The sequence below is a fragment of the Nocardia sp. NPDC004604 genome (assembly GCF_040609795.1).
Classification (GTDB): domain Bacteria; phylum Actinomycetota; class Actinomycetes; order Mycobacteriales; family Mycobacteriaceae; genus Nocardia.
The window spans coordinates 1-41,297 of the sequence record NZ_JBEXLC010000076.1 but is presented as its reverse complement, the minus strand read 5'-3'; the positions used below and the strand labels follow the sequence as shown (position 1 = coordinate 41,297).

41 protein-coding genes are annotated in these 41,297 nt (G+C 66.5%); 16 read left to right on the top strand and 25 right to left on the bottom strand.

All coding sequences use genetic code 11. From position 1 onward, the window contains the following. Window positions 1-257 precede the first annotated feature (257 nt). The 4 genes from gap to ABZW16_RS25830 all read left to right on the top strand — a co-directional run bounded on the left by gap (window position 258) and on the right by ABZW16_RS25830 (window position 3,663). Window positions 258-1,277, top strand: coding sequence for a type I glyceraldehyde-3-phosphate dehydrogenase (gap, locus tag ABZW16_RS25845; protein WP_354958617.1), 1,020 nt, complete (start codon window positions 258-260; stop codon window positions 1,275-1,277). Window positions 1,278-1,282: 5 nt separating this feature from the next. Then, a complete protein-coding gene (locus tag ABZW16_RS25840) occupies window positions 1,283-2,497 on the top strand; it encodes a phosphoglycerate kinase (RefSeq protein ID WP_354958616.1) in 1,215 nt (404 codons plus the stop codon). A gap of 3 nt (window positions 2,498-2,500) precedes the next feature. After that, on the top strand, window positions 2,501-3,286 hold the full coding sequence (tpiA, locus tag ABZW16_RS25835; protein WP_354958614.1) for a triose-phosphate isomerase: 786 nt from the start codon (window positions 2,501-2,503) through the stop codon (window positions 3,284-3,286). Between the two features lie 143 nt (window positions 3,287-3,429). After that, complete coding sequence (locus ABZW16_RS25830) at window positions 3,430-3,663, top strand: hypothetical protein (protein WP_354958612.1); 234 nt, start codon at window positions 3,430-3,432, stop codon at window positions 3,661-3,663. Window positions 3,664-3,699: 36 nt separating this feature from the next. Here the strand turns inward: ABZW16_RS25830 and ABZW16_RS25825 are convergent, their stop codons facing one another. Next, window positions 3,700-4,227 carry a hypothetical protein gene (locus ABZW16_RS25825; protein ID WP_354958611.1) on the bottom strand — a complete coding sequence of 176 codons (528 nt, stop codon included), beginning with the start codon at window positions 4,225-4,227 and terminating at the stop codon, window positions 3,700-3,702. Window positions 4,228-4,229: 2 nt separating this feature from the next. Further along, complete coding sequence (locus tag ABZW16_RS25820) at window positions 4,230-5,024, bottom strand: META domain-containing protein (protein WP_354958609.1); 795 nt, start codon at window positions 5,022-5,024, stop codon at window positions 4,230-4,232. Between the two features lie 213 nt (window positions 5,025-5,237). On the opposite strand from ABZW16_RS25820, the gene ABZW16_RS25815 reads away from it, so the two are divergent. Further along, on the top strand, window positions 5,238-5,450 hold the full coding sequence (locus ABZW16_RS25815; RefSeq protein WP_354958608.1) for a TetR family transcriptional regulator: 213 nt from the start codon (window positions 5,238-5,240) through the stop codon (window positions 5,448-5,450). A gap of 55 nt (window positions 5,451-5,505) precedes the next feature. Here the strand turns inward: ABZW16_RS25815 and ABZW16_RS25810 are convergent, their stop codons facing one another. Next, window positions 5,506-5,703: a hypothetical protein gene (locus ABZW16_RS25810; protein WP_354958607.1), complete on the bottom strand. Its 198-nt coding sequence runs from the start codon at window positions 5,701-5,703 to the stop codon at window positions 5,506-5,508. Between the two features lie 31 nt (window positions 5,704-5,734). Between ABZW16_RS25810 and ABZW16_RS25805 the strand changes: the two genes are divergently transcribed. The 3 genes from ABZW16_RS25805 (at window position 5,735) to secG (ending at window position 8,319) form a co-directional block, all read left to right on the top strand. After that, on the top strand, window positions 5,735-6,022 hold the full coding sequence (locus tag ABZW16_RS25805) for a hypothetical protein (protein ID WP_354958606.1): 288 nt from the start codon (window positions 5,735-5,737) through the stop codon (window positions 6,020-6,022). Window positions 6,023-6,416: 394 nt separating this feature from the next. Further along, window positions 6,417-8,027 carry an MFS transporter gene (locus ABZW16_RS25800; RefSeq protein ID WP_354958605.1) on the top strand — a complete coding sequence of 537 codons (1,611 nt, stop codon included), beginning with the start codon at window positions 6,417-6,419 and terminating at the stop codon, window positions 8,025-8,027. 58 nt (window positions 8,028-8,085) lie between these two features. Then, window positions 8,086-8,319 carry a preprotein translocase subunit SecG gene (gene secG / locus ABZW16_RS25795; RefSeq protein WP_062991810.1) on the top strand — a complete coding sequence of 78 codons (234 nt, stop codon included), beginning with the start codon at window positions 8,086-8,088 and terminating at the stop codon, window positions 8,317-8,319. Here secG and ABZW16_RS25790 read toward each other — a convergent pair. Continuing rightward, complete coding sequence (locus ABZW16_RS25790; RefSeq protein WP_354958604.1) at window positions 8,306-9,460, bottom strand: YbfB/YjiJ family MFS transporter; 1,155 nt, start codon at window positions 9,458-9,460, stop codon at window positions 8,306-8,308. The two genes, secG and ABZW16_RS25790, sit on opposite strands and share 14 nt — an antisense overlap. 70 nt (window positions 9,461-9,530) lie before the next feature. Between ABZW16_RS25790 and ABZW16_RS25785 the strand changes: the two genes are divergently transcribed. After that, window positions 9,531-10,364, top strand: coding sequence for a LysR family transcriptional regulator (locus tag ABZW16_RS25785; protein WP_354958603.1), 834 nt, complete (start codon window positions 9,531-9,533; stop codon window positions 10,362-10,364). A gap of 6 nt (window positions 10,365-10,370) precedes the next feature. On the opposite strand, the gene ABZW16_RS25780 is transcribed toward ABZW16_RS25785, so the two are convergent. Then, entirely contained in the window at window positions 10,371-11,219 is an 849-nt protein-coding gene (locus tag ABZW16_RS25780; protein WP_354958601.1) for an SDR family NAD(P)-dependent oxidoreductase, read from the bottom strand. Between the two features lie 54 nt (window positions 11,220-11,273). Between ABZW16_RS25780 and ABZW16_RS25775 the strand changes: the two genes are divergently transcribed. Further along, window positions 11,274-12,263, top strand: coding sequence for an alpha/beta hydrolase (locus ABZW16_RS25775; RefSeq protein ID WP_354958600.1), 990 nt, complete (start codon window positions 11,274-11,276; stop codon window positions 12,261-12,263). 60 nt (window positions 12,264-12,323) lie between these two features. Here the strand turns inward: ABZW16_RS25775 and ABZW16_RS25770 are convergent, their stop codons facing one another. The 3 genes from ABZW16_RS25770 to ABZW16_RS25760 all read right to left on the bottom strand — a co-directional run bounded on the left by ABZW16_RS25770 (window position 12,324) and on the right by ABZW16_RS25760 (window position 15,898). Then, on the bottom strand, window positions 12,324-12,803 hold the full coding sequence (locus ABZW16_RS25770) for a hypothetical protein (protein WP_354958599.1): 480 nt from the start codon (window positions 12,801-12,803) through the stop codon (window positions 12,324-12,326). 176 nt (window positions 12,804-12,979) lie between these two features. Beyond that, entirely contained in the window at window positions 12,980-15,355 is a 2,376-nt protein-coding gene (locus ABZW16_RS25765) for a thiamine pyrophosphate-dependent enzyme (RefSeq protein WP_354958598.1), read from the bottom strand. A gap of 189 nt (window positions 15,356-15,544) precedes the next feature. After that, complete coding sequence (locus tag ABZW16_RS25760) at window positions 15,545-15,898, bottom strand: MerR family transcriptional regulator (RefSeq protein ID WP_354958597.1); 354 nt, start codon at window positions 15,896-15,898, stop codon at window positions 15,545-15,547. A 66-nt stretch (window positions 15,899-15,964) separates the two neighbouring features. Here ABZW16_RS25760 and ABZW16_RS25755 point away from each other — a divergent pair, with 66 nt between their 5' ends. Then, the gene (locus tag ABZW16_RS25755; RefSeq protein ID WP_354958596.1) at window positions 15,965-16,735 is read left to right on the top strand and encodes an amidohydrolase family protein; all 771 of its coding nucleotides are present in this window, start codon (window positions 15,965-15,967) and stop codon (window positions 16,733-16,735) included. Window positions 16,736-16,742: 7 nt separating this feature from the next. Here the strand turns inward: ABZW16_RS25755 and pgl are convergent, their stop codons facing one another. Genes pgl through tkt form a run of 5 tightly spaced genes read right to left on the bottom strand, consistent with a single transcriptional unit; the run spans window position 16,743 to window position 23,298 of the window. Continuing rightward, window positions 16,743-17,486, bottom strand: a complete 744-nt coding sequence (pgl, locus tag ABZW16_RS25750; RefSeq protein ID WP_354958594.1) for a 6-phosphogluconolactonase — start codon at window positions 17,484-17,486, stop codon at window positions 16,743-16,745. After that, window positions 17,479-18,387 (bottom strand): glucose-6-phosphate dehydrogenase assembly protein OpcA, encoded by a 909-nt coding sequence (gene opcA, locus ABZW16_RS25745; RefSeq protein WP_354958593.1) that lies wholly within the window; start codon window positions 18,385-18,387, stop codon window positions 17,479-17,481. Before opcA ends, pgl begins: the two co-directional genes overlap by 8 nt. Continuing rightward, window positions 18,384-19,943: a glucose-6-phosphate dehydrogenase gene (gene zwf / locus ABZW16_RS25740; RefSeq protein WP_354958592.1), complete on the bottom strand. Its 1,560-nt coding sequence runs from the start codon at window positions 19,941-19,943 to the stop codon at window positions 18,384-18,386. The genes opcA and zwf overlap by 4 nt, the downstream gene beginning before the upstream one ends. A 4-nt stretch (window positions 19,944-19,947) precedes the next feature. Then, window positions 19,948-21,150 (bottom strand): transaldolase, encoded by a 1,203-nt coding sequence (tal, locus tag ABZW16_RS25735; RefSeq protein WP_354958591.1) that lies wholly within the window; start codon window positions 21,148-21,150, stop codon window positions 19,948-19,950. Window positions 21,151-21,156: 6 nt separating this feature from the next. After that, window positions 21,157-23,298 (bottom strand): transketolase, encoded by a 2,142-nt coding sequence (tkt, locus tag ABZW16_RS25730; RefSeq protein ID WP_354958590.1) that lies wholly within the window; start codon window positions 23,296-23,298, stop codon window positions 21,157-21,159. Window positions 23,299-23,684: 386 nt separating this feature from the next. Between tkt and ABZW16_RS25725 the strand changes: the two genes are divergently transcribed. Continuing rightward, window positions 23,685-24,674, top strand: a complete 990-nt coding sequence (locus ABZW16_RS25725; protein WP_354958588.1) for a heme o synthase — start codon at window positions 23,685-23,687, stop codon at window positions 24,672-24,674. Here the strand turns inward: ABZW16_RS25725 and ABZW16_RS25720 are convergent. Beyond that, the gene (locus ABZW16_RS25720; RefSeq protein WP_354958587.1) at window positions 24,671-26,128 is read right to left on the bottom strand and encodes an FAD-dependent monooxygenase; all 1,458 of its coding nucleotides are present in this window, start codon (window positions 26,126-26,128) and stop codon (window positions 24,671-24,673) included. The two genes, ABZW16_RS25725 and ABZW16_RS25720, sit on opposite strands and share 4 nt — an antisense overlap. 74 nt (window positions 26,129-26,202) lie before the next feature. Further along, window positions 26,203-27,189 (bottom strand): zinc-binding alcohol dehydrogenase family protein, encoded by a 987-nt coding sequence (locus ABZW16_RS25715; protein WP_354958586.1) that lies wholly within the window; start codon window positions 27,187-27,189, stop codon window positions 26,203-26,205. An 86-nt stretch (window positions 27,190-27,275) separates the two neighbouring features. Here ABZW16_RS25715 and ABZW16_RS25710 point away from each other — a divergent pair, with 86 nt between their 5' ends. After that, window positions 27,276-27,878, top strand: a complete 603-nt coding sequence (locus tag ABZW16_RS25710) for a TetR/AcrR family transcriptional regulator (RefSeq protein ID WP_354958585.1) — start codon at window positions 27,276-27,278, stop codon at window positions 27,876-27,878. An 81-nt stretch (window positions 27,879-27,959) separates the two neighbouring features. Here the strand turns inward: ABZW16_RS25710 and ABZW16_RS25705 are convergent, their stop codons facing one another. Then, the gene (locus ABZW16_RS25705; protein ID WP_354958584.1) at window positions 27,960-28,925 is read right to left on the bottom strand and encodes a quinone oxidoreductase; all 966 of its coding nucleotides are present in this window, start codon (window positions 28,923-28,925) and stop codon (window positions 27,960-27,962) included. Between the two features lie 61 nt (window positions 28,926-28,986). On the opposite strand from ABZW16_RS25705, the gene ABZW16_RS25700 reads away from it, so the two are divergent. Further along, complete coding sequence (locus tag ABZW16_RS25700; RefSeq protein WP_354958582.1) at window positions 28,987-29,337, top strand: hypothetical protein; 351 nt, start codon at window positions 28,987-28,989, stop codon at window positions 29,335-29,337. A 5-nt stretch (window positions 29,338-29,342) separates the two neighbouring features. Here ABZW16_RS25700 and ABZW16_RS25695 read toward each other — a convergent pair whose 3' ends face one another. The 3 genes from ABZW16_RS25695 to ABZW16_RS25685 form a co-directional block, all read right to left on the bottom strand. Continuing rightward, complete coding sequence (locus ABZW16_RS25695; RefSeq protein WP_354958581.1) at window positions 29,343-30,017, bottom strand: respiratory nitrate reductase subunit gamma; 675 nt, start codon at window positions 30,015-30,017, stop codon at window positions 29,343-29,345. A gap of 143 nt (window positions 30,018-30,160) precedes the next feature. After that, window positions 30,161-31,612, bottom strand: a complete 1,452-nt coding sequence (locus tag ABZW16_RS25690) for an SPFH domain-containing protein (RefSeq protein WP_354958580.1) — start codon at window positions 31,610-31,612, stop codon at window positions 30,161-30,163. A gap of 9 nt (window positions 31,613-31,621) precedes the next feature. Beyond that, a complete protein-coding gene (locus ABZW16_RS25685) occupies window positions 31,622-31,831 on the bottom strand; it encodes a hypothetical protein (RefSeq protein WP_354958579.1) in 210 nt (69 codons plus the stop codon). 350 nt (window positions 31,832-32,181) lie between these two features. Between ABZW16_RS25685 and ABZW16_RS25680 the strand changes: the two genes are divergently transcribed. Further along, entirely contained in the window at window positions 32,182-33,015 is an 834-nt protein-coding gene (locus ABZW16_RS25680) for a hypothetical protein (protein ID WP_354958578.1), read from the top strand. A 41-nt stretch (window positions 33,016-33,056) separates the two neighbouring features. Here ABZW16_RS25680 and ABZW16_RS25675 read toward each other — a convergent pair whose 3' ends face one another. The 6 genes from ABZW16_RS25675 to mptB all read right to left on the bottom strand — a co-directional run bounded on the left by ABZW16_RS25675 (window position 33,057) and on the right by mptB (window position 40,013). Next, the gene (locus ABZW16_RS25675; RefSeq protein ID WP_354958577.1) at window positions 33,057-33,968 is read right to left on the bottom strand and encodes a 2-hydroxyacid dehydrogenase; all 912 of its coding nucleotides are present in this window, start codon (window positions 33,966-33,968) and stop codon (window positions 33,057-33,059) included. 70 nt (window positions 33,969-34,038) lie between these two features. After that, on the bottom strand, window positions 34,039-35,031 hold the full coding sequence (gene pip, locus ABZW16_RS25670) for a prolyl aminopeptidase (RefSeq protein WP_354958619.1): 993 nt from the start codon (window positions 35,029-35,031) through the stop codon (window positions 34,039-34,041). Between the two features lie 270 nt (window positions 35,032-35,301). Next, on the bottom strand, window positions 35,302-36,276 hold the full coding sequence (locus ABZW16_RS25665; protein WP_354958576.1) for a heme A synthase: 975 nt from the start codon (window positions 36,274-36,276) through the stop codon (window positions 35,302-35,304). 142 nt (window positions 36,277-36,418) lie between these two features. Further along, window positions 36,419-37,210, bottom strand: coding sequence for an ABC transporter permease (locus ABZW16_RS25660; RefSeq protein WP_354958574.1), 792 nt, complete (start codon window positions 37,208-37,210; stop codon window positions 36,419-36,421). Next, on the bottom strand, window positions 37,207-38,142 hold the full coding sequence (locus ABZW16_RS25655) for an ABC transporter ATP-binding protein (protein WP_354958573.1): 936 nt from the start codon (window positions 38,140-38,142) through the stop codon (window positions 37,207-37,209). Before ABZW16_RS25655 ends, ABZW16_RS25660 begins: the two co-directional genes overlap by 4 nt. Window positions 38,143-38,267: 125 nt before the next feature. Further along, entirely contained in the window at window positions 38,268-40,013 is a 1,746-nt protein-coding gene (gene mptB / locus ABZW16_RS25650) for a polyprenol phosphomannose-dependent alpha 1,6 mannosyltransferase MptB (RefSeq protein ID WP_354958618.1), read from the bottom strand. Between the two features lie 326 nt (window positions 40,014-40,339). Here mptB and ABZW16_RS25645 point away from each other — a divergent pair, with 326 nt between their 5' ends. Beyond that, window positions 40,340-41,167, top strand: coding sequence for a metalloregulator ArsR/SmtB family transcription factor (locus tag ABZW16_RS25645; protein WP_354958572.1), 828 nt, complete (start codon window positions 40,340-40,342; stop codon window positions 41,165-41,167). Window positions 41,168-41,297: the final 130 nt, after the last annotated feature.

Sequence of the window (41,297 nt, the reverse complement as noted above, 5' to 3'; positions counted from 1 at the left end):
GCAAGGTCTGATCGGGCACGGTGGCGTTGTCGTCGGCCGGGGTGCGGCCGGTCACGCCGAAGGCGCGAGTCTCGACGGCTCGGACGCGAGGCCCACCCGTCGCCCGACCACCACCCCTCATCGAATCGCTCCGCGATGCTGATATTCGGGGGGCCGCGAACACGCAGCGCCGGAGGTGCTGCAAATCAGACACAGCTCGGGCACTACTGTGGTTGTGGCATCGGAATGAATCCGCTTGAAAGCTGAGGAGCGATAACGTGACTGTCCGGGTAGGCATCAACGGCTTCGGTCGTATCGGACGTAACTTCTTCCGGGCGGTGGAGGCGCAGAAGGCGCTCGGCACCACCGACATCGAGATCGTCGCGGTCAACGACCTCACCGACAACGCGACGCTGGCCACTCTGCTCAAGTACGACTCGATCCTGGGCCGCTTGCCGCAGGAGGTATCCCTGGACGGCGACGACACCATCGTGGTCGGCGACCAGCGGATCAAGGCGCTGGCCATCAAGGAAGGCCCGTCCGCCCTGCCGTGGGGTGACCTCGGCGTCGACGTGGTCGTCGAATCCACCGGCATCTTCACTGACGCGACCAAGGCGAAGGGCCACATCGCCGCGGGCGCCAAGAAGGTCATCATCTCCGCGCCCGCCAAGGGTGAGGACCTGACCGTCGTCATGGGTGTCAACGACGACAAGTACGACGGCAGCCAGAACATCATCTCCAACGCGTCCTGCACCACCAACTGCCTCGGCCCGCTGGCGAAGGTGCTCAACGACAGCTTCGGCATCGAGCGTGGTCTGATGACCACCATCCACGCATACACCCAGGACCAGAACCTGCAGGACGGTCCGCACAGCGACCTGCGCCGCGCCCGCGCCGCCGCGCTGAACATCGTGCCCACCGGCACCGGCGCCGCGAAGGCCATCGGCCTGGTGCTCCCGGAGCTCAACGGCAAGCTCGATGGCTACGCGCTGCGCGTGCCGGTCCCGACGGGCTCGGTCACCGACCTCACCGTGACCCTGAGCAAGTCGGCCTCGATCGACGACATCAACGCTGCCTACAAGGCCGCCGCCGAAGGTGGGTTGAAGGGCATCCTGAAGTACAACGTGGATCCGATCGTCTCCAGCGACATCGTCACCGACCCGCACTCGTGCATCTACGACGCGCCGCTGATCAAGACCATCGATGACCAGGTGAAGGTCGTCGGCTGGTACGACAACGAGTGGGGCTACTCCAACCGCCTCGCCGACCTCATCGGCCTCGTCGGCAAGTCGCTCTGACGCGCATGGCAGTCAAGACACTCCAGGATCTGCTGAACGAGGGTGTCGAGGGTCGGGGCGTGCTGGTGCGCTCCGACCTGAACGTTCCCCTCGACGACAACGGCCAGATCACCGACCCGGGTCGCATCATCGCCTCGGTGCCCACGCTGCGGGCGCTGGTCGAGGCCGGTGCCAAGGTGGTCGTCACGGCGCATCTGGGCCGCCCGAAGGGTGAGCCGGATCCGAAGTTCTCCCTCGCCCCGGTCGCGGCGAAGCTGGCCGAGCTGCTGGACCGCAATGTCCAGCTGGCCGGTGACGTCGTCGGCTACGACGCGCTCTCGCGCTCGGAGGGCCTCACCGACGGCGACGTGCTGCTGCTCGAGAATGTGCGTTTCGACGCGCGCGAGACCAGCACCGACGATGCGGAGCGGGCAAAGCTGGCCGCGGCGCTGGTCGAGCTGGTCGGTGATGACGGTGCGTTCGTCTCCGACGGCTTCGGTGTTGTGCACCGCAAGCAGGCCTCGGTGTACGACGTGGCCAAGCTGCTGCCGCATTATGGGGGCACGCTGGTCGCGGCCGAGGTCGACGTGCTGGCGAAGCTGACCGAGAACCCGCAGCGCCCGTACGCGGTCGTACTCGGTGGTTCCAAGGTCTCCGACAAGCTGGCCGTCATCGAGGCACTGGCCCCCAAGGTCGACACCCTGGTGATCGGCGGCGGCATGTGCTTCACCTTCCTTGCCGCACAGGGCCTCTCGGTGGGCAGCTCGCTGCTCCAGGAGGAGATGATCGACACCTGCAAGGGGCTGCTGGAGCGCTACGCGGACGTCATCCACCTGCCGCGCGATATCGTCGTCGCCAATAAGTTTGCGGCCGATGCGGACTCGAAGGTGGTGCCCGTCAACGAGATTCCGGACGGCTGGCTGGGGCTGGACATCGGTCCCGAGTCGGTGGCCCGGTTCGCAGCACTGCTCACCGAGGCCAAGACGGTGTTCTGGAACGGCCCGATGGGTGTATTCGAGTTCGAGAACTTCGCCGCGGGCACCCGTGGCGTCGCCGAGGCGATCGTGACCGCGACCGGTAAGGGTGCGTTCACCGTTGTCGGCGGCGGCGATTCGGCCGCGGCCGTGCGCGCGCTCGGGCTGCCCGAGGACGGCTTCTCGCACATCTCGACCGGTGGCGGTGCCTCCCTGGAATACCTCGAGGGCAAGGAACTGCCCGGTATCGCGGTATTGGAGGACTGAACCATGGCACGCAAACCGCTCATCGCGGGCAACTGGAAGATGAACCTCAATCACCTCGAGGCCATCGCCCTGGTGCAGAAGATCGCATTCGCGCTGCCGGAGAAGTACTTCGCGAAGGTCGATGTCGCGGTCATCCCGCCGTTCACCGATATCCGCAGCGTGCAGACCCTCGTCGAGGGTGACAAGCTGCTGGTCACCTACGGTGCGCAGGATGTGTCGACCCATGACGAGGGCGCCTACACCGGTGAGATCAGCGGTGCCATGCTGGCCAAACTGGGTTGCACCTTCGCGGTCGTCGGCCATTCGGAGCGGCGCCAGTACCACTCCGAGGACGACGCCACCGTGCTGGCCAAGGCCAAGCAGGCGCTGAAGTACGGGATCACCCCGATCGTGTGCATCGGCGAGGGGCTCAATGTCCGCGAGGCGAAGACGCACGTGGAATACAACCTCGAGCAGTTGCGCGGTTCGCTCAAAGGTCTTACGGCCGAAGAGATTTCGAAGATCGTCATCGCTTACGAGCCGGTCTGGGCCATCGGCACCGGTAAGGTCGCCACCCCGGCCGATGCGCAGGAGGTCTGCGGCGCGATTCGCGCGGAGCTCGCCCAATTGGCCTCGCCGGAGGTCGCGGCGGGTGTGCGGGTGCTCTACGGCGGTTCGGTGAATGCCAAGAACGTCGGCGAGTTGGTCGCGCAGACCGACATCGATGGTGCGCTGGTCGGCGGTGCGTCGCTCAAGGGCGAGGAATTCGCGACGCTGTCCGCTATTGCCGCGGGTGGTCCGCTGCCCTGACGGGCGAATACTCGAATCAGCCCGGCATCACGCCCGATCGCGTGGTGCCGGGCTGATTTGCATTCGGTCGTCGGTCGGGACTTCCTGCTCGGGGCGAGCCGTGCCAGCGCCGGATACCGACGACCGCTACCAAGGTGGACGGCGTGACGCCGATGATGATGACCTATAAGCGCGCCAAGGCCAGCGGCGGTGCTGCCGTTATCGTGATGGTGGGGGAGTTCACCGATCCGGGTGTGCTGGGTCCGCAGTTCGTCGGGAACGACGATTCCGATGCGGTCTGTGATCGAGCTGTAGTCGGCCGATCGGGCGACCATGGCGATCTACTTCGCGCCGCCACGGGAGACCGAGCGGATCGGGTGATCCTGATGCGGAAGTAGACGACGTCATTGCTTGCCGGGCACCGGCATTCGGGATCAGGCGGTGTGGTTGCGCACCGTGAAACCGGTGGCGGTGAGTGCCAGTTCGAACGGTTCGTCGCGCGGGTCCATCGTTACTTCGGCGGTCCGCACGTCGGGGTAGTACACATGTAGTCGGTACAGGGTGCCGCGGAGCAGGTGGGCCAGGTCGGCGGGTTGCTCGGTGGCGTGCACGACGTACAGCCTGGCCGTGGTATCGGAGATGCCGACCGAGCATTCGGCCAAGAGCGCGCCATCGGGGTCGATATAGCCCAAAGAGAATGTGGTGTGCAGGAATTCGTCTCGTTCGGCGAGTACCGCCAGGATAGCGTCCGCATCCCAGCGGCCGGTTTCGTCACGGCGGATGAGTCCGGCGGCGCTATAGAGTTCGGCGTAGCGGATGAGCGTTACCGATGACGGTGGCGCGGGCAGCTTCTCGATATGGGCCGACGGGAGGTCCGGCCACGGGCCGAGTTCGACCTGCCAGGTGCGGCCGACCGGACGGCGGAAACCCGGTGTGCGGGAATTGTTTCGGTGCTCGGCCACGGTTATGCCGCGCGCAGTGTCAGGCCGAAGCCGTTGGTATTGCGCAGGATCAGGATGTCCGCATCGATCGTGGCCGTTGTCTTGCCGTCGAGGGCCTTCAGTACGGCCTGCTCGACCTCCATGATCTCCGGGGCGCACATTGTCTTGGTGGTGCCGATCTGGAAGGTGACATCCGGCCCATTGGCGGCGGGCGACGGCGTGGCGTGTCCGGTGATGCGGTTGCATCCGGCGCTGCCGGACACCGCGCCGTCGGGTGCGATGGTGAGTGTCGGTTTCACCTCGTCCAGGGTCTGTGACCGGATCTGGGCGTCGGGCGTCATCAGGGCGCTGACGATCCAGGTGGTGCCGATGAGCGGCTGATCGGGCTGCGCGATCTTCTTGTCCAGCAAGGTGACGGTGGTGTCCTTCCCGGTCAGCGTCAGTGTCGACTCGTCGAGTCGCCATTTCGGTAGCGAGGTCAGTACGTTGTCCTGCCAGCTATCGGCTTGGCCGTTCTCATCCGGACAGGCCATGAGGGTGCTGGCGAGGGCGCCGACGTGCAGAATGCCCTCGGCCAGGTCGACGGTGCCGGTGGCGGTATTGCAGCCCGAATTGGCCGTGATCTTGCCATCGGCGAAGGTGAGCGTCATCGGTCCGCCGCCCGGTATCTGCTGACCTTCGACTCCGATCGAGACGAAGGTGTGGCCCATCGGAGTGGCCGCTGGTTTGTGTTCACCCCTGTTGTCGTTCGAGCAACCGGCCAGCAGACCCGCCGCGATGGCCAGGAAGATTCCGACGCGCACCGTTGTAGCCGACATGTAGCCGATGGTACGGCGGCTGCCTGTGGAAACCGGTTAACCCGAGACCCACCGGGGCTGTTCGAACCGGTTAACCCCGTGCGGCGCTGGCGAGCGCGGGCCGACAGATCCGCGGGCCGACCCGGACGATGTCGGGCTCGGCCGGACCGGCTGGATGGTCGGCCATCACCCGCAACACCGCGCAGCAAACAGCAAGAGCGCCGCGCCGCCACCGTGGCGAAACTTATCGAAGCGACCATTGCGGTCATTGGCGACAAGGGCTTTCAACGGGCCACCGTGCAGGAAATCTCCGGTCGCGCAGGGCTTTCCGTCGGCGTGATCCGGCAGTTCGACAGCAGACCGGATCTGATCGTCCGGACCGCCGAGGAGGTCTTCTCCCGCCAACTAGCGGGCTACCGCATACTCATGGAACATATTGGCGCCTAGGAAGATTCACTCGATATCGCACTACGCTTCCTGCACGATGCCCAATCCTCCACCCTCACCAGGCCCTGCGCGAGATCGGCCGCCGATTGCACGCCCGCATCGAATCAACTGTCGGGTTGTCGGCGGTTTCCAACCGTTGGGTGACCGGAACCGAAGCCACCTTGGTGGGGTCGAACCACTTCAGGGTGCTTTGCCGTGCACCCTGGGTGTCCTTTCGGCGCGGTCCGGCCTCGATGAGGCTGGACCGCGTCACCACGACAGCGGGACCGCCCCGCTACACGAACATGAAGGAGGACACTCACATGACCACCAACCAGCGCTCGACCCGCCGCACCCACCGGTTCGCTCGCGCCCTGGCGATCGCCGCGGCACCCGCCCTGCTGGGCGTGAGCTTGGTGACGGCCGGCGTGGCCCAGGCCGGTCAGGACCCCACCCTGCCGACCTGCTCCTGGCCCAACCTGGTGTGCGGCCCGCAGACCAATCTGACCCCCGGCGGCCAGACCAACCTCACCCCGGGCGGCCAGAACAACCTCACCCCCGGCGGCCAGACAAACCTCACTCCCGGCCGCTGATCACGGTGCCGGTGATGCGGCCCCGCCGCACTGGCAGGGCCGCATCAAAATCGACACCGCCCCGACCTCGCCCACCCTGCCGACCCTGATCGAAGACATGCTCCGCGTCTACGCTGAATCCCTGCGCGCCAAGGCTTAGCGATACCGACGCCACCGTGGTCCCGCAGGCCCCGAAGCTAGTGCCAACGCGTCGATGATGCGAATCACACCGTGTGGCATGCGGCACATTGTCAGCGGCCGTCCGTCTCCGGCTACGGCTGGCAGTCATGCTCAATTCGCCCTGCCCGACGTGCTTTTCGATCTTGATGATCGAATCGGTCGCGGGCCTGCTCAGCAGTGTGTGGGCGGGACGGATGCGTTCAGCGATGGTGAGGTGCGATGAGTCGCCGCTATTATGCTCGGCCGCGTGACCACCGCTGATGCCACCGCTCCGCTATCTACCTGGGCGCCGTTGCGGTCGCGGATCTATCGGGCGCTGTGGACGGCGCAGTTGGTGTCGAATCTCGGGACCTGGATGCAGACGGTTGGGGCGCAGTGGATTCTGGTCGATGCGCCGAATGCCGCGACGTTGGTGGCCTTTGTGCAGACGGCGACGACTTTGCCGGTGATGCTGCTGTCGATTCCCTCGGGGGTACTCGCGGATCTGCTGGATCGGCGCAGGTTGTTGCTCGGGGCGCAGTCGGCGATGGCGGTGCTGGCCGCGGTGCTCGCGGTGTCCACGGCGACCGGGCATACCACTCCCGGTGTGCTGTTGACCTTGCTGTTCCTGCTCGGCTGTGGGCAGGCGCTCACCGGTCCGGCGTGGCAGGCGATTCAACCGGAACTCGTTGCGCGCGAGCAGATTCCGTCCGCGGCGGCGCTGGGCAGTATGAATATCAATATCGGACGTGCGGTTGGACCCGCGATCGCGGGTGTGCTGGTATCGCTGTCGGGGCCGACCCTGGTATTCGCGCTGAATGCGGTGTCGTTCGTCGGCATCGTCACGGTACTGCTCAGCTGGCGCAGGCCGACGAAGGAACGGAAGCTGCCCAGTGAGCGGCCGCTGGCGGCATTGCAGGCGGGCACCCGGTTCATTCGGGCCGCGCCCGCGATCCGCCGGGTGCTGCTGCGTTCGATTCTGTTCATCGCTCCGGCGAGCGCGGTGTGGGCGCTGCTTCCGGTGATCGCCCGCGATGAACTCGGACTGTCCTCATCGGGCTACGGTCTACTACTCGGTGCGCTCGGACTCGGCGCGGTGACGGGTGCGCTCGGTTTGGCGCGGGTCCGTGCACTGCTGACACCCACCCAACGGTTGACCGCGGCCGCGATCCTGTTCGGCACGGCCTCGGTGGGTGCCGCGGTGCTGCGCAGCGTGCCGGTGGTGCTGGTGCTACTCGTCGGAGCCGGATTCGCGTGGCTGCTCGCGATGTCGACGATGAATTCGACCATGCAGCTGCTGCTGCCCGCGTGGGTGCGGGCGCGGGGGCTGTCGGTCTACATGTTGGTGTTCATGGGCGGCCAAGCGCTCGGCTCGCTGATGTGGGGTCTGGTCGCGGGCGCGGTGGGACCGGTGGCCGCGCTGCTCGCCGCCGCGGTGCTGTTGGCCGGATCCGCGGTGAGCTCGGTCTGGCTGCCGATTCGGCACAACGCGGAGGAACTGGACCTGAGCCCGAGCGCCTTCTGGCCCGAACCGCAGCTCGTCGTCGAACCGGATCCCGAGGACGGTCCGGTACTGGTGCTGCGCACCTACGACGTTCCGCCGCAAAAGGTCGAGGAATACCTGGCCGCCATGGTGTTCGTCGGACGGTCCATGCAGCGCACCGGTGCGATGGAATGGCGGTTGTATCGCGATGTCGGCGTGGTCGACCGCTATGTGGAGGCCTTCGTGGTGCGCTCCTGGTCCGAGCATATGCACCAGCATCAGGTGCGGCTCACCGCCCAAGATCAACTGCGGGAACGCGCCGTCGCGGAATTCATGATCGGCCAGGACACCACCACGCACCTCGTCGCGGTGGACACCCCGTAGGTCGTCTCCACCCGGGGTGATTATGCAGGTACGGATGCACACCCATAGACTGTCCGGCATGCGGATGTTCCTGGATATCCTCCTGATCATCACCAGCGTGCTGCTGGTGCTGTTGGTGCTGCTGCACCGCGCCAAGGGTGGAGGTCTGTCCAGCTTGTTTGGTGGCGGCGTGCAGTCCAGCCTGTCGGGTTCGACCGTCGTCGAGAAGAACCTCGACCGCATCACCATCTTCACCGGCCTGATCTGGCTCATCGCCATCCTCGGCATCGGCCTGGAGATCAAGTTCGCTTGAGTTGCCGCGCGATATCGTTTCGCGCCAACCGCGAGCACACGATGACGGCCGCAACCGTCGCCGCGACCAGCACGGCGGTCGCGATCCCGAACGCCAGCGCATAACCGTCGCCGATTACCGGCGCGACCACCAGGGGACCCAGCATCTGCCCCGCGCCGTAGCCCGCGGTGAGCGTGGCCGCGGCCCGGTGGCCGGTCAGTTCGGTGCCGAGCCGGATCGCCACCATGGTGATACCCATGAACGTGCCACCGAACAGTGCCGCCGCGATAATCGCGGGCCAGGTGGTCGTCGATCCGGCGAGCAGTGCCGCCGCCGCGCACTGCGCGAGTAGTGCGAGGACCAATGCGGTCGCCGGGGACCAGCGGCGCGCGACCAAACCCCAGAGCACTGCCGGTGCGGCGGCCACCCCGACGATCACCCATATTGCCGAGCCCAGGGCCGCATTGTGTGCGCCGACTGCGGCCACCAGGAATGTGCCGATCACGATATAGCCGACGCCCTCGAGGGAATAGGCGATGAGCAGCGCCCGCCAGGCCGTGCTCGGGCGATCGGTGCCGACCACCTCGGCGGTGCGAATGCCGTGGATATCGAGTCGGAATGCGGGGAGCAGCAGTACGGCGGTCAGTCCGGCGGCGCCGAGCCACAGCCCCTGCCATGACAGCACCGGCCGCGTCGCCAGCACCAGCAATCCGGTGAGAGCGATTCCGAAACCGACCCCACCGAAGGCGATACCCGCCCCGTGCCCGCCGAGCCGCGCGATCGCACCCGCACAGCCGACGAATATCACCGCGCTGGCCACGCCCGCGATCAGCCGCAGCAGCGCGGGAATCAGGGTGGGACCTGGCAGCACGACCAGCGCCTCACTGACCACCAGTGCTCCGGCCGCGACGCGAAAAGAGCTGCGGCTGTTGAGTTTCGGTCGCCGCGCGAGCAGTACCGCGCCCGCGAGATAGCCTGCGTAGTTGGCGGCGGCAATGAGCGCGCCGTCGTGGGCATTGATGCGGTGCGCATCCACCATCGCGGCCAGCAGCGGCGTGTAGGCGAAGCGGCCGACACCGACGGCGGCGGCGAGACCCGCACCGGCGGCGAGCGCTGGTCCGAGGGTGCGGCGCGGGGTGTCGAGCAGAGCTGATCCGGTCACAACCTCCGACGGTATGGTTCGGCGGCAAGGCTGTGAAATGCTTTCTGTGCACGATGTATACGCTCGACGCATGGATATCGAGCTGCGGCACCTGCGGGCGTACCTCGCGCTCTGTGAGGAAACGAACTACACCCGCGCCGCCGCCCGGATGCACCTCAGCCAGCCTGCGCTGACCCGAACCATCCAGCAATTGGAGCGCCTCGTCGAATGCCGGTTGATCGAACGGACCTCCCGGCGCTTCGAGCTGACGGAAGAGGGACAGGAGCTGCTCGAGCACAGCAGGCGGATCATCGGCGATATCGACTCCGTCCAGGCGGATCTGCGCAGGCGCGCCACGATCGAGGTCGGGTTCTCCTGGCTGCTGCCCGATGCCTGGTTCGCTGCGACCCGCACCCGATACGAGGCCCTCGGGGGCCGTATTTCGCTGCGGCGGGTGGAGGATCCGATGGCGGCACTGGACGACCGGTCGATCGATATCGCCATCCACCGCAACGATATCTGGCTGCCACATCACCTCGAATCCCGCGAAATCGGTTCCGAGCAGCGGGTATTGGCGGTTTCGGTGCACTCACCGCTGGCACATGCCGGCGAGGTGCGCTGGGCCGAACTTGCGCACTATCCGTTGGTGGCCAATACCGTCTCCGGCACCACCAACGCCGAATCCTGGGATCCGCCCGATCCGAACCGGACCGTCAGCACCTGCACGAATTTCGACGAGTGGATCGAACTCGTCGCGGCCGAACGCGGTATCGGGATCGTGCCCGTGCTGGCGCGCACCCGTGCACCGCATCCGGGCGTGGTCTATGTCGACATTGTGGATGCCCCGCGCTCGCATATCTATCTGACCTGGCGGGTGAAGCCGACGCCATTGCGCTCGGTGCAGCGCTTCCTCAGCGTCGCGTGAGCGGTGTCAGTCGCTGCGCGGGATCCGCCCGTCGAGGTCGGTGAAACCGTAGTCGTCGGCGAGATCAGCTATGCGCCAAGCCGATCCGGAGCGATCACGGCGATCCGGGTCGGCGGCCAGTGCGACCACGGCGCGGCCGGGAAAGCGCGGGGATTCGGCGGCGTCGAGGTCGTAGGTGCCCTCGCCGGGGAGGGTGACGACGCGACGGCCGTCCGCATTGCGCGGAACCAGTTGCAGCAGTTCGGTGTCGACGATGCCGGGCCACAGCGATACCACCGTGACGTTGGTGTCGGCGAGATCGTCGGCCATATCCGAGGTGAGGCGGTCCAATGCGGCTTTGGCGACGCCGTACACCGCGTTGTGCATATAGCGCTCCGCGCCCGGGGACGAGATGTTGGCGATAAGTCCTGCCGATTCGATCAGCAGAGGAGCCGCGAAAAAGCTTGCCGCGTAATGTGATCGGACGCCGACATCGAAGGTTTCGTCCCAGGCCTCCGGCGGCACCTCCCAGAACGGTTTGCCGAGCCAGCGTGCGGCGGCGGCGGAGTTGTAGACATTGTTCACCAGCACGTCCAGTCGGCCGTGCTCGGTGCGGATGCGCTCGAACAGGCGCTCGACCGCATCGTCGTCGCGGTGATCGCAGACGACCGGAATGCCCGTGCCGCCGAGCGCGTCGATCTCCGCGGCGGTCGCGTGCACGGTCCCCGGCAGGCGTCCGGGGGTGGCCGAGCGCCCGGTGACGTACACTGTCGCGCCCGCTGCGCCCAATTCCAGCGCGATGCCCTTGCCGATGCCGCGGCTCGCGCCGGTCACCACCGCGACCTTGTCGCGCAGAACCTGAGGTATTCCGTCCACGATCCTGGGACACTACCGTGAAACAGGAACACGTTCTAGGTTTTGGAGGTCGTTGTGGACTTGATTCATCGGTTCGTGACGGGTGGCGGCATCTGCATGCACGTCGCCGAACAGGGCGAGGGGCATCCGGTGATCTTCTGTCACGGCTTCCCGCATACCTGGTTCATGTGGCATCGCCAGCTCGAGGCCGTCGCCGCTGCGGGTTACCGGGCCATCGCACCCGATTTGCGCGGGTATGGGCGCACGGCGGTGCCCGTCGATATCGAGGACTACACCAACCGGGCCGTGATCGGCGATCTGCTCGGCCTGCTCGATGACATCGGAGCCGAACAAGCGGTTTTCGTCGGCCTCGACTTCGGGGCGGCCCTGGTGTGGGAGCTGGCACTGCGCGCACCGGAACGGGTCAGCGGCGTCATCGTGCTCAATAATCCGTACGCCCCGCGCCCGCCCCGCGCACCATCGCAGCTGTGGGCCAAGGCCGCCGAACGTCACTTCCTGCACCTCGACTATTTCCAGCGGCCCGGTGTCGCTGATGCCGAACTCGGTGGCCGCACCCGGGAATTCCTGGCGCGCGTCTACTTTTCCCTCAGCGCCGACTATCACTACCTCGACACCTGGCGCTTTCCCGCCGAAGGGACCGGCTACCTCGACGTCCTCCCCGAAGCGCCGCTGCTGCCGTGGCGCTGGCTCTCGATCGACGAATTCGACACTCTGGCACGGGATTTCGAACACACGGGCTTTACCGGCGGCCTCAACTGGTACCGCGCCCTCGATCGGAACTGGGATCTGACCGCCGAATTCGCCGACGTCCGGGTCGCCGTCCCCACCTATTTCCTCTACGGCGACCGGGATCCGGATATGGAGGGCTTCAGCGGCCGAGACCCGCTCGCCACCCTGCGCGCCAATGTCGCCGATCTGCGCGCCGTCACCAAGATCGCGGACGCGGGACATCTCGTTCAACTGGAACGCACCGACGAGGTAAATACGCTGATCCTCGACCACCTGCGCGATCTGGTTCCGAACTCCGCGGACGTCGTCGCGTAGCCGTTGCCAGTACCGACGGGCGTAACCCCGCCCGTCCGAAACTCGAGCGCAGCCGCTGGGTCAGCGGTATTCGTTGGTGAGTTCGGGGTAGTCGGCCCAGGACGGCAGGGGGCGACGCTCGAGGTAGGCGGTGAGGCGGTCCAGGAGGTATTGCCAGCGGGGGCCGACGGAACACGCGTCGGTCGGGCTGACGTGGCGGCGGATCAGTTCGACGTTGGTAATGACGCCGACCTGGGTCATATGCAGTTCGAGAATGCCGCCGTCGATGTGGATGACCAGATCGTGCGGTGCGCGGCAGTCGTCGACGCGGATCGCGATGGGACCGGGGACCGGACCGTCGGTCGGTTCGATGGTCAAATTGCCGTTGCCGCCGGATACCGCGCCGAACCAGCGGTCGAGTTGACGGCGTTCAGCGCAGGCGGACCATACGTCGAGCACGGGCATTCGGAAGGATCGGAGAAAGTGCAGGAGCACGAGCTCTGGGTCGATCGCCCGATCATGTTCGGGTCGTACCTCGCCGAGCATGGACATCATGGTCATAGCCGTGCCCTTCCGCTGCTGGTCACCGTGCGTTCTACTGTATTTCCCCATTGGCGCCGCCGAATCCGATTCACCGGAAGTGGGGCTTGCGCGTGTCGGATCCCTCGGTGTCCGATTTGTCGGGTCGACGGAAATAGTTGGCCCTGGCCGTCCCCGCAAAGACGGGCAAGGACGGTTCAGCGGGCGGTCAGCAGTTCGGTGGCGGCCGATTCGATTCGGGGTTCGTCCAACAGGACGGTGGCGGCGGCGGGGCCAAGGGGGATGAAACTGTCTTGGCTGGTTACGCGGGTGATGGGACCACTGAAGCCTGCGTCTACCAGGGCGGCGCAGATGGATTCGGAGATGCCGCCGGTGTGCCGGGTTTCATCGGCGATGAGCACGCGGCCGGTGGCGCGGGCGTGATGGAGGAGGTCATCGAGGGGGAGGGGGTTGAGCCAGCGGAGGTCGAGAACTCGGGCGTCGACGCCTCGAGCCGAGAGGCGTCGCGCCACGCGCAGACTCATGGGGACGCCGTTGGCGAAGGTGACGATGGTGAGGTCGCGGCCGTCGCCGTAGACCCGGGCGCTGCCGATGGCGATGTGATCGGTCTCGGAAGTTGGTGCGAGCCAGGCGTTGTCGTCGGGGTGGTACAGATCGCGGGTGTGATACAGGGCGATGGGCTCGAGGTAGATGCAGACCCGGCCGTCGACCCGGGCTGCGGAGACACAGGCGCGAAGCATGGCGGCGGCGTCATCGGCGCGGGCGGGGGAGGCGATGATCAGACCCGGGATATCGCGCAGTGCCGCAATGGAATTGTCATTGTGGAAGTGACCGCCGAACCCCTTCTGGTAGGCGTATCCCGCGATCCGGACGACCATCGGATTCCGGTATCGCCCCTGCGAAAAGTACGACAGGGTCGCGGCTTCCCCGCGCAGCTGGTCGGCGGCATTGTGCACGTAGGCGAGATATTGAATCTCCGGAATCGGCACGAATCCGGCGAGTGCGGCCCCCAAAGCCGTTCCGAGCACACTCTGTTCATCGAGCAGCGTATCGAATACCCGCCGCGCCCCGAACTGCTTCCGCAGCCCTTTGGTGACGCCGTACACGCCGCCCTTACGCCCGACATCCTCGCCGAACACCAGCACATCGGAGTCCCGCGCCAGCAGATCCGCGAGCGTCTGATTGACCGCCTGAGCAAAGGTCACCGGGGCGCGATTGACCGTTGTAGGTTCCATCGTGTCCTGGGCGTTGTCACTCTCGGTGTCGTACGCGGCTGTGGTGTCGTGAGTGGTCGTGCGGTTCAGCGTCGTTTCGCTGGCGGCGTGGTCGGTGACCGGCGTGGCGGTGACCGGTTGCCCATTGCCGAGCGGCTTTTCGTCGCGCTGACTGGGCCGCGCACCGTTGGGAACAGCGGACCGGAGCGAACCTTGACCGAAGACGTCGGCGCGCACCAGGTCAGGGTGTAGCGGCGCCAACGGTGCCATGACCTCCGCCGCGGATGTCAGTTTCGGTTCGCGCCAGACCGATTCGGCCGTGGCGGTGACCCGCGCGCCGATATCGTCGTAGCGTTCGAGGACTTCGGCTGGGGTAGCGATGCCGGCGGTGACGAGTAGGCGCGCGGTCGCGGTGACCGGGTCGCGCAGCAGGTCGGCGGTGATATCGGCGGGGCTGCGGTAGGCCGATTCGACATCGGATCCGGCATGGCCCAACAGGCGAACGGTTCGCAGGTGGAGGAAGGCGGGCTTACGGTATTCGCGAACCCAGTCGGCCGCCTCGACAGCGGTCAGCGCGGCGTCGAGGAGGTCGCTGCCGTCGGCATCGAAGTACTGCAGGCCGACGCGGATGCCATAGGCCTGTTCGATCCAATCCGGTGGCGTCGGGACGCTGATGCCGATGCCATTGTCCTCGCAGACGAACAACAGCGGCAGCGGAACCCCTTGGTGCGCAGTATGAATCGCGGCATTGATGGCACCGGTGGCCGTGGAGTGATTGGCCGAGGCGTCACCGAAGCTGCAGAGCACCACCGAATCCGACGGCCATTCGCAGGCGACGCCGAGCCGCGCCGCGCGTTCGATCGCAAAGGCGAGTCCGACGGCGCGCGGCAGATGCGAGGCGATGGTGGATGTCTGCGGTATCACCGACGCCGGTTTGCTGCCGAAAACCTTATGTCTGCCACCGGATATCGGATCGGCCGCCGCGGCGACCACACCGAGCAGCACATCTCGGATCGGGTCGAGGCCGGGCACCTGCCTGGCCCGGTGCACGAAGAACGCCCCGGAGCGATAGTGCAGCAATGCCGGATCTGTGGGGCGCAGTGCCGCCGCCACCGCCGCATTGCCCTCGTGGCCTGAGGACCCGATGCTGTAGTAGCCGCGTTTCGCACTGCCCAACCGGCGCGCTGCCAGGTCGAGATGCCTACTCGTCGCCTGTGATTCGAACAGCCCCAGGCACTGGGCTCCGGTCAGCCCGCTACCCGGCTCGAGCGGCTGCTCGACGGGACGGCTCGGCTGCGGTGTCAGCGCCGATACCTCGGCACGAAACCGCTCATCAAGGTCGACTCGCTGTTCGCTCACCGTGCGATCATCTCCGACGAACACCACCTCAGGTACCGCATTTGGACCGGATTTCTGAAAATATTTTGATCACTGCGGTAGCAGCAAGGAACTTTTCCGCGAGCATGCTACCTTGAATCCCGGATTTATCGGCGATAGCCGGTACGGCTGGTCAACCGGGGCGAGTGCGCGGCGGCCGATCCGCGGCCCTCAGCGCGACTGTTCCGTTTCCAAGATCGTGCGTCGCAGCACATCGCGGGCTACATCCAACTCGGACGCGCGCCGATCCAACTCCGCCAGTCGTTCCTGTAGCGCGGGCAGCACCCCGGGACAGGCGCGCAACGCACCGCCGCCACCGGTGCACGGCAGCACCTGCCCGATCACCCGGGTCGAGAGCCCCGCGGCGAGCAGCGCGCGAATCCGCGCCACACGCTCCTCGGCACCCTCGTCGTACTCGCGATATCCGTTATGGCGGCGCTCGGCCGAGAGCAGTCCGACGCGCTCGTAATACCGCAGCAGCCGTTCGCTGGTACGCGTGCGGCTGGCGAGCTCACCGATCAACATGACTTGACCTTCTCATGGTGTCAGGGATCAACACTGGCGCCGCAGCTCGATTCCTGAGGAGAACCGTTGATCATCGACGCACACAGCCACGTACACGACCCGCTCATCGACCACATCGCGCAACTCGATGAGGCGGGTGTGGACAAAACCGTGCTCTTCATGACCAGACCGCATCCCGAACGCGCTCGAGATCTCACCGAACTGCGCCAGGAGATGGACCGCCTGCATCAAGCGTTGGCTGGCGGCGGCAGCCTCGGCCGTGAAACGGCTCGTCGCGAACTCGATGCGGCACTCATCGCGTACCCGGACCGCTTCATCGGCTTCGCCTCGGTACCGCTCGACGCACCCGATATCGAGGTTATTGTCGACCGCGATGTGGTCGGCCGCGGCCTGCGCGGTATCGGTGAGTTGACCCCGCCGCCCGACCAGGCCGCCGTGATCGAGCCGGTACTCCGTGCCGCCAACGATCACCATGGGCTCCCTGTCGTCGTCCACGGCGCTGCGCCCACCACCGCCGCCGACCTGCGCACCCTGACCGAGCTGGCACGACGCTACCCACGCGTACCTCTCGTGGTATCCCAACTCGGCGGAGCGCACTGGATGGACGCGATCGAACTGGTCCGCGACACCCCGAACATGTACCTCGAACTGTCCACTGCCAGTATTGTTTTCGCGGTCCGCCTGGCCATCGCCGAAATTCCCGAGCGCACCCTCTTCGGCTCGGACGCTCCCTACGGTGACCCGGTCATCGCGCGCACTACCGTCGAACGAGCCACCCGCTCCCCACAGGTGCGCGAACTCGTCCTCGGCGCAACGATGCAGCAGTTGCTGAACTAGCCGGGCGCTACGGCAACGCGGCGGCGGCGTCCCGATCCAGCAGCCACGTCGTGGATTCCGACCCGATAGCGCCCGCCGCGGGGATTTCGACCGGGTCGGCACCCGCGAGGGCAGCGGCCACGGCGTCGGCCTTGGCCGCACCGCCGACAACCAATACGACATGCCGCGCATGCCGCACCGCGGGCAGCGTCAGCGTGACCCGCACCGGTGGCGGCTTCGGTGAATTCGGTACCGCGACAACGAGTTCGTGCTGTTCCCGAACCGCATCGGTGTGCGGGAACAGCGAATTCACATGCCCCTCACCACCCATACCGAGCAGATGCAGATCGAATGCTCCGTGCTCGGCGAGATGCGCGTGCACCGCCGTCGAGTACTCCGCGGCGGCCTCCACCGGATCGGGATACTCACCGTCGGATGTGGCAACAGGATGCACCCGGGACCGATCGACCGGCACCTGATCCAGTAGTGCCTGCTGTGCCTGCAGATCATTGCGCTCCGGATCGCCCGCGGGCACGAATCGCTCGTCACCCCAGAACACATCGAGCCGCGACCAGTCGATATCCCCTGGCGACTTGCGAACCAGCTCCAACAGCCCGATCCCGGTCCCGCCGCCGGTCAAGACGACCGACGCGGAGCCACGTGCGGACTGCGCGGCCACCACGACCTCGACGAATCGCGCCGCCGCGGCGGCGACCAGCGCATCGGTGTCGTCGTGCACCAGGACCGCGGGTATTGCCGAGTCCTCACTCATAGGTCACCCTCTCGATTCCGGCGAGTGCCTCGGCGTAGATGTCGTCGGCGTCGAGCCGTCGCAGCTCTTCGGCGAGGCAGTCGCGAGTTTCCCGGCGCGCCAAGGCGATTCGCTGATCCGGATCGCCCGTGCGGGTGAGCGTCGCGGTCCGGCCGGTCTGCGGCCGCTCGATCGCGATCGACACCGTCGGGCGATGCACCTCCACCCGCAACGCACCGGAACGCCGGCGCACCGGGCATTCGAGCCGGGCGGCCAGCCATCCGGCGAGCATATCCAGCGCCGGTTCGTCGCGCAGTCCGGAGACGATCACCGAATCCACCGGCTCGAACGGCGGTTCGTCCATGGCGGCCGCGAGCAGCGCCCGCCAATAGGTGATGCGACTCCACGCCAGATCGGTATCCCCGGAGGCATGGCTACTGAGCCGCTTCTTGATCGTCGCCTGCGGATCGGCGGCGAAGGTGGCATCGGTAATGCGTCGAGTCGCCAAGCGCCCCACCGAATCCTTGGACGGGAATTCCGGGGCGCCGCGTGGCCACCAGGCGACCACCGGGGTGTCCGGCAGCAGGAACGGGATGACGACGCTGCTCTCGTGGTTGATCAGATCGCCCTGTAGCCGCAGCACTATCACCTCGGCCGCGCCCGCATCGCCGCCGACGCGGATCTGGGCGTCCAGCCTGGTCTCGGCCTCGCGATCGCCGCGGGCCAGCACGACCACCCGACAGGGATGTTCGCGACTGGCGTCATTGGCCGCATCGATGGCGTCCTCGGCCTCGGAACTGTCCAAGGTGCATACGACCAGGGTCAGCACCCGGCCCATGGTGATCACGCCATTGCTCTCGCGCAGCCGCACCAGCCGCTTGGTGACCTCGCCGGTCGTGGTCTGCGGCATATCCACGATCATGGCCGCCGCCATTCGCGCCCGGTGCGGGCGAGCATTTCGTCGGCCGAGGCCGGACCCCAGGTCCCCGCCTCGTACTGTTCGGGTTTGCCGTCGGTGGCCCAGTGCTCGAGCACCGGATCCAAGATGCGCCAGGACAATTCGACCTCCGCGTTCACGGGGAACAGCGACGGCACCCCGAGCAACACGTCGAGGATCAGGCGTTCATAGGCCTCGGGAGAGGATTCGGTGAACGACTCGCCGTAGCTGAAATCCATATTGACGTCGCGCACTTCCATGCCCGACCCGGGCACCTTCGAACCGAACCGCGTGGTAATGCCCTCATCGGGCTGTACCCGGATCACCAGGGCGTTCTGCCCGAGATCCTCGGTCATCGTATTGTCGAACGGCAGATGCGGCGCCCGCTTGAACACCACCGCGATCTCGGTCACCCTGCGGCCCAAGCGTTTTCCGGTGCGCAGGTAGAACGGAACGCCCGCCCAGCGCCGGGTGTCGACCTCGAGGGTGATCGCCGCATAGGTCTCCGTGCGCGACTGCGGGTCGAAGCCCTCCTCGTCGAGCAGCCCGACCACATGCTCGCCACCCTGCCAGCCCTCCGCGTACTGGCCGCGTGCGGTGGTTTCATCAAGGGGTTCAACGAGTTTGGTCGCCGAGAGCACCTTGATCTTCTCGGTCTGCAGCTGTTTGGGCTCGAAGCTGATCGGCTCCTCCATCGCGGTCAGCGCGAGCAGCTGCAGCAGATGGTTCTGGATGACGTCGCGGGCGGCGCCGATGCCGTCGTAATAGCCTGCGCGCCCGCCCAATCCGATGTCCTCGGCCATGGTGATCTGGACATGGTCGACGTAGTTGGCGTTCCAGATCGGATCGTAGAGCTGGTTGGCGAAGCGCAGCGCCAGGATGTTCTGCACCGTCTCCTTGCCGAGATAGTGATCGATGCGGAATACCGTCTCCTCCGGGAAAACCCGGTTGACCAGCGCATTGAGTTCGACCGCGCTGTCCAGATCGTGTCCGAACGGCTTCTCGATCACCACTCGGCGCCACGGCTTGCGGCCCTCGGCGTCGGTCGTTGTCGGTTGCGCGAGTTTGTGTTGGGAGAGCTGATCGAGCACCAGCGGGAACATATTCGGCGGAATCGACAGGTAGAAGGCGTGATTGCCGCCGGTGCCGCGGTCCTTGTCCAGCTTCGCCAGGGTGTCGGCGAGTTTGGCGAAGGCGGCATCGTCATCGAAGGAGCCCTGCACGAACCGGATGCCCTCGGCCAGGTGGTCCCAGACCTCCTGACGGAAGGGCGTGCGGGCATGGGCCCGCACCGCCTCCAGCACGACCTCCGCGAAATCCTCATCCGCATAGTCCCGGCGGGCGAAGCCGACCAGTGCGAAGCCCGGGGGCAGCAGCCCCCGGTTCGCCAGATCGTAGATGGCTGGCATCAGCTTCTTCCGGGACAGATCGCCGGTGACACCGAAGATCACCATGCTACACGGCCCCGCAATGCGGGGCACCCGCTTATCCCGCTCGTCGCGGAGCGGGTTCTTCCAGGTATTCGTCTGTGTGCCAGCCATTGGGTCAGTTTTCCCCGGACCCGGCAGGATCGGCAGGCCCGGAGGCGGTAGCTTGCGTGGCCACGGAGGGACCCGATCCTGCCGAATCGACCGCAGCGAGTTCGCTTGCCGTGGCGGTGAGCAGCTCCTCCCACGACTTCTCGAACTTCTCCACGCCCTCGCGCTCGAGTACCTCGAATACCTCGTCCAGGTCGATACCGACCGCGCTGAGCTGGTCGAAGACCGCCTGCGCCGCCGCGGCGGTACCGCTGACTGTGTCGCCGCGGATCTCGCCATGGTCGGCGACGGCCTCGAGGGTCTTCTCCGGCAGGGTGTTCACGGTATTCGCCGCCACCAGCTCGGTGACATACAGCGTGTCGGAGTACTCCGCATTCTTCACACCCGTCGAAGCCCACAGCGGCCGTTGCCGATTCCCGCCCGACGAGGCCAGATGCTGGTAGGTCGAGGTGTGCGCGCCACCATCGAAGACGTCCTGATATTCGGCGTAGGCCAGACGCGCGTTGGCCACGCCCGCCTGCCCGCGCAGTGCCAGCGCCTCCGGCGTGCCGATGGCCTCGAGCCGCTTGTCGATTTCGGTGTCCACTCGCGAGACGAAGAACGAAGCGACCGAATGGATCTTGGCCAGATCGTGGCTGGCGCCCTTGGCATTGCGCAGACCGTCGATGTAGGCGCCCATGACCGCGCGGTAGCGCTTGACCGAGAAGATCAGGGTCACGTTGACGCTGATGCCCTCCGCGATCACCCGGGTGATCGCGGGCAGGCCCGCCTCGGTGGCCGGAATCTTGATGAACAGGTTGGGCCGGTCCACCGTCTTCCACAGATCGATGGCCTGGGCGACAGTCCCGTCGGCATCGAAGGCCAGTCGGGGGTCGACCTCGATGGAGACCCGGCCGTCGACGCCGTTGGAGGCCTCGTAGACCCCGGCCAGCACATCGCAGGCCGCACGCACATCGTCGGTAGTGATGGTGCGGATGGCGGAATCGACGTCCGCGCCTTGGGCGGCAAGCTCTTTCACCTGTCCGTCGTAGGCGTGGCCCTTGCTCAGGGCGCCCTGGAAGATAGTCGGATTGGTGGTGACGCCGACGACGCTACGGGTCTCGATGAGCTCGGCGAGGTTGCCGGACTGGATCCGGTCCCGCGACAGATCATCGAGCCACACCGATACCCCCGCGGCCGAGAGAGCGGCGAGATTTTCGTTCTGTGCCATGAGCTCTTATCCCTTCACGTTTTCCAGGGTGCGCTGCGCGGCAGCGACTACGGCTTCCGCGGTGATCCCGAACTCGCGGAACAGGGTCTTGAAATCGGCCGAGGCGCCGAAATGCTCGATCGACACGATCTCGCCCGCATCGCCGGTGAACCGGTACCACGGCATCGCGATACCGGCCTCGACGGCCACCCGAGCGGCGACCGCGGGCGGCAGCACCTCGTCCCGGTAAGCCTTGTCCTGCGCGTCGAACCACTCCACACACGGCATCGAGACCACCCGGGTTCCGATGCCCTGCGCCTCCAGCGTAGTGCGGGCGGCCACCGCGAGCTGGAGCTCGGATCCGGTCGCGATCAGGATCACCTGCGGGATGCCGGTGGATGCTTCGGCCAGCACGTAGCCGCCCTTCTTGACACCTTCGTAGCTGGTGCCCTCGAAGATCGGCAGATCCTGGCGGGTGAGTGCGAGTGCGGACGGTCCGTCCTGGTGCGCGGGCTCGGAGACCGAGAAGTGCGAGGTGTGCTCGCTGCTATCGCGCTCGAGGATGGTGCGCCAGGCGTAGGTGGTCTCGTTGGCGTCGCCGGGGCGGACCACATTGAGGCCGGGGATGGCACGCAGCGCGGCCAGATGCTCGATCGGCTGATGGGTCGGGCCGTCCTCGCCGAGGCCGATGGAGTCATGGGTCCAGACGTAGATCGCGGGCACCCGCATCAGCGCGGCCAGGCGCACGGCCGGACGCATGTAGTCGGAGAACACCAGGAAGGTGCCGCCATACGGACGGGTCGGTCCGTGCAGGGCGATGCCATTGAGGATCGCGCCCATGGCGTGCTCACGCACACCGAAGTGCAGGGTGCGGCCGTACGGGTTGGCCTTCCACATACCGGTGGAGATCGACTCCGGGCCGAAGCTCGGTGCGTCGGGCATGGTGGTGTTGTTGGATTCGGCGAGGTCGGCCGAACCACCCCACAGTTCGGGCAGAATCGGCGCGAGTGCGGCGAGCACCTTGCCGGACGCCTTGCGGGTGGCCATCCCCTTCGGATCCGCCGCGTACGTTGGCAGATTCGCTGCCCAGCCCGCGGGCAGCTCACGCTTGGCGAGCCGATCGAACAGGGCCTTGCGCTCCGGGTTGGCGGTGGCCCACGCGTCGAAAACCTGCTGCCAGGCCGCATGCGCCTGCCGTCCGCGCTCGACCACCTTGCGGGTGTGCGCGATGACCTCATCGTCGACCTGGAAGTTCTGCTCTGGATCGAAGCCGAGGATCTTCTTGGTGGCGGCCACCTCGTCGGCGCCGAGTGCGGCGCCGTGCGCGGCGCCGGTGTTCATCTTGTTCGGGGCCGGGTAGCCGATGATGGTGCGCAGCACGATCATCGACGGCTTGCCGGTCTCGGCCTTGGCCGCGGCCAGCGCCGCCTCGATGGCGACGACATCCTCGCCGCCCTCGACCACCTGCACGTGCCAGCCGTAGGCCTCGTAGCGCTTGGCGACGTTCTCGGTGAAGGCGATGGTGGTGTCGTCTTCGATGGAGATCTTGTTGTCGTCGTAGATCACGACCAGGTTGCCCAGTTGCTGGGTGCCCGCGAGCGAGGACGCCTCTGAGGTGACGCCCTCCTCCATATCACCGTCGGAGGCGATCACATAGATGAAGTGGTCGAACGGGCTGGCACCGGGCGCGGCGTCCGGATCGAAGAGTCCGCGCTCGCGTCGCGCCGCCATCGCCATACCGACCGCGGAGGCCAGACCCTGACCCAGCGGGCCGGTGGTGATCTCGACGCCGTCGGTGTGGCGGAATTCCGGGTGGCCCGGGGTGAGCGAGCCCCATTTGCGCAGGTGCTCGAGATCGTTGAGCTCCAGACCGTACCCGGCCAGGTAGAGCTGGATGTACTGGGTCACGCTGGAGTGACCGCAGGACAGGACGAAACGGTCCCGGCCGACCCAGCTCGGATCGCTCGGGTCCAGATGCATGGTGCGCTGGTAGAGCGTGTAGGCCAGCGGTGCGAGGCTCATCGCGGTGCCGGGGTGCCCGTTCCCGGCGTTCTGCACCGCGTCGGCGGCTAGAACCCGAACGGTGTCGACGGCCTTGGTGTCCAGATCCGTCCAGTCGTCCGGGTAGTTCGGCTGAGTGAGGGCGCGGATGTCGTCTGTGACTGACACGACCGAGGTTCTCCTGACATTGGTTTCGTCGACGGTGGCGGGAGGGTGCACGCGCGGCGGCGTGGAATGCGAACCGGGTTTACCCCAACTACCCTAGATGTGCCCGGTGACCGGCATGTGAGGAACCCGGCTTACTCCGGTTACGTGTCGTATTTCGTTTCCCGTCGCAGACCACGGGGTTACCCATTCGTGGCCGGGTACCGACCGGTTGCGGCGGTGGTGCGGAATCGCTGCCGCACCGGGCATGAGCGAGGGGCTATGGAAAGAACGCTGTGCGGCTGGGTCTACCATCGTGTGTAGTAGTAGCCGCGCCGCACCAGCACGAGCAGGGAACAGCGCGCTGCTGTTCCATGCCGGATGCGATGCACAGCGTGCGAGGAGAGACAGTGCGGATTGGGCAACAGCCGGGTGGCAATGGCGCACACGGCTCCTCCGCGACGGCGCTGGCCGACCGGTTGACCGGCGATGGCCTGCTGTCCCGACTACTGCGGCGACCGCTCGCCTATATCGCGCTGACCAAACCGCGCGTCATCGAACTGCTGCTCGTCGCGACCATTCCGACGATGCTGCTGGCCGACCGCGGCCATGTCGATATCCGCCTGATCCTGGCGACCCTGTTCGGCGGCTGGATGGGTGCCGCCAGCGCGAATACGCTCAACTGCGTCGCCGACGCCGATATCGACAAGGTGATGAAGCGGACCGCGAAGCGGCCGTTGGCCCGTGCGGCCGTGCCCACCTCGCATGCCTTCGTCTTCGGTGTGGTGCTCGGCATCGGCTCGTTCGCCTGGCTGTGGTGGCAGGCGAATCTGCTCAGCGGCGCGCTGGTCATTGCGACCATCCTCTTCTACGTCTTCGTCTACACGCTCGGGCTCAAGCGTCGCACCTCGCAGAATGTGGTGTGGGGCGGCGCGGCCGGATGTATGCCCGCCCTCGTGGGGTGGTCGGCGGTGACCGGCACCATCGGCTGGCCCGCGCTCGCGCTGTTCGGCGTCATCTTCTTCTGGACACCGCCGCACACCTGGGCGCTGGCCATGCGCTACAAGGAGGACTACCGCGCGGCCGGGGTGCCGATGCTGCCGGTTGTCGCCACCGAGCAGGCCGTCACCAAGCAGATCGTCATCTATACCTGGCTCACCGTGCTCACCACGCTCGCGCTGGCTCCCGCCACCGGCGTTGTCTACGCCGCCGTGGCGCTGGTGGCCGGAGCCTGGTTCCTGCTCATGGCGCACCAGCTGTACTCCGGTGTGCGGCGCGGTGAATCGGTGAAGCCGCTGCGACTGTTCCTGCAGTCCAACAACTATCTCGCGGTGGTGTTCTGCGGACTCGCCGTGGACTCGGTGCTCGGCTGGGATACGGTCGGCAGCTTCTTCGGCTAGTCCGATTGGTGGGCGGCGGTGGCGATATAGCCGTCCGGTCGGATGTGCACGGTGGTGCCGGGGACCGCGTGGTAGGCGGCGTGGGCGTGACCGTCGACGTCTACGACATAGCGTCCGCTCGAGTGGTCGCCGGGGCGAATCACCTCGTACCGCTCCATGCCGGGTTGGTCGGCATGTTCGTTGCTCGCACCGAAGGACAGCACGGTGGAATGCGGTCCCCGGAACAGGTCGAAAAGTCGGATCGGTTGCCCCGCCTCATCTTTCAATGGGGCATCGGGGGCGCGATCACCCGCGACCAGTGCACCCCGATCCGCGGGATCCCGGTAGCTGATATCCAATTGGCGGGTCTGCTCGCCACGCTCCATCGCGTCCGCATGACCGTCGACCAGCTTGTCCAGCAAATCGGTGCTGATACCGAGCACCCGGGCGGCCACCGTTCGCCGCTCGGATTCGTAACTGTCCAGTAGCGATTCGTCCCCAGCCAGGGCGGCGGCGAGCTTCCAGCCGAGGTTGTAGGCATCTTGGATGCCGGTGTTCATACCCTGTCCGCCGGTGGGCGGATGGACGTGTGCGGCGTCACCGGCCAGGAATACGCGTCCCTCCCGGAATCGCTGTGCCAGGCGGATATTCGGCCGCCAGACGGTGGCCCAGGTGAGATCGGTGAGGACGATATCCGGATTTCCGGAGTACCGGTCGACGAGCTGCTGCAGCACCTCGAGCGAGGGTTCGACGTCCTCGAGCAGCGGTGCGCCGAACTGGAACTGGCTGCCACCGGGCAACGGGGACAACACGATTCCCTCCATCGGACGGCCTTCCGCGGCGAACCAGTAGCCGTAGTCGTGATCGAGCGCGTCCGCGCTGACATCGCCGAGCAGCATCCGGATCGAATCGTCGGTATTGCCCTCGAACGGGATGCCGAGCTTTTTGCGGACCGTGCTGCGGCCGCCGTCCGCGCCGACCAAGTAGGTGACATGCACCGTCTCGGTGCCACCGACGTGCGCCAATTCGGCGGTGACGCCGGTGGCATCCTGCTCGAAAGACACCAGCGCCGTTGCCAGTTCGACCCGCACGCCGAATTGCGCGAGCCGGTCGCGCAGAATCGCCTCGGTCCGCGACTGACCGAGCACCCAGAGGTTGGGATAGGGGACCGCGGGCGTCGGCGCGACCGGGTCGGCCATGCGATGTTCGCCCGCGAATTCACCGCCGAAGTACGCGCGCATTACCGGTGCCGGTGCCCCGGCGGCGTGCACCGCGTCCAATACGCCGAGATCGTCGAAGACCTCGATGGTGCGCGGCTGGATGCCGTCGCCGCGCGAGCCCGCGAAGAATGCGGTGGCCTGGTCGATGATGCGCACCGGGACATTGCGGCGGGCCAGGTCGATGGCAAGGGTCAGGCCGGTGGGTCCGGCACCCGTGATGAGCACCTGAGGATGGTTGTGGATGTGGTCGTGCACGATATCTCCGAACTGAATCGACTTGGCGGGCTGCGCAATTGCGGCCCACCTGAACTTTCGACAGGTGTCGCGGACTAGTTCGGGACCACCACGACCCGAGCGGCGCCGAACTGTGCCGCCGCCCACGCGTCCTCGATCTTCGACAGCGGGAACTCCTGCACGGCGATCTCGACCCGGCCGTCGGCAATGAACTGCATGTACTCCGGAATCGCGGCCAGGATCGACTGCACCGAAGCGGATCCGGCGCCACTGCCGGAGATGGTGATGCGACGGCTGCGCAGCAGCGCGGCCGGGACCGCCGCCTCCGCGCCCGCCATGGCACCGATCTGGACATAGGAGATATCCGCGCCGTCCTCGGTCATGCCCTGGCGTCCCAGCGCCGCGAAAGCGGCTTCGGCCGGTGCACCCCAGACATAGTCGAGAACGAGACTCGGTGCCTCGGAGCCGATCGCCTCGGCCAGTGCCGCAGTGGTGGCGTCCCTGTTGTCCTGGAGGGTGACCGTGATCGCGCCGTATCCGGCCGCGCGCTCGAGTGCTTCCGGATTGCGTCCCGCCGCGATCACCCGATCCGCGCCGACCAGAAAGGCGTTCTGCACGGCCAGCAGACCCGCGGCCCCGGTGGCGCCGAGGATCAGCACGGTGCCGAGCGATTTCTCGCCGCCCGAGGCGCGCAATGCGTCGCGCCGCTCGCGCAGGATCAGCCAGGAGGAGAGCCCGGGGTTGAGACCACCGGCGATGCGCGCGGGATCGGCGTCGGCCGGAAGCGGAATCCGCATCCGCGATGGCACCGCCAGGCGCTCGGCCAGCGTGCCGTAGGGAGCCTGCAGGAAGCCGGTGTAGACGAGCGCGCCGTCGGCGGTGCGGGCGACGCCGTCGATGCCCGGGATCAGCGGGTAGGCGTCGGTGCTGCCGTAATGCGTACCGGCCGCCAGCGAGCGCACGATCGGATGAATTCCGGCCGCGACCAGGTCGACGAGTTCCCGCCCGTCGGTCACCTGCGGTTCGTCGAAGTCGGCGTACGCGGGACCCTCGCCAGCGCTGCGCAGGACTGCTGCCTTCATGATCTCCACCATTCTGAATTGAAATTCACTGAATCTGAATTCAGTATGGAGGTTGATAGGTTTTCTTGTCAAGGAGGTGGGTGCGAGTGACGTCGAGTCGCCGGGAGAGGTCCGCAGAGACCGAACAGGCACTGAAGGAGGCGGCGCGGCGGGTATTCGCCGAACGCGGCTACTTGAACACCAAGATCACCGATATCACCGCGGCGGCGGGGCGGGCGGCAGGGTCGTTCTACAACCACTTCGCGAGTAAGGAGGAGCTACTCCAGGCGCTATTGAACGATCTGGCCTCGGCGGGGGATGAGCGCGCGGAGCAGCCCGAGCACAATCCCGATTTCAGTGATCCGGCGGCAGTGCGGTACCACATCGCCGGGTACTGGACCTTCTCGCGGGAGCACGCCGCCGTGCTGCGCGCGATGAGTCAGGCGGCGATCGTCAGCGCGGATTTCGCGCGCGTCATCGGACAGTTCGGTGTCGAGCAGCGCGCGGATATCGCCGACCATCTGGATGGTCTGGCCGACAAGGGATTACGGCTTCCTAGCACTGTCGATGCCAGCCTGGCGATGATGTTCCAGGTGGCTCAGGGCATGCTGACGGCGGTCGAGGACGGGACCGTCCAATTGACCGATGAGCAGGCGATCGAGGCGCTGACGCGGTTCATCTACCGCGGGCTGACGGGACAGGACTACTGATCCGTCGGTGGCCCGGATAATGCTGACAGGCAATGGATTCCGGCCCAACGGCCACGCCGGTGCGCGGCCGTTGGGCACGGGTCAGGGCAGCAGGACGATGGACCCGGTGGTCTTGCGACCCTCGAGATCGCGGTGCGCCTGTGCGGCTTCGGCCAGCGGGTAGGTCGCGCCGATCCGGACATGCAGCGTGCCATTGGCGATGGCGGTGAGAATATCGGTTGCGCGCCAGAGTAATTCGGTGCGATCGCGGGTGTAGTGCGCCAGCGTCGGGCGGGTGACGAACAGTGAGCCCGCGGGGCTCAGGCGCTGCAGGTCGAACGGCGGCACCGGGCCGCTGGCTGCGCCGAAGAGGGCGAGCATGCCGCGGATGCGCAGTGCTGCGAGGCTGGCTTCGAAGGTGGCCGCGCCGACACCGTCGTATGCCGCGGCGACACCGACGCCATCGGTCAGCGCGCGGACCCGCTCGGCGAGGTCGTCGGTGTAGCGCAGCACCTCGGCGGCGCCCGCTTCGCGCGACAGTTTTTCCTTCGCGTCCGAGGAGACGGTGGTGATCACCCGGACGCCGCGCGCGGCGGCGAGCTGGGTGAGCAGCAGGCCGACACCGCCCGCACCCGCGTGCACGAGCACGGTTTCGCCGGGTTCGGGCTTGTAGATCGATTCGAGGAGGTAGTGCGCGGTCATACCCTGCAGCAGCGCCGAGGCGGCAACCGGGGCGTCGACACCATCGGGCACCTTGATCGCGACCGCGGCCGGTACCGCGACCCGCTGGGCGTAACTGCCGGGCGCCGCGGCCCAGGCAACCCGATCGCCGACGGCGAATTCGGTCACATTCGCGCCGATCTCGGCCACCACACCGGTGCCTTCGGCACCGGGGACATAGGGAACTGCCTGCGGGTAGCGGCCGGTGCGGATGTAGGTGTCGATGAAGTTGATGCCGATCGCTTCGGTATCGACGAGCAGCTGATCCGGACCGATCTGCGGATCCGGCACCTCGACATAGTTCAGGACTTCGGGACCGCCATGTTCGGAAACCTGAATGGCATGCATGAGATCTGTTCTACACCCACGCGGGGTGGCCCCGAACGTACCGGCCAGTAAACTAACCGCCATGAGTTCTGATGTCGCCTTGGCCCCAGAGAAACTATCGGGTTCCGTCGTGGATTCGGTCAAGGGATTCGTCGCCGAGCACGGCGGCTCCGCCACCGCCGTCCTGCAGCCCATCGGCCGCCTCGGCGTGCGCGTCACGCTGGTCGGCTCCGACGGCATTCTCGGTGACCGCATGGTCGCGGACCTGGCGACGGCCAAGGAGCTGGTGGCCACCGTCAACGGACTCACCGAGGCCGACGAATGGGACCGCGAGCTGACCTCGATCGTCACTCCGCGCACCGGGCACTGGGCCAAGATGGCCGGTTGGGTCGCCCGCCAGACCCGTTTTCCGAAGGCGCGCAACGAGCACTGAGCCGTTTACGCTCCCGCGCTCGCGCTCTCTAATCCACCGGCTCGGCGCGGGAGTACGCGCAGGGCCAGCCGCGCGACCGGGCCCGCGAAGATGCCCGCGAGCCGGGTGTAGGGCCAGATCCCGATGATCAGCAGCAGGATCAGGCCGCGCCCCTGGTGGATGAGCGGGGCGTGCTGCATGGCCTCGGGATGCGGACTGATCGTGAACAGCGAGCGGAACCAGGCGAAAAGTGTTTCACCGGTTCGATATTCGCGCGTCGATGCCGGATCGAAATCGATGAGCACCCCGGACAGCAGTGCGGCGGCCAACGCCGGGAAGGTGATGCGATCGAGCGGGGTGATCAGGGGGTGCGCCGGGCCCGCGATCAGGTCGGGCAGGAACAGCAGCACTGCGCCGATCGCCGCCGCCGCTCCGCCGACGAGCAGCACGATCGTGATGACGACATGGATCGCACCGGCCGGGTGGGCGTGCGGTTGCGCGGTGAGCATATTGCCGACGCGTGCGATGACGATGAGGCATACCCCGTACCGGAACGCGGTCGTCCCGAAGCGCTGTTCGCGGTCCACCTCCGGGTCGCTGGTGTAGCTGCGAAAGCCATCGCGCCGGTAGCGCCACACGTGCCCCAGGATGAACGATATGAACGCGCCGTAGGGCAGCGCGATCCATAACAGCGATGTCACGGCGAGTTCGCTTTCCGCTTACCGACGATCGGACATATCAGATTCGCAGAGCCGCCGATGCCGAACAAGGGACCAACGGCCCTTACCGGAAGGTACGTCGCAGGTCAGCGGCGAGTCGTCGGGGGCTCGCCGCTGACGCACCGCTACTTCTGGAGTTCGACCTCGCCGTTCTGCTGTCCCTTCGTGCTGAGATTCATTGCGGGAAGCAGGGATTCGCGTGCGATCGAGGTGAGCGCACCGGCCTGCTGGATGATCTCGGCGAGCGCCGATGTCACGCCCTGCGCACCGTTGAGCACCGTGAATTGGTCGACATGTTCGAACGGGGCCGCCGCAGCGGCGACGATCTGGGGAAGTTTCTCGGCGATCTGCTGCGCGATGACGGCCTCCTGGTTCTGGCTCATCGCCGCGGCGCGCTGCTGGATACCCGCCGCTTCGGCGGCCATATGCGCACGTACCGCATCGGCCTCGGCCAGACCCCTTGCCTTGATGGCGTCGGCTTCGGCCTGACCGGTGAGCCGGGTGGCTTCCGCCTGCGCTGCGGCGCGCAGTTTGATCGCATCGGCCTCGGCCAGCGCCTGCATCTTCGTCTGTGCCGCAGCGGCTTCCGCGCGCAGGCGGGTCTCCTGGGCGTCGGCCTCGGCCTGGCTGATCCGGGCATCGCGGCCCGCGGTTGCCAGGGTGGTCTGGCGATAGGCCTCGGCGTCGGCGGGCTTGCGGATCTCGACCTGCAGCTGCTGTTCCTTCTGCTGCGCCTCGAGTTGCGCTACCCGCGTTGCCATTTCGACGACGGCCTGCCGGGCGGTGGCATCGGCGAGCGGACCCTGCTGGGCGGCCTCCTGACTCGCGCTGTCGACCTCGGCCTGATATCCGGCCTTCTTGATCTGGGTGTCGCGCACCGCGAGTGCGATCTGCGCCTGTGCGGCCTGTTCCTGTTCGATGGCCTCGCGCTCGGCATTGGCGCGGGCGATGCGCGCCTTCTGTTCCACCGCCGCCTGATGCGGAATCGCAAGGTTGGCAATGTAATTCGAACCGCTGGAGATGGACTGGATCTGAAAGCTGTCGATGACCAGCCCGAACGATTCCATCTCCTGGGAGCAGCGATCGCGGACCTGCTCGGAGAATTTGTCCTGATCGCTGATCATATCCTCGACCGTCATCGAGCCCGCGATCGCGCGCAGATGGCCGACGAAGACGTTTTGCACCTTGGTTTCCAGCTCTTCGGCCGGTCGGTCCAGGAAGCGGCGGGCCGCATTCGCGATGGACCGGTAGTCGTCACCGACCTTGTAGACCACCACACCCGCCAGTTGCAGACTGATCTTCTGCTGACTCACACAGGGCACGGTGATCTGACTTTCGTGCGCCTCCAATGAGATTCGGCGCACCTTGGTCAATCCGGGTGCGACCAGACTGCCGCGTCCGGTGACGATCCGGAACCCCATGCTCTCGCCGAAGGCCTGTCCTTCGCCCGCGCGGAAACCGGAAATGATCAGCGCCTCATCGGGTTCGGCGACTCGCCAGGAGAGCCGGAACAGGATGGCGGCAAGGAACAGCACCACAACGGCGATGCCGACGACGACCACTAGCAGGACGTCCATGATGAACCTTCATTTCAAGGGAGTGACTTCAACTGTTCGCCCACCCAGGCTCCCGACCACGAGCACCTGGGTATGCCTCGGAATGGTTGTCTCGCCGTCGGCAGGACGCGCGAGGAAACGTTCTGTCCCCGCCCGCACCTCGATCAAAACCTCGCCGAGATGGTCCGGCTTGATCGTCGCGGTCACCCGGGCGATCTTGCCGATCACGTCTGTCGCCACCGACACCTCCCTGCCGCGGTTCGACCACTCCACGGTAGACCTCGCGAAATGAGCGAGCCGTTCGCGCAAGCGATCTTTACAAATCCCTTATGCCTTCCAGTCTCGCGCCCTTGACGCTAATTCGCACGAACTGAATTTCCCGGGTTCATCCGGCCGTGCGAGGCGGGGGACCAAGATCAGGTCGAACTGCTGGCGGGCCGCTTTCGGGCGATGTCGCCTTGGCATCCCTATGATCTTGATAGGCCGACGGTGGACAGCCGTCCATCGAAACATCAATGGGTCATCAAACGAGCGACATCGGAATGGTGATGGGTGCCTGGTCTCGTGTTCGGCTCGTAGAGTAGGTGACGATGAACGCGGATAAGGCGAGTGAGCTGGCGGCTCGGCGGGTCGGCGCCGCGCACACCGACGCACACCAGCGTGTCGCGCTGGCCGAGAGCTGCTATCCACCGGAGCTGCGCGGCTACGGTCGCGCCGAAATCGCGTTCCTGCGTTGGGAACTCGCGCGCGGCGTACTCGATCCGGAGACCGGCAGCCCATGGTGGCGCGCCATCAACGACCGTCTGCTGCACGACAAACTAGAGGCCGCCCTGCTCCATCGGGACGGTGTCCGCGACGCGTCGACACCTGGTGCCCGGCTCTGGCTCGAATTCCTCATCGCGCCTTCTCCCGCGGCGTGGTACCGGGCGCACAACCGCAGCATTGTCTCCGGCTATTTGGCGCATCAGGAGTTGGCCGAGGCCGAGCTGCCCGCCGAGCGACTGATGATCAATGTGACGCTCATGCGGGTGCTGTTCACCCATGTGCTGGTGGCGCGGCCGACGCTGGCGCTGGGCCGGTTCGGCCGCCTCGGCGGCTGGTCGGCCGATCCGCGGCGCAGCTCGGTTCGCCTGTTCCTCGACCTGCGCAATGTATTTCCCGAGGTGTATCCGCTGACGGAATTGTCGGTCGACGCGGTACTCGCGCTGGAGGGCCGTGTCGCGCGGGCGCTGGACTACGGACTGATCGTCCCCAAGCTGGAGCGTGTATACGCCTTCGCCGCGGAGCATCTGGACGAGCCGATGATCGTCGGTCTCGTCGAGAACGGAGACCCGTGCTACGCGGGATTTCGCATCCAGCGCGCGCAGCTGGCATCGGATGCGCTGATCAGGACGCTTGCGCGGGTTACTCGGCCGCGGCCGTGATCTGTCCGGCGACCCATCGGCGCTGACCGTGTTCCAGCCTGTCAGTAGTCCCCGCGCACAAGGTTCTTCGGAGGTTCCCCGGCCGCGTATCGGGTGATTTCCGCAGCGACGACGGCGTATGCACGTTCGAGACTGCCCCTGCTGCTACCCGCGACGTGCGGCGTCAGCAGTAGACCGGGCGCTGTCCACAACGGGTGATCGGATGGCAGCGGCTCCGGGTCGGTGACGTCCAAGGCGGCGCGTAGCCGCCCTGACCGGAGTTCGGCGAGTAGTGCTCGGGTCTGCACTATGGGGCCCCGCGCGACGTTCACCAATATCGCGCCATCGGCCATCGCGGCGAGGAATTGCGCGTCGACCATGCCGATGGTCTGGTCGGTCACCGGAACCATCAGTACGACGGCGTCGTAATCGCCGAGCAGTTCCGGTAGTTCGTCGACGCCGTGCACCCCGTCTCTGGCCGTCGTGCCGACCAGCGTCAAGGTCGCATCGAAAGCCTCCAGCCTGCGGCGCAATTCGATAGCGAGATCACCCGCGCCGATGCCGAGAATTCGCTTGCCGGCCAGGGTGTCGGTCTGATGGTAGTGCCAGTGGCGCTGCCGTCGGGCATCGGCGAATTCGACCAGGTCGCGATAGATCGTCAGCAGTGCCGCGACAACCCATTCGGCGGAACTGCCACCATGTGCGCCGCGGGCATTCGACAGCATGACCCCGTCGGGCAGCCGACCGATCCACCGTTCGGTCCCGGCCGTGAGCATCTGCACCAGTCGCAGCTTCGGCAGTCCGGCCGGATCGATCGATTCGGGCCCGGTCAGAAACGCCGGAACCAGCACCTCCGCCAATTCCGCTGCGGCGGGCAATGGTTCACCCGGCGTGTACCGCACGGGGTGAATCCCATCGAGCCGGGCCAGCACGCCGACTCCGTAATCATCTGGCACAAGGACGGTGACCGGCATGTCTGCCAGACTAACCGCGCCCGCCGTTCCGGGCGCGATTGCATCCGATCATCGGATCTTTTCCGTGATGTCAACCTCCGGCTCCGCCGAAGCGGGCCAGTGTCTCCAGGATCGCGCGGCCCATGGCGGGACTGCCGGTATGGCCGGAGTCATCGATCACGCGCAGCTCAGAGCTCGGCCATGCCCGCGCCAATTGCCACGCTGAATAGAGGGGTCCGGACAGGTCGAGGCGGCCGTGAATCAGCACGGCCGGGATTTCTGCGAGCTTGTGCGCCTCGCGCAGCAGGACGCCGTCATCGAGCCACGCGGCGTTGGTGAAGTAGTGCGTACAGATCCGCACAAACGCCAGCATCGCATCGTCGGCGTTGGCGCTGTATTGCCCAGGAGTGCCGAGGTTTTCATGCGCGATGACCGCATCCTCCCAGGCGCACCAGTCCCGCGCGGCCTTGGCGCGGACCGCGGCGTCCGGGCTGTTCATGAGCCGGTTGTACGCTGCGACCAGATTCCCGTCGCGTTCGGCGGTGGGCACTCCATCCCGAAACGTCTCCCATGGGCCGGGTAATAACCGTGCGACACCGTGATACAGCCAATCGATCTCTTCTGGTCGAGTCATCGTGACGCCGACGAGCACGACCGCACTGACCCGTTCCGGATAACGCTGCGCGTACGCCAGGATCAGGGTGGATCCCCATGATCCGCCGTACAGTAGCCACCGATCGATGCCGAGATGTTCGCGCAGCCGCTCCATATCCGCGATCAAATGCGCAGTGGTGTTGTGCGCCATATCCACAGCGGGATCGGAGGCGTGTGGCACACTCTCCCCGCATCCGCGTTGATCGAACAATGCGATCCGATACACGCTGGGGTCGAACAACTTTCGCGGTCCGCGTCGCCCACCGCCGCCCGGGCCGCCGTGCACTACGAGCGCGGGTTTGCCTTTCGGGTTCCCGCTGGTCTCCCAATAGATCTGGTTCCCATCGCCCACGTCGAGGAGTCCGTGCTCATACGGCTCGATTTCGGGAAAGAGCGTGGCCGCTCGGGTACCCGCCCCTGCTGGATTCATCACCGCTGCGGTATCCGACCCGGCTGCGCTCATGTCCGCTCCTGTCATCGACGACGGCTTCGCCACTCCGGATGCCCTCGGCAATCTGTGGCTCAATGCCAGCTTGCCTGTCGAATGGGATCCACTGCTCGCCTTTGCGCAACGTGATACGTATGCATCCAGCCACCACCCGGTGCGCCAGCAGCGGTCATGGAGACGAGGGCGCGCCGGGTTTCGCATCCCTGTGTCGATGGGAGTTCGGCGCGATACAGGGCTGCGGGTTCGTACCGACTACGCCGACTGTTCGGCTGGGTTCGGGACCGGTGCCGAGATGTGTTCGCGAGTGCGCAATGACGCCCACAGTGCTGCGGTGGCGGCGGTGCAGGCGGCCGCGCCGCCGACGTGGGTGGCGACCAAGGCGGCCGGTACGTCGGTGAAGTACTGCACGACACCGACCAGGGACTGTGCACAAACCAGACCGAGCAGTACTAACAGGCGGGTGCGCACGGCGGGGGTGATGCCGACCGCGAAGAGGCCGAAGGTCAGGCCGATGAGCAGCGCGAGATAGCCGACCAGCAGTTGTGAGTGCAGGTGGACCAGGGTAACGATCTCGACCTGGAGGCGCTCGACGGGGCGCTCGATGCTCTTATCGCCCGCATGCGGTCCCGCGCCGGTGACCAGCGTGCCCGCGATGAGGACGGCGGCGAGTGCGATACCGCTCAGTCCGGTGAGCCAGCGCAGCGGTGTGGGTGCCTGGGTCACCTCGATGCCGTCATCGGGCTCGCTGACCTTCGCGAACATGACGACCGAGACCCACACCATCAGCATCGACGCCAGCAGATGCACCGAGACCGTCCACCACAGCAGTCCGGAGCGGACGGTGATACCGCCGATGACCGCCTGCAGCACGGTGCCGCCGGGCATGAGCCACGCGTACACCAGCACCTCGCGGCGGCGCCGGGCCCGGGTGACGGCGAGCACGATGAGTGCCGCGCACAGGGTCACCGCGAAGCTCAGCATGCGATTGCTGAACTCGACGGTCTGGTGCAGTACCGGAACCTCGGCGACGCCGGTCGGGGTGAAGCTGCCGGGGAAGCACTGCGGCCAGGTCGGACAGCCGAGTCCGGACGCGGTGACGCGCACGATCGCGCCGGTGACGGCGATCCCGGCCTGGGAGACGATGACCGCAACGGCGATCAATCGCTGCACCCGCAACGAGGGCAGCGGGAGCAGATCGACGAGTCGCAGAAATGCGCGATACAGCACGCAATGATGGTAGCCGGGCCGGTTGGACCGCCTGCAGGCGGTCTACTACATATCGTCGTTGCGAGCCCGAACTGCGTTGGGCCTGCACTTTCGAGGAAAGCCGATCGCCGGATTCGACTCGAACGCGCGGCCGGGTCCGACCTCAGTCGAAACGGAAGAAACGCGTAGCGAGGAAGCCGCTGATCGCGCCCCACGCGGCGAGCACCGCGATACCGAACCAGTCCACGCTGCTGCGCATGGCGTCTTCGAGGGTGACCGCCAGCGCCCCCGAGGGCACCAGCCGCACAAGCACATTCACCGCCGATGGCAGATCCTCGGATGCGAACACCACGCTCGCAATGCCGAGCATGGCGAACCACAGGATATTCGCCAGCGCCAGCACGATCTCCGCCTTGAGCGTGCCGCCGAGCAGCAGCCCCATTGCCGCGAAGGTGGCGGTGCCGAGCGCGATCACCAGCGCGCCGAGCCCGAGCCCGGCGAGGTCGGGCCGCCAACCGAGCGCGAATCCGATGGCGCCCAACAGGATTGCCTGCAGCACTACGACGATCAGGACCGCGGCGCTCTTGCCCGCCACGATGCCCCAGCGGGGGAGCGGGGTGGCCCCGAGGCGCTTGAGCGCGCCGTATCGCCGGTCGAATCCGACCGCGATGGCCTGTCCGGTGAAGGCGGTCGACATGACCGCAACCATCATTACCGCGGGCACGATCTTGTCGACCCGGTCGGTACCGAGGTCGCCGAAGGGCAACAGGCTGAGCCCGACCAGCAGGGTGATCGGTATGAACATGGTCAGCAGCAGCTGTTCGCCATTGCGCAGCAACAGGATCAGCTCGAGCCGGGTCTGTGCGGTCATCATCGCGATGCGGCTGCTCGGGCGCGGATCGGGGGTGAAGGTACCCGGTGCGAAGCGGTTCTCGACGCGATCTGGCTGGTTCATCCGCGTAGGTCCCGTCCGGTCAGTTCCAGGAAGACTTCCTCGAGGCGGCGCTGATCGATCCGGATATCGGTGGCCAGCACATTCTGCTGTGCGCACCATGCGGTCACCGTCGCCAGCACCTGCGGGTTGATCTCGCCCTCGACCAGATACGATCCCGGCGTCGTCTCGCGCGGGGAGAAGCCTTCTGGCAGTGCGGTTTTCAGCAGCCGCAGATCGAGTTTAGGTGGGGCGGTGAAGCGCAGCTGCCCGGCCGCGCCGTGTGCGGTCACCTCGGCGGGTGTTCCGGAGGCGACGATCTGCCCGTGATCGATGATCACCAGCTGGTCGGCGAGCTGCTCGGCCTCGTCCATCATGTGTGTGGTGAGCAGTACGCTCACTCCGTCGCGGCGCAGCGCGTCGATGAGCTCCCAGACGATCAGCCGGGCCTGGGCGTCCAGGCCCGCGGTCGGCTCGTCGAGGAAGACGATCTCTGGCTTCCCGACCAGCGCGCAGGCCAAGGCCAGCCGCTGCTGCTGACCGCCGGAGAGGCGACGGTAGGGGGTGCGCCGGTTGTCCTGCAGGCCAAGGGTTTTCAGCAACCAGTCCGGATCGAGCGGATCCGCCGAGTAGGCGGCGACCAGATCGAGCATCTCGCCCGCCCGCGCGCCCGGGTACGCGCCGCCGCCCTGCAGCATGACGCCGATGCGCGGGCGCAGCCGGTCGGAGTCGGCGATCGGATCGAGTCCGAGCACCCGGACCGAACCCGCATCCGGAGCGTGGAATCCCTCGCACATTTCCACGGTCGTGGTCTTGCCCGCCCCATTCGGCCCGAGCAGGGCCAGCACCTGCGCCCGTTCGACTTCGAAGCTGATCCCGTCGACCGCGGTGGTCTCGCCGTATCGCTTGACGACGCCGTCGATACAGACGGCTGGTCCCGAGGCTGCGGTCACCATCGCGCCTCGGTGCTCGGCTCCGTCGCGTCCAAGGGTGCTGTGCCCATTGTGCGCTCGCTTCGCTCCCTCACGGTGTCACACCGTAAGCGGTCGACGGATGTGACCGGGACGACACCCCTGCCAAGTCAGCTCGGTGGTCCGGCAGGACCGGCCGCGGCGGCCGCGGAGTCGGTGCCGGGCTGGTGCATCCGCCATGGCAGTGACTTGCGGGTTGCCAGAATCATCAACGCACACGTGAGGACCGTGATGCAGGCCGCATAGATAAGGACGAACGGGGGGATTTCGCTACCCGACGGCATGAGCATGACGCTGATCGCCGCCGAGGCGATCGTCGCCGGAACCCGGAAGGCGGGTCGGCTGGCCCAGGCCGCCAGCGGGACGATGCCCCAGAGCAGATACCAGGGCTGCACTACCGGAAACAGCAGGACAACCGCGCCGAAGGCGACACCCAGTGCACCGACCGGATGCAGCCGACCGCGCCACGTGGCCACCATCAGCCGCACCACGACCAGTGTTGCCGCGGCCGCCGCGATCGGGCGGGTAATGCTCAGCAGGGCGGTGGTGTGGTCGCCCAATCCCAGCAGGACGCCCCCGAATCCGGTGGCGACGCCGAGTGCGGTGGGCAGCGACATCCAACTGCGCACCGAGTTGGCCATGGTCAGGGTGTCTATCCACCCGAATCCGAGACCGCTGCCGAGACAGACCGCGAGCATGGCGGCGCCGGTGACGCAGCCGAGCAGCAGTGCCGAACTGAGTACGGCGCGCATATCGCCGCCCCATTTTCGGCTCAATGCCATCCACACGAACGCCAGCGCCAGCATCGACGGGATCTTGACGGTGGTGGACAGCGCGATCAGGGTGGTGCCCGCTAAGAGCAGCACGAGTGTGTGTCCGCGCATCGGGCCGGTATTGCTCAGGGCCGCCAGGCAGTATTCCAACCCGACCAGCATCAGGCCGAGCATCATCGCCTCGTTGTGCACACCGGATACCAGATGGAATATCACCAGCGGATTGACGGCGCCGAGCCACAGTGCGGCGACGGGTGATACTCGGCACCGCTGCGCCAGTCGGGGCAATGCCCAGACGATGCAGGCGACACCGATGAGCGCCAGCATCCGGTGCAGCAGTACCCCCGCGAGCATATTGTCGCCGACGATTTCGGCGATGCCCTTGCCCAGCCAGATTGATAGCGGTCCGTATGGCGCGGGCGAATTCTGCCAGATATTCGGGACGCTGCGAGTCAGAATATGGTCTTGGCCGAGGCCCTGTACCGGACCCACGTCGTAGGGGTCGAGCCCGTTCGCCGCGATCTCCCCCTGTGCCAGGTAAGAGTAGACGTCCTGGCTGAACATCGGCGGCGCGACCGACAGTGGGATGATCCAGAGCAGCAGGGTGCGGTCCAACTGCGAACGGCTGATCCGGCGAATACGATTGGACTGCAGGCCCAGAGCGAAGCGTCCGAGTAGCAGCCAGGCCAACATTACGATGACCGTGCCGACCATGGTCGTGGCCAGCCCGGAATTGTGTACCCGCGCAGGCAGCCCCAAAATGGCCCGGCCGTAGGTCGGATTCTGCAGCGTGGGCTGGGCGCCGAGCCCGAGGGCGCCGATGGCCATCATGACCGAACCGGTCGCGCCGAGCAGCCGGACCCGGCGCAGTTGCGCTGTCTCCTGCGGGTTGAGCTCGGCGGCTTCGGGTTCGTTGACGTGGAATGTGTCGCCGACGGTGTGGTCCGGCGGCACATCGAGTCCGATGATGCGACGACCCAGCGAAATGGCGGTGTTGATCGGTGCAGTCCGGCGCAGTCGAATCAGGGTGCTCGAGGTGTCCGACCGGCGTTCGACACCTTCTTCGCCGTGCTCGCCTGACATCACGCGGCCAGCGTAACCGATGCGACCGGCAGTTCCGGTGCTCCGCAGAACCGACCGGGGAGCACGTTCTCATGACGATCGGACCCGGGCGCACCCTCGACCGCCGTGCGCTGAACAGTGCCTCAGGATTTTGATCATCGAGGTGTGTCCTAAATCGCACTGGCAATTCTGCCGGATGTGAAGGTCTGCTGCGGTGCGGGAGGCGCAGGTGGTGAACCTGGTGCAGTCGCCTGTCCGCCGCCGAAGTGCTCCCGCGCAGGTCATCGGCATGGCAACTCAGGGCACCCTTATTAGATTCCGGGAAATAATTCCGTCACACTGGTGTTGTGAAAACCGTGGGTTTGCCGCACGACGAGGATGGAGGCACAGGTCGCCGTACCGGTGCCGCCTCTTCTGCTGCGCCCGCGACCCTGGTCACGAGCGGTGAGGGACACACCAGAGCCGCCGTTGTCCAACTGCTGCTCGAAGAGGGGCCGATCACCGCGACCGCGATCGGCACCAAGCTCGGCCTGACGCCAGCGGGTGTCCGTCGGCACCTGGACGCGCTGATCGAATCCGGTCAGGCGCGGGCGAGCCGCTCGGCGCCGTGGCAGCAGAAGGGCCGCGGCCGTCCGGCCAAGCAATACCAGCTCACGGCCGTCGGCCGGGGACGGCTCGGCCATGCCTATGACGATCTGGCCGGGGCGGCGATTCGGCAGCTCGGTGAGATCGGCGGCGAGCAGGCCATCACCGAATTCGCGCGCAGGCGGGCCAGGACCGTCGTCAAGGGCATCGAACCGGTCGCCGAGCACACCGCGGAGAACACCACCGCCAAGGCGGAGGAGATCGCGGAGGCCTTTACCGACGCCGGATTCGCCGCGTCCACCCGCAAGGTCGGCGCTGGCGTCCAGATCTGCCAGCACCACTGCCCGGTGGCTCACGTCGCCGAGGAATTCCCACAGCTGTGCGAGGCCGAACTCGAGGCCTTCCGGGACCTGCTCGGCACCCACGTACAGCGACTTGCGACGATCGCCAACGGTGATTGCGCGTGCACGACCCATGTGCCGCTGTTCGTTCTGCCTATTACCGATACCGAGAACGCTTCCGCTTCCCATAAGGCCGCTGCACAGCCCGCAGCGGTACGTACGAACGACTCCGGAAGGAGTGCCGAATGACGACGACCACCGACCAGGTGCAACCGCTCACTCAGGAAGAAACCATCGCTTCCCTGGGCAAATACGGTTACGGCTGGGCCGATTCGGATGAGGCCGGTGCCAGTGCGCAACGAGGCCTGTCCGAGGCTGT

Excerpts from the sequence above, each read along its gene's own strand:
- pgl (WP_354958594.1), bottom strand. The coding sequence starts at position 17,486 with ATGAGTGAGGACTCGGCAATACCCGCGGTCCTGGTGCACGACGACACC.
- ABZW16_RS25820 (WP_354958609.1), bottom strand. The coding sequence starts at position 5,024 with ATGTCGGCTACAACGGTGCGCGTCGGAATCTTCCTGGCCATCGCGGCG.
- ABZW16_RS25785 (WP_354958603.1), top strand. The coding sequence starts at position 9,531 with ATGGATATCGAGCTGCGGCACCTGCGGGCGTACCTCGCGCTCTGTGAG.
- ABZW16_RS25675 (WP_354958577.1), bottom strand. The coding sequence starts at position 33,968 with ATGCCGGTCACCGTCCTTGTGCCAGATGATTACGGAGTCGGCGTGCTG.
- ABZW16_RS25770 (WP_354958599.1), bottom strand. The coding sequence starts at position 12,803 with ATGACCATGATGTCCATGCTCGGCGAGGTACGACCCGAACATGATCGG.
- ABZW16_RS25680 (WP_354958578.1), top strand. The coding sequence starts at position 32,182 with ATGAACGCGGATAAGGCGAGTGAGCTGGCGGCTCGGCGGGTCGGCGCC.
- secG (WP_062991810.1), top strand. The coding sequence starts at position 8,086 with ATGCGGATGTTCCTGGATATCCTCCTGATCATCACCAGCGTGCTGCTG.
- tal (WP_354958591.1), bottom strand. The coding sequence starts at position 21,150 with ATGGCACAGAACGAAAATCTCGCCGCTCTCTCGGCCGCGGGGGTATCG.
- ABZW16_RS25805 (WP_354958606.1), top strand. The coding sequence starts at position 5,735 with ATGAAGGAGGACACTCACATGACCACCAACCAGCGCTCGACCCGCCGC.
- ABZW16_RS25700 (WP_354958582.1), top strand. The coding sequence starts at position 28,987 with ATGAGTTCTGATGTCGCCTTGGCCCCAGAGAAACTATCGGGTTCCGTC.
- opcA (WP_354958593.1), bottom strand. The coding sequence starts at position 18,387 with ATGATCGTGGATATGCCGCAGACCACGACCGGCGAGGTCACCAAGCGG.
- ABZW16_RS25690 (WP_354958580.1), bottom strand. The coding sequence starts at position 31,612 with ATGGACGTCCTGCTAGTGGTCGTCGTCGGCATCGCCGTTGTGGTGCTG.
- ABZW16_RS25840 (WP_354958616.1), top strand. The coding sequence starts at position 1,283 with ATGGCAGTCAAGACACTCCAGGATCTGCTGAACGAGGGTGTCGAGGGT.
- ABZW16_RS25660 (WP_354958574.1), bottom strand. The coding sequence starts at position 37,210 with ATGAACCAGCCAGATCGCGTCGAGAACCGCTTCGCACCGGGTACCTTC.
- mptB (WP_354958618.1), bottom strand. The coding sequence starts at position 40,013 with ATGTCAGGCGAGCACGGCGAAGAAGGTGTCGAACGCCGGTCGGACACC.
- pip (WP_354958619.1), bottom strand. The coding sequence starts at position 35,031 with ATGAATCCAGCAGGGGCGGGTACCCGAGCGGCCACGCTCTTTCCCGAA.
- tpiA (WP_354958614.1), top strand. The coding sequence starts at position 2,501 with ATGGCACGCAAACCGCTCATCGCGGGCAACTGGAAGATGAACCTCAAT.
- zwf (WP_354958592.1), bottom strand. The coding sequence starts at position 19,943 with ATGGCTGGCACACAGACGAATACCTGGAAGAACCCGCTCCGCGACGAG.
- ABZW16_RS25655 (WP_354958573.1), bottom strand. The coding sequence starts at position 38,142 with ATGGTGACCGCAGCCTCGGGACCAGCCGTCTGTATCGACGGCGTCGTC.
- ABZW16_RS25760 (WP_354958597.1), bottom strand. The coding sequence starts at position 15,898 with ATGTTGATCGGTGAGCTCGCCAGCCGCACGCGTACCAGCGAACGGCTG.
- ABZW16_RS25715 (WP_354958586.1), bottom strand. The coding sequence starts at position 27,189 with ATGAAGGCAGCAGTCCTGCGCAGCGCTGGCGAGGGTCCCGCGTACGCC.
- ABZW16_RS25800 (WP_354958605.1), top strand. The coding sequence starts at position 6,417 with ATGCTCGGCCGCGTGACCACCGCTGATGCCACCGCTCCGCTATCTACC.
- ABZW16_RS25705 (WP_354958584.1), bottom strand. The coding sequence starts at position 28,925 with ATGCATGCCATTCAGGTTTCCGAACATGGCGGTCCCGAAGTCCTGAAC.